Consider the following 54,916-nt stretch of genomic DNA (forward strand, 5'->3'; position numbering starts at 1 on the left):
CTCCACATTCACCGTCAGCAGTTGCGGGTCAAGCACATTGCTGATGGCTTCGATGATGATGGGGGGGGGCAGGCCGATTTCGATGGGGGTGCCGATCACATCGACAATGATGCTGTCGCACTTACGGTCCGGCACCCCGGACCGGATGCGCACGTAGGACAGCTGCAGGCGGCCGCCGATTAACTTGCGCAGGTCTGCGTTCGGGCAGGGCAGCGTGATTTGGCGAATGGTAATCGAGGTGAGAGGGGCGGAGTCGTAGGTGGTGACGATGGCCGTCCCTCCTACCGAGCGGCCATTGACCGTTACTCGAATGACGTCTCCCACGTTGTAGCCCTGGCGGTTGATGGCGACGACAATCGTCGCGTCCTGCCCCTCCAGCTCATCGTGATCGAGAATGTCCTCCGGGGCCTCCTCAAAGAACGGCTCGGGCAGCAGCGGTTCCACTCCATCGTTAAGCTCCACATTCAATAGCTGTGCCGGTGACCAACCGTCGGAGTGGTTGCCGACCTCGTCGCGGACTTCGTATTCACACAGATGTGAGCCGCTGCCGACCTGCTGCCAGAACCCGTAATACAGCACCACCACGATGGGGTCGCGTCCGGCGGCCTGGCCTTCGGTGATCGGCGGGATATCGGCAAACACTCCGCCGACACTCAAACGAATTCGATCGCGCGCGGCGCGGAAGGTCCTGGCGTCCTGGGTCGTATCGACCGGATAGAATCCTAAGTTAACAGGCACGCCGTTTTGCGCGTCGGTTTCGGTAACACCAAAATCGATGATGCGCTGCTCGAACATCGGTTTAGGCAGGTTTTCATTCTGCAGGGTAGAGGCTACCGGATTACGCCCACCGGGTAGCACCGTATCGACCTTCAAGTTGAAGTGGGCGGTTTTCTGGGCGTTCCCAGTGAAGGGGTCGACCCGGATAAACACCGGGTTGACCGACCCGTCGATGATGCGTGCGCGAGGTACGTAGAGGGCGATCAGCCGTTCGTTGTCGACGTCATCTTGGGTCACGTTATAGATGGCGACAGGGATGAGCAGGTCGCCCCAGAATAGCTGGCAGAAATCGTCGGCAGCCATGCCAAAGTAAGGTAACAGGTTACACAGCAAGCCATCTTCCTGGTGAACATCCAGTGCTGCTTTGTTGATGCCACCGTCGTGACTTTGAACATTTTGCGTCAAGCCGGGAATATAGATGGGCAGGTCGGCGAGGCGCGTATTGATGAAGTCCCGTGGCGTCAGTGCACCCAGGCCTGGTTGGGGGGGCGCGAAATATGAGCGGTTCAAATGCGTTGGCGCGGACAGATCAATGTCCTCATCTTCACTATTGTGCGCCGGCGAGCACATGCGTGCAGTGGGCTGGGAGGGTTGTTCAGCGTCGGTGAGATCGGTTTCCAGGCTCATGAAAGAATCCTTTGCCATGCCAGAGAGGGGGCAACCTGGCCGCTCCACAGCGTCGGTCGCAGTCCTGATTTAGCGCCGCACGTACCGATGGGGATAGCTGTGAGAAATGACAGTGCCGACGAACGGTAGTGGCCCAGGACGGGCCACTTGAAACAGAGGGGTCAGGGCTGACGGTTCCAATGCCTGAACAACGGCTCCGCCAAAAACAATACAAACAACAACCGCATCACCTGCATCGCCGTCACCAGCGGCACCGACAGTTGCAGGGTCTCGGCCGTGAGGCTCATCTCGGCAATCCCGCCGGGCATCATGCCCAGGGTCAGCGAGCGCAGGTCCAAGTGAGTCAACGCGCTCAACCCCACCGCCGCCAAGGTTGCCAGCGCCATGGTCAAGGCCGTGCCAATCAGGGTACGGCCCATGAACGACGGTGCCCGGCGGAAGAACTGGCGGTTGAAATGGCAACCCAGGCCGCTGCCGATCAACCATTGGCCAATCTGGCTGCCGCCGTCTGGCAGGCCGATATGCAAATCCCACACGACGCTGGCCGTCGCACTCACCAGCAACGGCCCGAACAACCATGGGTTCGGCTGACGCAAGCGCTGCCAACCCCAGGCCACCAGCGCGCCTATCGGAAACAGCGCCAACAGCCAAGGCCAACTCACCGGCGCCGGATGAAACTGCGGCGTGCCGCCTTCCAGCAGATATTTGAAGATCGCCGGCACACACAGCACCACTACCAGCACTCGTAGACTCTGCCCCGCCGCGACACGGCTGAGCACCGCGCCATTGCGTGCGCCGAGGTTGACCATCTCACCGGAGCCGCCCGGCATGCTGGAAAAAAACGCGGTGGCGCGGTCTTCACCGCTGCGCCGCATCAACCACACGCCAACCACGCTCGACAAACTGGTGACCAGCGCGCCGAAGAAGATCAGCCCGAAGTGACTCATCACCTGCTCGATCACCACCGGAGTGAAGTGCAGCCCGATCCCAATCCCCACTACCCATTGGCCGCATTTGCGGCCGCCAGGAATCTCCGCCAACTGCCACGGCGTGAGGCAACGCACCAGGATGATCGCCAGCAACGAGCCGACCATGTACGGCAAAGGCCAGCCGACGAGGCTGGCCAGGTAACCGCCGGCCAGGCCGACCAGCGGTGTTCCCCACCAATGTTTAAAGGTGACCTCAGACATCGGCCACGGCACGACGCTGCAGGGCACGTTTGCGGTAGATGCGCACCAGCGGGAAGGCCAGCATCAGCGCGGTCAGTACCCACACGCCAAAGGTGATCGGGCTCGACCAGAGGATCTGCAGGTCACCGTTGGAGATCGACAGCGCACGGCGCAGGTTCTGCTCCATCAAGCCGCCGAGGATAAAGCCCAGCAGCACCGGCGACAGCGGGAAGTCCAGCTTGCGCAGGATGTAACCGAAGATGCCGATACCGACCATCAGGAACAGGTCGAAGGTGGTGGCGTGCACGGCGTAAACACCAATCGCCGTGATGATGGCAATCACCGGCACCAGCGCCCAGTTCGGCACGGCGAGGATACGGGTGAAGATGCGGATCATCGGGATGTTGAGGATCACCAGCATGATGTTGGCGATAAACAACGAGGCGATCAGACCCCAGACGATGTCCGGTTGCTGTTGGAACAGCAGCGGGCCGGGGGTGATGTTGTACAGCGACAGCGCGCCGATCATCACTGCCGTGGTGCCCGAACCGGGTACGCCGAGGGTCAGCATGGGCACCAGGGCGCCGCAGGCGGATGCGCCGATGGCGGTTTCTGGAGCAGCGAGGCCGCGCATGTCGCCCTGGCCGAACTTGCCGCTGGCACCGGCCAGGCGTTTTTCAGTCATGTAGGCAACGGCCGAGGCCAAGGTCGCGCCGGCACCCGGCAATACGCCCATGATGAAACCCAGCAAACCGCAGCGGATGTTGACGACAAAGACCGCGCCCGCTTCCTTGAGGTTGAACATCATGCGGCCCGTGGCCTTCACGGCTTCCTGGCCACGGTGGGTTTTTTCCAGCAGTAACAGGATCTCACTGATGGAGAACAGGCCCAGCACCAACACCACAAACTGGATACCGTCGGTGAGGTGGATGTTGTCGCCGGTAAACCGGTACACGCCGCTGTTGGCGTCAATGCCGACCGCCGACAGGAACAGGCCGATCAGCGCTGCAACAAAGGTCTTCAAGGGTTTGTCACCGGCCATACCGCCGAGACAGACAATCGCGAACACCATCAGTACGAAATATTCCGCCGGCCCGAAGGCAATCGCCCACTTGGCCAGCAACGGCGCAAACAGCACCATGCCGCAGGTGGCGATAAACGCGCCGATGAACGAACTCCACGCCGACAACGACAGCGCCACGCCAGCCAGGCCTTTGCGGGCCATTGGGTAGCCGTCGAGGGTAGTCATCACGGTGGAGGCTTCGCCCGGGATGTTCAGCAGAATCGAGCTGATCCGCCCGCCGTATTCGCAGCCCAGGTATACAGCTGCCAGCAGAATCAAGGCTGATTCCGGCGGCAAGCCCAGAGCGAAGGCGATGGGGATCAACAACGCCACGCCGTTGATCGGGCCCAGGCCCGGCAACAGGCCGACCACGGTGCCGATCAGGGTGCCGCACAGTGCGGTCACCAGGTTGTACGGGGACAGTGCAACGCCGAAGCCCTGGCCCAAGTAGCCGAAAGTATCCATATCAGTTCTCCAGAACGTCGAGCAGGCCGAGGGGCAGCGGCACATCCATGGCTTTATCGAACAGCAGGTAAAGACCAATCGCCATCAGGCTGACGATCACCACACTCGGTAGCCAGCGGCCGCCATACAGGCGCGCCATCGGAATGCCGATCAGCATGCTGCTGAGGATGAAACCCAGGGGTTCGAAGGTGCCGGCGAACACGATCAACAGGCCGACGCAGATGCCGATCTTGATCAGGGTTTCGCGGTCCAGCGCGGGTTCTTCTTCAGTGTGTTTGGTCGGCTGTGGGCGAAACAGCATGTAGATCAGTGCCAGGCTCATCAGCCCGAGCATCAGCAGCGGGTAGGCGCGAGGTCCTACCGGCTCGTAGGAAAACGACGCCTGATACGGCCAGGCCATCAGTGCCAGGGCGGCACAGGCCAGCAATAGCACAGAGGCGAAAATGCGTTGTAAGAGCATGTTGAACTCCTGGGCCACGCCGCGTGTTCAACGGGCGTGACCGGGCAAAAGAGGGGCGATTACTGGATCAGGCCGAACTCTTTGGCCAGCACTTTGTAGTCAGCCACCTGTTTCTTCACGTAGGTGTCCAGCTCCGGGCCGGTCATGGCGAACGGGAACAGCTCGCGCTGGTCACGCAGCTTGGCGAACTCTTCCGAGGCCAGCAGTTTGTCGAACGCTTCTTTCCACCAGGCGTAGTCGGCATCGCTGACTTTTGGCCCGAGGTAGAAACCACGCACCACCGGCCAGACGATGTCGTAGCCTTGCTCTTTGGCGGTCGGAATATTCTTCATTTCCGGCTCGTCCAGGCGCTGCTCGGAGAACACGGCCAGCAGGCGCATGTCACCGCTGAGGATGTGCGGCATGGAGTCGGAGATGTCGGTACTGCCTACTTGGATGTGACCGCCGAGCAGGGCGGTGGCGATTTCGCCGCCGCCTTCGAGGGCCACGTAACGCAGTTCACGTGGGTTGATCCCGGCGGCCTTGGCGATCAGCGCGGTTTGCATCCAGTCCTGACTGCCGACGGTGCCGCCGGAACCGATCACTACGCTGCCCGGATCTTTTTTCAGGGCTTTGACCAAATCGTCCAAGGTCTTGTAGGGCGAGTCGGCTTTCACTGCGATGGCACCGTAGCTGGTACCGACCGCTGCCAACCAACGCACGGCGCTTTCATCGAAGCGACCAAACTTGCCCTGGGCCAGGTTCAACAGCGAACCGCTGGACCAGGCCACCAAGGTGCCGGCATCGGCTGGACGCTGGGCGACCACGGCGTTGTAGGCCACTGCGCCCACGCCGCCTGGCATGTAGGTCACGCGCATCGGCTTGCTCAGCAGCTTCTCGTTGACCAGCGCGCTTTGCGCCAGTTTGCACGTCAGGTCAAAACCACCGCCCGGCGAGGCCGGGGCGATGCATTCCGGGCGCTTGGGTTCGTCGGCAGCCAGCAGTTGGCCGGCGAACAGCATGCAGCCGGCAGCGAGGGCCAATTTACGCAGTGAAGGGGTCATGGTTATCTCCATCTTTGTTGTTATGAGGGGGTACTACCAAAGTGCGACGCTATAGCTGACCAGCAAGCGCATTTCATCCGCATCACGGGCTGAGTAGTTGGAACGGTACGTGGCGTTGCGCAGGCGCACGGCCACATCCTTGAACGTGCCGGTCTGCACTACGTACTTGATCTCGCTGTTGCGTTCCCATTCCTTGCCGGTCTCGCCGTTCTTGAGCTTGATGTTGTCACCTGAGAGGTAACGGCTCATGAAGCTCAAACCCGGGATGCCCAGTTTGGCGAAGTCGTAGTCGTAGCGCGCCTGCCAGGAGCGTTCTTCGGCGCCGGCAAAGTCGTTGATCTGCACGAAGTTGACCAGGTACGGGTCGCTGCCATCCACATACGGGAAGGCGCTGTCGCCGGACATGTGCTGGTAGCCGGCGCTGAGCTTATGGCCATTGAGGGCATAGCTGAACAGACCGTTGAGGGATTTGTTGTCGATCTTGCCGCCGCGCGCGCTGCCAGTGTCATCGCTGATGGCCAGGCGCAGGTCGGTGCCGAAGGTGCCGGGGCCCATCGGGCGCGCAGCCACCAGGCCGAGGAAGTGCTGGCGGTAAACGTCATCGAGTTGGGCGAAGTGGTAGCTGCCGGTGATCTTGTCGGCGAACTTGTAGTCGGCGCCGCCAAAGTTGAAGTGCTTGCCGGTGGCGCCGCTGACGAATCGGCTGTTCTTGTTGTTGAGGGCGATGTCTTCGTAGTTGCTGTCGTCGCGGTCCTTGGCTTTGTCCAGGCGGCCCCCGGTGAACACCAGGTTCTTGAATTCCTTAGACGTGATCAGGCCGCCATTGAAAGTCTGCGGCAGGATGCGGCCGTCGTTGGGCTTGAGGATCGGCAGTTCGGGGATCAGCGAGCCGATTTTCAGCTCGGTGGCCGAGATCTTCACTTTGCCGGTCAGGCCCAGCTTGGAGTACTCGTCGGCGGCGCGGCCATCGTCATGCGTGGGCAGCAGGCCGGTGCCGGTGCGGTCGGGGCTGGAGTCGAGCTTGACCCCGAGCATGCCCAGCGCATCCACGCCAAAGCCGACGGTGCCGTCGGTGTAGCCCGACTGCAGGTTGAGCATGAAGCCCTGGGCCCATTCGTCGCGCTTGGATTGCTGCGCACTGGTGCCGTCGCGAAAGTCGCGGTTGAAGTACATGTTGCGGGTTTCCAGGGTCGCGCTACTGTCTTCGAAGAAGGCAGCCTGGCTAAGCGGCGAAAAGCCGGCAAGGGTAGCAGCACTGGCGAGGGCGGTCTGGGTCAGGCGAGAAAAACGAACAGGCGAGGGGGCCTGGGGCTGTGTCGACAGCATCGTTGTGTACTCCGTTATTGTTCTTATTTTGGCGAAAACGCTTCGAGGCGTTTTTCGGGCGCGACGCTGAGGTCGCTCGGCGGGCATAGACCACCGTGGCTGGATGCTAAAGGGCGAAGCTTTCACTAACCTTTCAGCGGCCTTTCAATGTTTTCGGGCTTCACAGGCCAGGCGGCGCCTGTAAACTGCCCGGCAAAGCGTGGCGCCGACCACCCCTGAATGAGGTAGAAATCCATGCGTGTCTTGCTGGTTGAAGACCATCTGCAACTCGCCGAAAGTGTCGCGCAAGCGCTCAAGAGCACGGGTTTGACCGTCGACGTGCTGCACGACGGCGTGGCGGCGGACCTGGCCCTGAGCAGCGAGGAATACGCGGCGGCGATCCTCGATGTGGGGCTGCCGCGCATGGACGGTTTCGAGGTGCTCGCACGTCTGCGTGCCCGTGGGAAAAATCTGCCAGTGCTGATGCTGACGGCGCGCAGTGATGTGAAAGACCGTGTGCACGGTCTTAACCTGGGAGCCGACGACTACCTCGCCAAGCCTTTCGAGCTCACCGAATTGGAAGCGCGGGTCAAGGCATTGTTGCGGCGCAGCGTGCTGGGTGGCGAGCGCCAACAGGCCTGCGGCGTGTTGGTCTATGACCTCGACACGCGACGTTTCACCGTGGGCGGCGAGCTGATGACGCTCACCTCCCGTGAACAAGCGGTGCTTGAGGCGCTGATTGCTCGGCCGGGCCGGGTGATGAGCAAGGAGCAACTGGCTTCCCAGGTGTTCGGCCTGGACGAAGAAGCCAGCCCCGATGCCATCGAAATCTACGTGCATCGCCTGCGCAAGAAACTCGACGGCCAGCCCATCGCCATCGTGACCTTTCGCGGCCTCGGCTACTTGCTGGAAGCCCGCGATGCATAAGCCCAGCAGCCTGCGTTGGCGCCTGCTGTGGAACCTGGCGTTGTTGCTGGTGCTGTTGATGCTCGCCAGTGGCATGAGTGCCTACTGGAATGGTCGTGAAGCCGCTGACACTGCCTATGACCGCACGCTGTTGGCCTCGGCGCGCACCATCGCCGCCGGATTGACCCAGGTGGATGGCACCTTGAGTGCCAATGTGCCCTATGTCGCCCTGGATACGTTCGCCTATGACAGCGCCGGACGCATTTATTACCAGGTCAACGACATCGACCAGAAACTCATCTCTGGCTATGAAAACCTGCCCGGCCCACCGCCAGGCACGCCGCGTACCGATGACTATCCCGCACTGGCACGCTTCTATGACGCCGTGTATCAAGGCCAGGAAGTGCGCGTGGTGAGTTTGCTCAAGGCCGTTTCCGAACCGAACATGAACGGTATGGCGGAAATCCGCGTGGCCGAAACCGATGAAGCGCGCGTGAGCATGGCGCGCAGCTTGATGGCCGACACCTTGCTGCGTTTAGGGATGCTCGCCATCGGTGCGTTGTTGTTGGTGTGGTTTGCCGTCAGCGCGGCATTGCGCCCGCTTGAGCGCCTGCGCACGGCGGTGGAAGAACGTCAGCCTGACGACTTGCGCCCATTGCCCTTGGTGGAAGTGCAGCATGAGTTCGGGCCGCTGGTGCGCTCACTCAACCACTTCACTGAACGCCTGCGCGGCCAGTTCGAACGACAGGCGCAGTTCATCGCCGATGCGGCCCATGAGCTGCGCACGCCATTGGCAGCGCTCAAGGCCCGACTGGAGCTGGGTTTGCGCGCCGAGGATCCGGCCACCTGGCGCAGTACCCTGGAAACCGCAGCCCAGGGCACTGACCGCCTGACCCATCTGGCCAATCAATTGCTGTCTCTTGCACGCATCGAAAACGGCGCCCGTGCGATTGCCGAAGGCGGTGCCCAGTTGCTCGACCTCAGCCAGTTGGCTCGCGAGTTGGGCATGGCCATGGCGCCGTTGGCCCACGCGCGCGGCGTGGCGCTGGCGTTGGAGGCTGACGAGCCGGTGTGGCTGCGCGGTGAGCCAACCTTGTTGAATGAATTGTTGAGCAACCTGGTGGACAACGCGCTGGCTCACACGCCACCGGGTGGCAATGTGATCCTGCGCGTGACGGCGCCGGCGGTGCTGGAAGTGGAAGACGATGGCCCAGGTATCCCGCTCGATGAACGCGACCGCGTGTTCGAGCGTTTTTATCGTCGCAGTCAGCAGGGCGTGGGTTCTGGCCTGGGGCTGGCAATTGTGGGAGAGATATGCCGGGCGCACCTGGCGCAGATCAGCCTGCACGATGGCGAGCAGGCCGGACTGAAAGTGCGGGTAAGCTTTATTGCGGGTTGATCAGTAGAACATCGAACGGGCTTCATCCAACTCGGCGCGCAAGGCGTCGCTGTAAGGATCGACCCGCAGCTTCTTAATCGCCGGCAGCGCCGAGACCGGTACGCTGGCCAAGGGGTGATGAGTGCCGCGATGGCAATACAGCACGGCAACCTGCACCAGATCGATGTAGTCGAGGCTGGCCGAGTCGCGTTCCAGGTTGAGGTATTGGCCGGGCAGTTTGGCGAGCATTTCCGGGAAATCCCAACCGCTCAGCAGTTTGTCGCCCAGTTGCGGGTGGATGCTCTCGATGACGTGGTTGAGACTGACCGGGTCCGCGAGCAGCTCGTAGTGGTCTTCGGCGTACGTCAGGATCGGCAGCACGCCGATCTGGTGCACCAGGCCGCCGAGAGCCGCCTGGTCTGGCTTGAGCTGGCTGTGGCTACGGCACAGCGCGTAACTGACCCCCGCCACTTCCAGGCTGCGGCGCCATACATCCCGCATCTTTTGTTCGACCACATCGGAGCGGGCGTGGAAGATTTGCTCCATCACCAGGCCGATCGCCAGGTTGCTACTGTAGTTGGTGCCCAGCCGGGTGATGGCGGTGTGCAGGTCGGTGACTTCCTGGGTGGCGCGCAACAACGGGCTGTTGACCACTTTGATCAGGCGTGCTGACAGCGCGGTATCGCGACCGATCACTTTGCTCAAGTGGCTGATGCTGATCTCCGGGTCTTCAGCGGCCTGACGAATGTTCAGGGCCACTTCCGGCAATGTCGGCAGAACCAGGTCATCGTTGTCGATGGCCGTTACTAAAGCCTGTTGGACTTTTTCCGCCAGCTTGTTCATTCATGCTCTCTAGGGTGTTGCAAAAAGGTACGGCGACTAGCGTTGGATCTCTCGATCACGGTCGAGCGTGTAAGGCAGGTCGAGCAGTTGCAAACCGGGGCCTTCCAGGGTGCCTACGTGCACGTCGCCACTATCGGCAGCTTCGGCTTGCAACACGGCCAGAAGTTCAATGCTCTCGCCGGCTTTTGCGGCAAGCACCACTTCGCCGATTGCACTGTTGTGGCTGGGGGAAAACAGCGGGGTGCCTGGCTCGGGCAGTTCAGGCGCATCGAGGCTCAAACGGTACAGGCGACGCTTGAGTTTGCCCAGGTACTGCATGCGCGCAACGATTTCCTGGCCGGTGTAGCAGCCTTTCTTGAAGCTGACGCCACCGACGGCCTGCAGGTTGAGCATCTGCGGGATAAACAGCTCGCGGGTTTGCGGCATGACCTGGCCGATGCCGGCACGGATTTGCCCCAGCAGCCATTCATTCAGATCGGCTTGTTCAAGGGTTGCAACCAATTGACCGCGTACGGCGTCGCCTTGCTCGGCTGGCACCCAGAGTTCAGCACGACCTGGGGAGACGCGGAGGGCGATCAATGCATCGTTGCGCACGACACTGTCGGTCTCGACGGGCAGTTCAAGGCCGAGGCTGGCCAGGGCCGGGTCCGCATTCACCAGGCCGAAGCGCACCCAGGCGGCGCTTTCGTCGGTGAGTTTGGATTTGGAGAACACGGCGTACTTCTTCAGGTCGGCCAGTTGCGGTTCCAGCAGCTCGGTGGCCATGGCCAGCAACACGCCGTCACCTTGCAGCAAGATGCGGAAGCTCGACTGCATGCGCCCTTTTTGCGTGCAGCGCGCGCCGAGGCTGGCCTGGGTATCGCTCAGGTAATTGAGGTTGCAGGTCAGTTGGCCCTGGAGGAATTTGGCGGCATCAGAGCCGCGGACGGCGAGAACGCCTTCGTGGGACAGGGGGCAGAAGAAAGCAGAGTCAGCCATGGGTCATCGCAGGTCAAAAAGTCATGGGTGCATCATAGAGGGGCGCCCGGCAAATGGATAGTTTCCGTATGGGGCGACCAAAGCCGACTGTTCCGGTGCCGTCGGGCCTGTATACTTGCCGCCTATTTGAGGAGCGCTCCATGGTCGAAGATGTAGAAATCAATCGTCTCTACTGGCACAGCCGTCGTGGCATGCTGGAGTTGGATGTGTTGCTGGTGCCTTTCACCAAAGAGGTCTATGCAACGCTCAATCAGGTGGATCGCGACCTCTACGTCAGGCTGCTGACTTGTGAAGACCAGGACATGTTCGGCTGGTTCATGGAGCGCGCCGAATCCGAAGACCCAGAGCTGCAGCGCATGGTTCGGATGATCCTGGACCGTGTCCAGCCCAAGTAATACCTTTGAATGCCGCTGGCAGGCCTCACGGCTGTTGCTGGCGGCGTATCTCCTTGCCCAGCTGTTCGCGCTGGGTGCGCTTTTGTGTCTCGATCTGCCCTATTCAAGCCTTGGCCTGCTGATGTGTCTGGCGCACGCGGCCTGGGTTTTGCCGCGCTCTGTCCTGCTGACTCACCGTTCGTCGATTCGTGGCCTGCGCCGCGACGCCGATGGCTGGCAGTTGCTCAATGCGCAGCGGGGCTGGCACAGCGTGCAATTACGTCCCGACAGCCTCGCCTTGCCATTGATCGTCGTTTTGCGTTACCGGGTGCCGGGCGAATGGCGGATACGTTCTGTGTGTGTGCCGAGGGATTCGCAGGTCGCCGATGTGCATCGGCGCCTGCGGGTACGCCTTAAGTTCAGCCGCCGTAGGTGGCTGGCACCAGGATAGTGTCGCGGGCTTCGGGCAGCATCTGTGGGTAGTCGAGGGTGTAATGCAGGCCGCGGCTTTCCTTGCGTTCCATGGCAGAACGAATCATCAGTTCGGCAACCTGGGCAAGGTTACGCAACTCGATCAAGTCGCGACTGACCTTGTAGTTACTGTAGAACTCGTCGATTTCATCCAGCAGCAACCGCACCCGATGCTGCGCGCGTTGCAGGCGTTTGTTGGTGCGCACGATCCCCACGTAGTCCCACATGAAGCGGCGCAGCTCGTCCCAGTTGTGCGCGATGATCACGTCTTCGTCCGAGTCGGTAACCTGGCTGGCGTCCCAGCGGGGCAGGGCGGCCGGCACCGGTATACGCGGCAGTTGTTCAAGGATGTCTGCCGCCGCCGAGCGCGCATACACGAAACACTCCAGCAGTGAGTTGCTGGCCATGCGGTTGGCGCCGTGCAAGCCGGTGAAGCTGGTTTCGCCAATTGCATACAGGCCTGGGACGTCGGTGCGGCCGTGCTGGTCGACCATCACGCCGCCGCAGGTGTAGTGCGCGGCAGGCACCACGGGGATGGGGCCTTTGGTGATATCAATGTTGAACGTCAGGCAGCGCTCGTAGACGGTCGGGAAGTGGGTCTTGATAAAGGCTTCGGGCTTGTGGCTGATGTCCAGATAGACGCAGTCGATGCCCAGGCGCTTCATTTCATGGTCGATGGCGCGGGCGACGATGTCGCGCGGGGCCAGTTCGGCGCGTGGGTCGAAGCGCTGCATGAAGCGCTCGCCGTTGGGCAGTTTCAGGTGGGCGCCTTCGCCGCGCAGGGCTTCGGTAATCAGGAAACTCTTGGCTTGCGGGTGATACAGGCAAGTGGGGTGGAACTGGTTGAATTCCAGGTTCGCCACCCGGCAGCCCGAACGCCAGGCCATGGCAATGCCATCGCCACAGGCACCGTCGGGGTTGCTGGTGTAGAGGTAGACCTTGGCTGCGCCGCCGGATGCGAGGATGGTGAAGCGCGCGCCGTAGGTGTCGACTTCGCCGCTGGCGCGGTTGAGCACGTAGGCGCCGAGGCAGCGTTCGCCATCCAGGCCCAGGCGTTTTTCGGTGATAAGGTCGACCGCGACGCGTTGTTCCAGCAATTCTATATTGGGGCGCTGGCGGGCCTGGTCGAGCAGTGTCTTGAAAATAGCGGCGCCAGTGGCGTCTGCCGCATGGATGATCCGGCGGTGACTGTGGCCGCCCTCGCGGGTCAGGTGGAACTCAAAACCGCCATCGTCGCTGCCGGCATGTTCGTCACGGGTAAACGGCACGCCCTGGTCGATCAGCCATTGGATGGCTTCACGGCTGTGCTCGACGGTGAAGCGCACAGCCTCTTCATTGCACAGGCCACCGCCGGCGTTGAGGGTGTCCTCGACGTGGGATTGCACCGTGTCGGTGTCGTCCAGCACGGCGGCGACACCGCCCTGGGCCCAGAATGTCGAGCCGTTGGCCAAGTCGCCTTTGCTCAGTACCGCAATGCGCAGGTGGCTGGGGAGGGTCAGCGCAAGGCTCAAACCGGCCGCGCCGCTGCCGATCACCAGGACATCGTGTTGAAACTGTTGGCTCATTGGAGGGATTCCGCAAAAAGCGATCCGAAGAGGTGGCGCAAACAGGACGCCTGGATCGGCGAATCAAAGGGTCACACGGGCTACTAGTATATAGAGGGGTGGAGCGGCACAATAGCCGGGCATTCGTGGCAATGTGAGATTACGGTGCACGGCTAGGGTAAAATCGCCAGGTTATTGAGGTGGGAACTTTTTGCATAAGCCCCGACTCAATAGCAGGTTGCCCGAAAGCTGGGAAAACGTTGAGTTTATTGGCCCGTCGGGAGCATTGGACGCGTCAGAAAACCGGCGACAAGATTATTCGCGCAGTCGGCCATGCCCGTACTGCGTTTTTCGTGTGTGCCAAATCAGTGCGTGCCGGAAACTTGCTTGAAGGGGGAGAACTTTTGCGAAAAGACCGAGTCTATGTTTGCAAGCCTGATCGTTTAGTTATGCAAGCCTCCTTCAAGTACAACGAGGAGTGTTCATGCTAACCCAGGAAGAGGATCAGCAGCTGGTCGAGCGCGTTCAACGCGGCGACAAGCGAGCTTTTGATCTGCTAGTGCTGAAATACCAGCACAAAATTCTCGGGTTGATCGTGCGGTTTGTGCACGACACCCATGAAGCGCAGGACGTTGCACAGGAAGCCTTTATCAAGGCTTACCGTGCACTTGGTAATTTTCGCGGTGATAGTGCGTTTTACACGTGGCTATACCGAATCGCCATCAACACGGCGAAAAACTATCTGGTGTCTCGCGGACGCCGCCCACCGGATAGCGATGTCAGTTCAGAAGATGCGGAATTTTACGATGGTGATCACGGCCTCAAGGATCTCGAGTCGCCGGAGCGTGCATTGCTGCGCGACGAGATCGAAGGCACCGTTCATCGCACTATTCAGCAACTGCCAGAAGATTTGCGTACCGCGTTAACTTTACGTGAATTCGATGGTCTGAGTTACGAAGACATTGCGAGCGTCATGCAGTGTCCGGTGGGGACTGTAAGGTCACGGATTTTCCGGGCCCGGGAAGCCATCGATAAAGCCTTGCAACCGTTGTTGCAGGAAAACTAAAGACAGCGGCGACAGCCAAGAGAGGAACCGCCATGAGTCGTGATGCCCTGCAGGAATCGCTGTCCGCAGTGATGGATAACGAAGCGGATGAACTGGAACTTCGTCGAGTGCTCAACGCATTTGATGATGCCGAAACCCGTGATACCTGGTCTCGTTACCAAGTCGCTCGGGCGGTGATGCACAAGGATCTTCTAATCCCTCGTCTGGATATTGCTGCGGCCGTTTCTGCCGCGCTGGCTGATGAAGCCGTTCCGGCAAAAGCTGCTCGTGGTCCATGGCGTAGCCTGGGTCGCCTGGCAGTGGCTGCCTCGGTGACTGTTGCGGTATTGGCCGGTGTTCGCCTGTACAACCAGGACGAAATCGCCGGTGCCGAACTGGCCCAGCAGACTCAGCAACCGGTGATGGCTGGACCCCAGGTTAAAGGCCCAGCGGTACTGGCCGGCTACAAGGAAAGTTCTGACACCACCGGCCCGATGGCCAATGGTGTTCTGCAAGGGCAATCCGGCTGGCAAGACCAGCGTCTTCCAGGCTACCTGCGCCAACACGCTCAGGAATCAGCTCTGAAAGGCACTGAAACCGCTCTGCCCTATGCTCGCGCAGCAAGCCTGGAAAACCGCTAATCCGTAAGGAGCTCTATGCGAGCCATACCGCTCCTTACGCTTTTGCTCAGTAGTTGGTTTGCACTCCCCGCCCACGCCGATGAAGCCCAAGACTGGCTGAATCGACTTGGGCGTGCAGAGCAGCAGCAAAGCTTTCAAGGTACGTTCGTCTACGAGCGTAACGGCAGTTTTTCCACTCATGACATCTGGCATCGTGTCCAGAATGGTCAGGTCCGTGAGCGGCTTTTGCAGCTTGATGGTTCTGCCCAGGAAGTCGTGCGGCTGGATGGCCGGACCCAATGTGTCAGCGGCACCCTTGTCGCAGGCCTCGGCAACTCGCGTGATGCGCCGTCCCGTGCGCTGGATCCGCAAAAACTCAATCAATTCTACGAACTGGCCGTCATCGGAAAATCCCGCGTGGCCGGTCGTAATGCGGTGATCGTGTCGATCACGCCGCGTGATCAGTATCGCTACGGTTTTGAGCTGCACCTGGATCGTGAAACGGCGTTGCCGCTCAAATCGCTTTTGCTGAATGACCAAGGGCAGTTGCTGGAGCGCTTCCAGTTCACGCGGTTGAACACGTCAACCGTACCGGATGATCGCGACCTGCAGCCCAGCAGCGAATGCACACCTGTATCGGTCGCCAGTGACAAAGCGCCCGAGGTGCAGTCTACTGAGGCGTGGCATTTGGAGTGGCTACCGCCGGGCTTTCAGTTGACCAATACCAGCGCCCGCAAAGACACCCAGACCAAGGCGACAGTCGACAGCCTGATGTACGAGGACGGGCTGGCGCGTTTCTCCGTGTTCCTGGAGCCGATCAGTGACGCGAGTGTCACGGAAACCCGCACCCAGCTCGGCCCAACGGTGGCTGTATCCCGTCGCCTCAATACGGTAGACGGCGAAATGATGGTAACGGTGGTGGGCGAAATTCCCATTGGCACCGCAGAACGTATCGCGTTATCGGTGCGTGGTGAAAAAAAGCCAGCCACCCAGCCGTGAGCCGTTAATCCTATGTTCATCCTGACGTTTCACTGTATTTGCATGCCTGGTTGGCTGTCGAGAGCATGAAATGTCTGGATCAGCATTTTCACTTGCAAAAATCTCTTATGTTTTTTATAGGTCAGGGCTTGTCGCCTCTGACCTTGTTTTGTTCGCGGAACAAAGATGTCGGTCGCAGTTTTCGGCGTTTCTTGAACCCTGTCGCTCAACCCTGCTCGTCGTAACGGGAGCTGTATGTCGATACCACGTTTGAAGTCTTACCTATCCATAGTCGCCACGGTATTGGTGCTGGGTCAGGCCTTGCCCGCGCAAGCGGCCGAGCTGCCTGACTTCACCCAATTGGTTGAGCAGGCCTCGCCGGCCGTGGTGAACATCAGTACCACGCAAAAACTGCCGGATCGCAAAGTCTCCAATCAGCAGATGCCGGACTTGGAAGGCTTGCCGCCGATGTTGCGCGAGTTCTTCGAGCGTGGCATGCCGCAACCGCGCGCACCTCGTGGTGGCGGTGGTGGCCAGCGTGAGGCTCAGTCCCTGGGCTCGGGCTTCATTATCTCGCCGGATGGCTACATCCTCACCAATAACCACGTGATTGCTGACGCCGATGAGATTCTCGTGCGCCTGGCGGATCGCAGTGAACTGAAAGCCAAGCTGGTGGGCACCGATCCACGTTCCGACGTGGCCTTGCTGAAGATCGAAGGCAAGGACCTGCCGGTGTTGAAGCTGGGTAAATCCCAGGACCTGAAGGCTGGGCAGTGGGTCGTCGCCATCGGTTCGCCGTTTGGGTTTGACCACACCGTGACCCAAGGTATCGTCAGCGCCATCGGCCGCAGCTTGCCGAACGAGAACTACGTGCCATTCATCCAGACTGACGTGCCGATCAATCCGGGTAACTCCGGTGGTCCGCTGTTCAACCTGGCGGGCGAAGTGGTAGGCATCAACTCGCAGATCTACACCCGTTCCGGCGGTTTCATGGGCGTGTCGTTCGCTATCCCGATCGACGTCGCCATGGATGTTTCCAACCAATTGAAAAGCGGCGGCAAAGTCAGCCGTGGTTGGTTGGGCGTGGTGATCCAGGAAGTGAACAAAGACCTGGCTGAATCCTTCGGTCTCGACAAGCCGGCCGGCGCCCTGGTCGCGCAGATCCAGGACGACGGCCCGGCTGCCAAAGGTGGCCTGCAGGTCGGCGACGTGATCCTGAGCATGAACGGCCAGCCGATTGTCATGTCGGCTGACCTGCCGCACCTGGTCGGTGCTCTCAAGGCCGGCAGCAAGGCCAAACTGGAAGTCATTCGTGAAGGCAAGCGCCAGACCGTTGAGCTGACCGTGGGGGCCATCCCTGAAGAGGGCGCAACCCTGGATGCTCTGGGCAACGCCAAGCCAGGTGCTGAGCGCAGCAGCAACCGCCTGGGCATTGCCGTGGCCGAGCTGACCGATGAGCAGAAGAAAACCTTCGACCTCAAGAGCGGTGTCGTGATCAAGGAAGTGCAGGACGGTCCTGCCTCCCTGATCGGTCTGCAGCCGGGTGACGTCATTACCCACCTGAACAACCAGGCTATCGACAGCACCAAGCAATTCACCGACATCGCCAAGGCGTTGCCGAAGAATCGTTCGGTGTCGATGCGCGTGCTGCGTCAGGGGCGTGCAAGCTTCATTACCTTCAAGCTCGCCGAATAAGTCGGTAGAAACAAAAAGCCCCGCCTTCGTTAAACAAGGGCGGGGCTTTTTTGTGGGCGAGAGGTTTAGCTCATCATCCCTTTGACCAGGCGTTCCTGCTCGATCAGCTCGCGTTGACGGGCGTCGATGCGCGACGACAGCGGGAAGTTGTTGCCGGCGCGACGCTTGGCGAAGTCCAACTGCTGGATGGCCTGCTGAAAGTCACCCACCAGGGCAAAGTATTCGGCGCGGGCTTGGTGCAGGCCGATAATATTGCCGGACAAACCGCGTGTCTCTGCGACCTGGTACCACACGTCCGGGTCATCCGGACGAGACTTGAGCAAGCTGTCCAGCGCTTTTTCCGCATCGGCGGTACGGTTCTGCTTGAGCAGAAGATCCACGCGTAGCTGATTCAGTGGGTAGTTGCCCGGATACTGAGTCAGCATTCGATCAGTACGTTGCTGGGCATCAGGCAGATGGTTGTTGTCTATCTCAAGCTGGATCAGCGCCAGGTTGTAGGTGATGTCGTTCGGCGCCTTGGCCAGTAACGCTGTCAGGTTTTCACGTGCTTGCTTGAACTGAGAACCCTTGGTCTGGGCGATAGCCAGGCCATAACGCGCCACATCGTTTTTCGGGTTTTCGTCCAACTGCGCCTGGAAGCGCTTGGCAGCGAGTCCTGACGTGTCTTCGTATTGCAGCTGCACCCGTGCGCGAATCAGTTGATAACGCAGGCTGTCTTCCTTGCCGCCGGCTTTGGCCTGCTCGGCGCGGTTGCGGGTGTCGGCAATACGCGATTCGGTGACTGGGTGCGTCAGCAGGAATTCCGGCGGCTTGGCATCGAAGCGGTATTGGCGCATCAGGCGTTCGAACATGGTCGGCATGGACCGCGGGTCGTAACCGGCTTTTTCCAGGTTGAGGATGCCGATACGGTCGGCCTCTTGTTCGTTCTGACGCGAGAACCGGCGCTGTTCTTGAATCGCCGCCGCCTGGGTGCCGGCAATCGCGGCAATACCCGCGTCACCTGCGCCGGCTGCTGCGGCAATAATGCCACCTAGCAGGGCCGCCATCATCGGGATCTGCATGCGCTGCTGCGCTTCCACGCCACGGGCGAAGTGGCGTTGGGATAAGTGCGCCAGTTCGTGGGCCAGTACCGAGGCATATTCCCCTTCGGTCTGGGCGTTGAGGAACAGGCCGCCGTTGACCCCAACAATTCCGCCAGGCGCGGCAAAGGCGTTCAATTGCGGGCTGTTGATCAGGATGAACTCCAGGCGTCGGTCATTGACCTGGCTGGTCTCCACCAGCTTGTAGACGCTGGTTTCGACGTAATCCTTGAGCTGCGGATCGTTGAGTTGCGAGACTTGGCCTCGAAGGTAGGCCAACCAGGCGCGGCCCAACTGGTATTCCTGTTGTGGCGAGACAATGGCAGAACTGGCGTCGCCGAGTGACGGCAGGTCGTCAGCGAAGCCTGGGGAGGCCAGCAGGCAAGCCAGCGTCAGCAGGGTAGGGCGCAAAAAAGTCATGCACAAAGCCTTTCGACAAAGAGCTTACTGTAGCCGGACACTGAGCTTCGGACCAGATATTCTAAGCATCCCCGATGCTTGCCTGGAGTAAACCATGACCGACGCTGTAGCCTTTGATGCCGAACTCGATGCCAGCGGCCTCAATTGCCCGTTGCCTTTGCTCAAGGCCAAGCTGGAGCTCAATCGATTGGCCAGCGGCGCAGTGCTCAAGGTGATCGCCACGGACGCGGGCTCCCAGCGTGATTTTCGCACCTTTGCCAAGCTGGCCGGCCACGCGCTGTTGCATGAAGAAGATGCTGGCGGCGTGTACCGTTACTGGTTGCGCAAGGCCTGAACCGTTTGCCCCACCCGCCGAGGTTGATTGATGTTCAAAGTGTTACGAGACTGGATCCAGCGCTACTTCTCCGATGAGGAGGCCGTGGTGCTGGCGGTCCTGCTGTTTCTGGCCTTTACGGCCGTGCTCACCCTGGGCGGCATGCTGGCGCCGGTATTGGCGGGGATGGTATTGGCGTATCTGATGCAAGGCTTGGTCACCACACTGGAGCGCTTGCGCTTGCCAGGCGGAGCTGCTGTGGGCCTGGTGTTCGCCTTGTTCATGGGGCTGCTGGTGCTGTTTATCGTGGTGGTACTGCCGTTGCTGTGGCATCAGTTGATCACGCTGTTCAACGAACTGCCGGGCATGCTTGCCAAATGGCAGTCACTGTTGCTGCTGTTGCCGGAACGCTACCCGCATCTGGTGTCAGACGAACAGGTGTTGCAGGCCATCGAAGCGGCACGCGGCGAGATCGGAAAATTCGGGCAATGGGCACTGACCTTTTCCCTGTCCAGCCTGCCGTTGCTGGTCAACATCATGATCTACCTGGTACTGGTGCCGATCCTGGTGTTCTTCTTCCTCAAGGACCGCGCCATGATCGGCCGCTGGGTGCGTGGCTACCTGCCTCGCGAACGTGCGTTGATTACCCGGGTAGCCGAGGAAATGAACCGGCAGATCGCCAACTACATTCGCGGCAAGGTCATCGAAATCATTATCTGCGGGGGCGTGACCTACATCGCCTTTATTGCGCTGGACCTGAACTACGCGGCCTTGCTGGCGTTGCTGGTGGGGATTTCGGTGGTGGTGCCGTACGTCGGCGCCGTTGTGGTGACCGTGCCGGTGGCGCTGATTGCGCTGTTCCAGTGGGGCTGGAGCGACCAGTTCATCTACCTGATGGCGGTGTACGGGATCATCCAGACCCTGGACGGCAACGTGCTGGTGCCGCTGCTGTTCTCGGAGGCCGTCAACCTGCACCCGGTAGCGATCATCTGCGCGGTGTTGTTGTTCGGTGGGCTGTGGGGGTTTTGGGGTGTGTTCTTCGCGATCCCCCTGGCGACGCTGTTCAAGGCGGTGCTGGATGCGTGGCCGCGTCAGGAACCGGTGGTGGCGCCGTTACTCTAATTGTAGGCGCGAACTGTGGCGAGGGAGCTTGCTCCCGCTGGGCCGCGAAGCGGCCCCAAAAAAACGGGAGCGCTTCGCACTGGAGCGCCAGCCCGGTCCAGCGCGAGCAAGCTCGCTCGCCACAACAAGCTCGCTCACTACAAGCTCAAGCCTTGCTCAACGCCTGCGCCGCCGCCAGAACCGCATCCACATGTCCCGGCACCTTCACACCACGCCATTCCTGACGCAGCACGCCGTCCTTGTCGATGAGGAAGGTGCTGCGATCCACACCCAGGTATTCCTTGCCGTACAGCTTCTTCAACTTGATCACATCAAACAGCTGGCAGACTGCTTCGTCCTTGTCGCTGATCAGCTCGAAGGGGAATTCCTGCTTGCCCTTGAAGTTCTCGTGGGACTTCACGCTGTCCCGCGACACACCAAACACTTCGGTGTTGGCCGCCTTGAATGCCGCGTACTGGTCGCGGAACCCCTGGCCTTCGGTGGTGCAGCCGGGCGTGCTGTCCTTCGGGTAAAAGTAGATCACCACTTGCTTGCCCTTGAGGGCTGCAAGGCTGAAGGTCTGGCCGCTGGTGGCCTGGGCTTCGAAATCGGCTACGGGTTTGTCGATGACTACCGCCATGAAAACTTCCTTACATTGGGTTCTGTGGGCGCCATGGCTCGATCAGTGCGTCGAGGTTCAGGGCATCGGCGAAATCCAGGAACTGGTCGCGCAGCCAGCTGATCTGCACGCCGGCCGGCAAGGTCACGGTAAACGTGGCGTTCAGCATGGTGCCGCCGGTTTGCGGGGCCTGGTAGGTGTCGCAGGTCAGGTTCTCCAGCTCGACGTTGTGGTCGATGAAGAACTGGCACAGTTCGTTGACGATGTCCGAGCGATAGGCCGAACTGACATACGCCACATAAGGCAGGGCCTGGGGACGATTCTCCAGTGCAGCACTGCGCACCACATTGACGGTGAAGTCATGCTTCTTGGCCAGGCCTGGCAGGCCGGTTTCCAGGCGCGCCAGGGCATCCCAGGTGCCGGAGATCTGCAAGACCAGCGCGCTGCACTCGCCGTGGCGGGTCAGTCGGGAGGTCACCACGGCGCAGCGGTTTTCATGGCTGGCGCGGCACAGGACGTTGGTCAGCTCCATGGGGTTGGCGCCGAGGGCACTGATAACAAGGAATTGTTCGCGAACTGTGGGGGTGGACATGCAGCCTTCCTAAAACGATGAGCGGTCGATACCGTGAGGGCCGTATCGATCAAAGGATGAAGGGTAGCGAAAACCGTCGCCAAGGGATAGGAGGTGGCGTTTTCATTACTTGAACGGTCTGATTTCAGCGTGCTTCAAGGCGTGCTTTTGCCCAATGATGGCATTGCCCGTCGTTTAGTTGCGCCAGAACGCATCCTCAGGCGGTACTTCGCTTGTGCAAGCATCTTGGCGCCAGTACCATTACGGCTCTCTTTTTCCGGCAGGAGCGGTTGCATGATTGCGGGCAGTATGGTGGCACTGGTCACACCCATGGATGCACAAGGTCATCTCGACTGGGACAGCCTGGGCAAACTGGTGGACTTCCACCTGCAAGAAGGCACCAACGCCATCGTGGCGGTCGGCACCACCGGTGAATCGGCCACCCTCGATGTGGAAGAACACATTCAGGTCATCGAGTTCGTGGTCAAGCGCGTCGCGGGCCGTATTGCCGTGATCGCCGGTACGGGCGCCAACTCGACGCGTGAAGCCATCGAGTTGACCAAAAACGCCAAGAAGGCCGGCGCCGACGCCTGCCTGCTGGTGACTCCGTACTACAACAAGCCGACCCAGGAAGGCCTGTACCAGCACTTCCGCGCCATCGCCGAAGCCGTCGACATCCCGCAGATCCTCTACAACGTGCCAGGCCGCACCGCGTGCGACATGCAGGCCGCGACCGTGATCCGCCTGTCCACCGTGCCGAACATCATCGGTATCAAGGAAGCCACCGGCGATCTGCAACGCGCCAAGGACATCCTGGCCGGCGTGAGCAGCGATTTCCTGGTGTATTCCGGTGACGACGCCACCGCCGTAGAGCTGATCCTGCTGGGCGGCAAGGGCAACATCTCCGTGACCGCCAACGTGGCCCCGCGTGCCATGAGCGAAATGTGCGCCGCCGCCATTGCCGGCGACGCCGTGACCGCCCGTGCGATCCACGAAAAGCTGATGCCGCTCAACAAGACACTGTTTATCGAATCCAACCCTATTCCCGTGAAGTGGGCACTGACTGAAATGGGCATGATGCCGGACGGTATCCGTCTGCCGCTCACCCGTCTCAGCGAAGTCTGTCACGAACCGCTGCGACAGGCCCTGCGCCAGTCCGGCGTCCTGGTTTAATTGAGGAAGCACTACGCATGAAGCGATTGGCCGGACTTTCCGCACTTGCCTTGATTATCTCCAGCACCAGTGGCTGCGGTTGGGTCTGGGGCCCGGAAGGCTACTTCCGTGACCGCGGTAGCGATTACCTGGAAGCCCAACCTACCAAACCGATGGAATTGCCGCCGGGCGTCAACGTTGCCAAGCGCCTTGACCCGTTGCTGCCGATTCCGCGCAACGTCGCCGACGACACCACCAAGGGTGAGTACGTGGTGCCGCGTCCACAGCCGATCTCGGCGGTGGCGGATGCCAGCGACTACAGCCTGCAGAAGAGCGGTGATTCCCGCTGGATCGTGGCTCAGCGCCCACCTGCCGAAGTCTGGCCAGTAGCCGTACAGTTCTTCCAGGACAACGGTTTCCGTATCGACGAGCAGCGCCCGCAGACCGGTGAGTTCACCACCGCATGGCAGCAGGGCAGCGAGCTGTCCGCCACCATGGCCAAGCGCCTGCAGGCCGGTGGTGTAGCCGCCGACAGCGAAGCCCGTGTGCGTGTGCGCATCGAGCCAGGCGTGCAGCGTAATACCAGTGAAGTCTATGTGGTCAGCGCCGAGCGTCCGGCCGGCAGCACCGCCAACGTTGATTTCACCAATCGTTCGGTCAACACCGGTGTCGACTCGGCATTGGTCGATGAGATGCTGGCCAGCATGAGCCGTATCTCCGAGAAGGGCGGTTCGGTTTCCCTGCTCGCCGCACGTGATTACGACACCCCGAGCCGCGTCAGCCTGACCGAAGACGGCAGCGGCAACGTGGTGCTGAACCTGGGTGAAGACCTCGACCGTGCCTGGGCCAGTGTTGGCCGTGCATTGGAGCAGGGCCCTTGGCGTGTAGAAGACATCAACCGCAGCCTGGGCCTGTACTACATCAACGTGGCTGAAAAGGCCGAGCGTAAAGATGAAGAGCCAGGTTTCTTCAGCAAACTGTTCGGCAGCCAGCCGACCAAGGAAGAAATCGAGACCCGTGCCGAGCGTTACCAGGTTCGTTTGAGCAAGGTTGGCGAAAGCGTACAAGTGACCGTCGAGAAGAACATCAACACCGTTGCGCCCGCTGAAACAGCGCGCAAAGTGTTGGGCGTGATTCAGGACAACCTGGGCTGATCCGATGCGTTTTGCCGTTCTCGGCAGCGGTAGCCAAGGGAACGGCACGCTGGTCGCACATGACGACACGTATGTGCTGGTGGATTGTGGTTTCTCGTTAAAAGAAACCGAGCGGCGCCTGCTGCGCCTGGGGGTTCACCCCGCGCAGTTGAGCGCGATTCTGGTGACCCACGAACATGCCGACCACGTGCATGGCGTGGGTTTGCTGTCTCGGCGCTACAATCTTCCGGTGTACCTCAGTCGCGGCACCTTGCGCGGGATGCGCAAACCCATTGAACCCGCAGGTTTCCTGGCCGGTGGCGAGCAGCTGCAAATCGGTGCCTTGAGCATCGAGGTGATTGCCGTGGCGCACGACGCCCAGGAGCCGACGCAATATGTCTTCAGTGATGGTGAGCGACGCTTCGGCGTACTCACCGACCTGGGTTCCTACTGCGCCAAGGTGCTGGACGGTTACCGGAACCTCGATGCCTTGATGATCGAGTCCAACCACTGTCGGGATCTGCTGGCTCGCGGTCATTACCCCTACTTTCTCAAGCAGCGGGTGGGCGGCGAACTGGGACATTTGAACAACCACCAGGCGGCGTACCTGGTGTATGAGTTGGGCTGGCAAGACTTGCAACACCTGGTCCTGGCCCACCTGAGCAGCAAGAACAACCTGCCGCAGCTGGCCCGGCAATGTTTTGTCGACACCCTCGGGTGCGACCCGGACTGGCTGCAACTGGCCGATCAAGATTCAGGGCTCGACTGGCGACACATCGCCTAGCCCACCATTTAGCAAGCGGAGCCCATCATGGAAAAACGTGAAGAACTCTACCGCGGCAAAGCCAAGTCGGTGTACAAGACCGACGACGCCAACCGCCTGATCCTGCTGTTTCGCAACGACACCTCGGCGTTCGATGGCAAGCGCATCGAACAACTTGACCGCAAAGGCATGGTGAACAACAAGTTCAACGCCTTCATCATGCAGAAACTCGAAGAGGCCGGCATTCCGACCCAATTCGACAAGCTGCTGGGCGACAACGAGTGTCTGGTCAAGAAGCTCGACATGATCCCGGTTGAGTGCGTCGTGCGTAACTACGCTGCCGGCAGCCTGGTGAAGCGTCTGGGCGTGGAAGAGGGGCTCAAGCTCAACCCTTACACCTTCGAGCTGTTCCTGAAGGACGACGCCAAGGGCGACCCGTTCATCAACGAATCCCACGTCGTGGCGTTCGGCTGGGGCACCGCTGAGCAACTGGCGCGCATGAAAGAATTGTCCCTCAAGGTCAACGACGTCCTGAGCAAACTGTTCGACGACGCAGGCCTGCTGCTGGTGGACTTCAAGCTGGAATTCGGCGTGTTCCACGACGGCTCCATCGTCCTGGGCGACGAATTCAGCCCGGACGGCTGCCGCCTGTGGGACAAGGACACCAAGAAGAAGATGGACAAGGACCGCTTCCGCCAGGGGCTCGGTGACGTCATCGAAGCCTACGAAGAAGTCGCCAACCGTCTGGGCGTACCGCTTTAATCGACGCAAGCATCTGATAGCACGGAAAAAAATCTCGCTTCGAGCTTTGCTTTCCTGAGTCACGCTGTTATGATGCGCGCCGTTGGAGAGATGCCAGAGTGGCCGAATGGGACGGATTCGAAATCCGTTGTACCTTCACCGGTACCTAGGGTTCGAATCCCTATCTCTCCGCCATTATTGAATAATGAAAAACCCCCGATAACCTAATGGTTGTCGGGGGTTTTTTGTTTGGGGCAGAAATTTGAAGATGAATTCTGCTACGGTCATTCATCGGATGGCACCATGAGTCGCAACATGAACGTTGAAGCAGTGATGGCGCAGTTATTGGCGAGTATCCCTGATCTGATGGCTGTCTATGTGTTTGGCAGTCAAGCGACGGGTGAGGCGAATGCCGACAGCGATCTCGACCTGGCAGTGCTTGCTGCCGGCACAGTGGACCCGCTACTGCTGTGGCAGACAGCGGGGGAGCTTGCTGACATCGTGGCGGTGCCCGTCGATTTGCTGGACCTGCGCGCGGCCTCCACGGTCATGCAATATCAGGTAATAACAACCGGGCGTCGGCTCTGGAACAAGGACAGTCAGGCAGGTATTTTCGAGAGCTATATCCTCAGCGAAAAAACCGCGCTGGACACTGCAAGGGCAGCGCTGTTGGCCGATATTCAGAAGGAAGGAAAAGTGCATGGTCGATGATGTGCTCATCAACAAAGCCTCGAGTATTGAGCGCTGTGTGGCTCGCGCTCGCGAGGAGTACGACAAGGACCCTGACAGTTTCGCGGTTGACTTCACGCGACAGGATGCGGCGATTCTCAACATTCAGCGTGCCTGCGAAGCTGCACTGGACATGGGGCAGCATTTGATCCGTCGTGAGCGGCTGGGCGTACCTCAGGGCGCCCGCGACGTGTTTCAATTGCTATCCCAAGGTGGGTGGGTGAGCCCGTCCTTGTTGACCAACCTGAAGAACATGGTCGGTTTTCGCAACATCGCCGTTCATGAGTATCAAACCCTTCAATTGCCGATCACCGTTGCGATCATCACTCAGCATCTAGGGGATTTTCTGGCTTTTAGCTCATTTATCCTGACTAAGGATGCAAGCCAGTCAGGTGCCACCACAGATACTCATCCCGATTAAACGAAAAAGCCTGCTGAGCTCAACACTCAGCAGGCTTTTTAGTCAGTACTTGTTTGTTCAGGCAGGCTGCGCCGCCAAGCTATTGCTGACGTTACGGCCCAACACCAGCACCGTCACAAACCCCACACCCACCAACGCCGTCGCCAGGCTCAACAACACCGAGCTGCCCATCTGGTCGACGATCCGCCCGCCAAAGAACGACCCCAGCGCAATGATCACCTGGAACAACGCGACAAACAGCGGCATACCACGCTCCACATCCTTGGGCGCTACGACAAACATCCAGATACTGGCGCAAGCCGGGAAGGCGCCGAAGGCGAAGCCCCAGAGTGCGATCAGCATGGCAGCGCCGGTCAGGCCGGTGGCGAAGTACGGGAACAGGGCGGTGCTGGTGCCGATCATCAGCGCGACCAGCAGCAGGGTGTAGCGCACACTGCGGTTGGCGGCAAAACCGGCAAAGATGTTACCTGCCACGCCTGCAATGCCAAACATCAGCAGCAGCGAGCCAATAGTCGGGCCGTCGAAACCGGAACTGTTCTTGAAGAAGGGTGCGACGTAGGTGTACGCGGCAAAATGCGCCAGGCCGATCAGCAATACCGCGATCAAGCCGACCCGGGCCCGTGGGTTGATGAACAACGCCGGCAGGTCGCTGACGAGAATGGCTTTTTCCGGCTTGAGTATGGGGAGCAAGAGGACCTGTGCCAACAGCACTGGCAGGCCCACCAGCGCGGTGACCAGGAAGGTCATGCGCCAGCCCATCAGGCCGCTGAGCCAAGTGCCGACGGGCACGCCGAGTACGGTGGCCAGTGTCACGCCCATCATGATGATTGAAGTGGCCTTCGCCACGTCCACGCCCCTGGGGGCCAGGCGGCCGCTGAGGGCGATGGCCGTGGCCCAGAAACCGCCGATGCTGATGCCCAGCAATACGCGACCGAATAGCAGAAGGCTGAAATCACTGGCGAAAGCCACGACCATGTTGGCGATGATCATGATCAGCGTCAGGCCGATCAGTAGGTAGCGGCGATCCATAGCGCCAATGATCACCGACAGCAGAGGGGCGGCGAGCGCGGCCATGATGCCGGGCAGGGTGACCATCAGGCCTGCGTGGCCGGCACTGATGCCCAGGTCCGCAGCCACATCGTTGAGTACGCCCACCGGTAGAAACTCGCTGGTCACCAGGGCAAAGGCGCCCACGGCGACCGAGAGGATCGCCAGCCACTGCTGTTTGACGCTCTGTTGATTATGTTCGGGAAGGCCGCGGGGGGCCTGGCTGGCACTTGGCATGGTGTTGGGTTCCAGGGTGAACGTCGCCCGAAGCGAGGCGAGGGGGAAGGAAAGTGGAGGCGATTATAGGAATCAGCGCTGAAAATCGGGCAGGCGCTCGTTTCGATAGTAATCATCAGTGCTATCGATGCGACGCTCTAGCGCGCACTACGTGAGCCATACACCTTTCATACAGCCTTCCCCAACGCTGCCTACAGGCAGCGCATTGCAGTGGCTCCGGCAACTGATTACTTTGTGGTAGCGCACTCGATCAGGCGCTTCCCACTGCAAAGGAATTGCATCATGAGCAAGAACACGAAAAAAACCTCCGGCAAGATAGCGGCTCTGGCGGCCAATACTCTCAATAATCCAGACGCTTCAGTCATTGCCAAAAGCCTTGCTGCTTCAGCGCTGGCTCAGCGCAGCACCGAGAAGCAGACGAGCGCTGAACTGGAAGAAAAGGCGGGGAAAGTGCTTCAAAGCGACAAGTACAGCGAGGACACAAAATCCCTGGCCGCGTCGGTTCTCTCCCAGGCCAATAAAGAACGGGGAAGCTGAGTAAAAGGCTCACCCACATCGGACGCCCAGGCATGCCGACGGAATAAACACAGCGCCTCAACCGTTAACCCCATAGAACTGCCGACGCCCGTGCACCTGCTGGAGTTCTGTTCGGGGTTATCGATTGATTTGGGAGAGGTCCATGCTTGTTTATCGGAACACACTCAGCGAAGCGTTGCCGCTTCGTGAACGTCCGGGCGCGATCGGTTTGGTGTTGAGCCTGGAAGGCGCCCGCTACTATGTATTTGTCAGTCGGCAATCACGCGATCAGGTCGCCAACAGCGCTGTGGGCAATAAGCTGAGGGTCAGTGCGCAACTGCTCAAAGTCCCGCCATCCCCGCAGATACACCAGGCGAAGTACGCTGAATTGCTGCCCATTGCGCGGGACCTGGCAACGCAACGGGGGGTGGAGGCCGAAAGCCGGCATGCCGAAGAGTTGTTGATCGAGCACTTTGATGAGTGCGTGCAAAATTTCGTCGCGTTGCGCGGTCGTCCGCCGGCAAAAGCCGAGGTGTTTCTGTCCCACTGTCCTTGCCAATCCAAAGACCCAGGCGCCAGCCCGGCGCGCATGCTTGCCGGCACCTATTACGAGGCCACCTGCAAGGCCAAGTTGATCAAGTTTTGCACGACCGGCACCCGTGCCGCGATTTCCTGGAAAGTGTATTACCAATTCGACATCGGCACATCGAAGCTCGATATCAATGAGAACCTCGGCAATCTAACCCTGTGCAAGCAGCCGGCGTTCATCAACTTTTAGCAACGTGCGCGCCTTGGTCTGCCAGGCGCGCGGTCAGGCTCTGAATAAACACGGTTTCTGCCCGGCTCATCTTCTGCTCCCGATTCCACAGTAGATGAATGTCCACGTCCGTTATTCCCTCATCCGGTGGTAACCGCCAGAGCAGCCCGTTTTTCACATCTTCCGCGACCACATGGATCGGCAGGCAGCCCAGGCCGAAGCCGGCGATCACCAATCGCCGCACTTCTTCCAGGCTTGAAGACGACGCCACAATCCGCCCGCTGAACCCTTGTTGATCCCGGAAAATCGTTAGCGGCGAGAGCATCCCGCCAATCTGGTCGCTGGTAAAACTGACGAAGTTCTCAGATTGCAGGTCCCCCTCCGCCAAACCGATGCGCCCGAACAATGGATGGTGTCGCCCACAAAAAAACGCATAGCGCTGGCGCAGGAACAGGTGTTGTTCCAAGCGTGGCTGCGGCCGACGATTGAGGCTCAGACCCAGGGTCGCGGTTTTTTCCAGGAGCGCGGCGACGATGTCCGAGCTGCGCATTACCTCGACTTCCAGGTCGACCCGAGGATGTTCACGATGAAAATCCGCCAGAAACTCATCGAAGGTGTCCGAGTTGATCCGGCTGATCATCAGCAATCGCACTTTGCCGATTACCTCATCGCCCGGTTTTTGCAGGGCATTGCTCATCTGCGACACCTGGCCGTACATCTCGCCGGCGATGGCGAAGATCTGCTCACCGGCCTCTGTCAACACAAAGCGCGGACCACGACGGACGATGAGCTGGCAGTCGAGTTGTTCTTCCAGGCGCTTGAGCGCCTGGCTGATTGCTGGCTGGGTCAGGTGCAGGCGGGCGGCGGCGCGGCTGATGCTCAGCTCCTGGCCGATTACACGGAAGGTGCGCAGCAGGTTCCAGTCCAGGCGGTCGTTGAGCAAGGGATGAATGTCGCGGCGGGCTTCGGGCATGGCGCAGCTCGATAATAAGCAGAATTTATAATTGGAATAATAAATAGAAAATTGACTAATCATAGCCCCGAGACGATAAATCACCCTCAACAAGCGCCATCAGAGCGCATGCGTTCGACCTTTCTCCTGCCAAAAAAATAACCAAAGGAGCCAGCCCCATGAAGCCTTCTGCTTCGCCCCAGCCCCGCCGTGCTGCGGCCGCCGCTTTTATCGGCACCATGATCGAGTGGTACGACTTTTACATCTACGCCACTGCCGCAGCGCTGGTGTTTGGCCAACTGTTTTTCCCCTCCGAAGACAAACTCTTCAGCACCATGGCGGCGTTCGGCACCTTTGCCGTGGGTTTCTTCGCACGGCCGTTGGGCGGCATTGTGTTCGGGCACATCGGTGACCGGGTTGGCCGCAAGAAATCCCTGGTGATCACCCTGGTGATGATGGGCGTGGTGACCGTGTGTATCGGTCTGCTACCAACCTATGCGCAGATCGGGGCCGCGGCGCCGGTGCTGCTGATCCTGCTGCGTGTGGTGCAGGGTATTGCCGTTGGCGGCGAGTGGGGCGGTGCGGTGTTGATGGCGGGCGAGCATGCGCCGAAAGGTCGGCGCAACTTCTTCGCTTCCTTCGCGCAATTGGGCAGCCCGGCTGGGTTGATCCTGTCGCTGCTCGCGTTCAGTGCGGTCACCCGTCTGCCGGAAGAAGAGTTATTGAGCTGGGGCTGGCGCGTGCCGTTCCTGGCCAGTGCGTTGCTGTTGGTGGTCGGCCTGGCGATTCGCCTGGGCGTGAATGAGTCGCCGGAATTTCTTGAAGACAAAGCCTTGGCGGAAAAAGCGCGGGCGATCAAGAAAGACCAGGCGCCTGTCATAGAGGTGTTGCGAACCGCTTGGCGCCCACTGCTGCTGTGCATCGGGGCCAACACCCTGGGCATTGCCGGCGTGTATTTCACCAACACTTTCATGATTGCCTACAGCACTCAGCAATTGGGCCTACCGCGCTCGTTGATTCTGGAGTGCCTGTTCTTCGTCGCCATCATCCAGTTTTGCGTCCAGCCGCTGGCCGCCTGGGTCGCGGAGAAGGTCGGTGCCACGCGTTTCCTGTGCGCAATGACGGTGCTGGCCATGGCTTCGCCTTATCCCATGTTCGTATTGGTCAGCAGCGGCCAGGCGCCGTTGATCATCCTCGGCATCGCCTTGGCGGTGGTGTGCATGGCCTCGTTTTATGCCGTGATCGCCGGCTTCGTCAGCGGCCTGTTTGAAACCCGTGTGCGCTACACCGCGATCTCCCTGGCCTACCAGGTGTGCGGTGCGCTGGCGGGTGGTCTTACGCCGTTGATCGGCACCTGGCTGGCCCACGAATACCAAGGCCAATGGTGGCCGATGGCAGTGTTCTACAGCTTGATCGCGGCGGTCTCGCTGGTGTGTGTACTGGCGTTGTCGCGTCGGCATGCCACCGCCCACCGCCATGAAATGGCCCATAGTGTTTGATGGAGTGTCTGTAATGTTGAAGATCAATGGCGAGCGCCTGTGGGCCAGCCTGATGGCCATGGCCGAGATTGGCGCCACGGCGCGCGGCGGAAGTTGCCGCCTGGCTTTGAGCGGCGAAGATCAAGCCGGTCGCGAACTGTTCAGCCACTGGTGCACGGCCGCCGAGCTGACACTGAGCGTGGATGCTATCGGCAATCTATTCGCACGTCGTGCCGGCACGGACAACGACGCGGCGCCCGTAATGATGGGCAGCCACCTCGACACCCAACCTGAAGGAGGGCGTTTCGACGGCGTCTACGGTGTATTGGCGGGTCTGGAAGTGATCCGTAGCCTTGACGATCATGGGATCCAGACACGCAAGCCACTGGAAATCGCGGTATGGACCAACGAGGAGGGCGCTCGTTTTACGCCAGCCATGCTCGGTTCGGCGGTATTCACCGGCACCCTGCCACTGGACAAGGCCCTGGCCACCGCCGATGTCGATGGCATCAGTGTGGCCGAGGCTTTGCGTGCTACCGGCTACAACGGCTCACGCCCCTTGGGCGGCGCGGTGGATGCGTATTTCGAAGCGCATATCGAGCAGGGGCCGATTCTTGAAGACAACGCCAAGAGCATCGGCGTGGTCACCGGCGGTCAGGCGATTCGCTGGCTGGATGTGCGCGTCGAGGGCATGGCCGCCCACGCCGGCACTACGCCGATGCCACTGCGTAAAGACGCCTTGTATGGCGCCGCACAGATGATCCACGCGCTGGAGAACCTGGCGGCGGATTTTGCCCCGGAAGGTCTGACCACCGTGGGTGAATTGAGCATCGCCAAATCGTCACGTAACACCATCCCTGGCCTACTGAATTTCACCGTCGATTTGCGCCACCACCGCGACAGCGATATCGACGCCATGGAGCAGCAGGTGCGCCGACAATTGCAGGCCATCGCCGAGCAACGCGGATTGTCCGTGACCGTAACCCCACACTGGATCAGCCCGGCCACACCTTTTGACGCCGACTGCGTTACCTGCGTGCAAACTGCTGTGGATGCCCTGGGTTACAGCCAGCAACGCATCGTCAGCGGTGCCGGCCATGACGCCATCCACCTGGCGCGCTATTGCCCTACTGCGATGATCTTCATCCCTTGCGTCGGCGGCCTCAGTCACAACGAAGCCGAAGACGTGTTGCCCGAGGATGTGCGCCAGGGCGCCGAGGTATTGCTCAACGCCGTGTTGAAGCGCGCCGGCCAGGTTCGGTAAGGAGATTTTTTATGCGTACGTTTTTCCACCCCGAACAACTGCTGCATCATCCGCGCAGCTACTACTCCCGTGGCCAGATGCGTACGCCGCAGGAGGTTCCCGAGCGCGCTCGCAACCTGCTGTTGGCCGCGCAAACCTTGGGTTTCGACATCCAGCAGCCGCAGGACTATGGCCTCGATCCATTGCTGGCCGTACACGGTGCGTCCTACCTGGCTTTCCTGCAGGAGGCCCACCAACGCTGGAAGGAAATCCCTGAAGACTGGGGTGACGAAGTCATGTCCAACATCTTCGTCCGTGAGCCCAACGCCCTGCGTGGCATCCTCGCCCAGGCTGCGCGTTACCTGGCGGATGGCAGTTGCCCGATTGGCGAACTGACCTGGCGCTCGGCCTATTGGTCGGCCCAGAGCGCCGTTGCTGCCGCCAAGGACATTCTTGATGGCGCTCCGGCGGCTTACGCTCTCTGTCGTCCACCGGGCCATCATGCTCGTTACGATGCGGCAGGAGGATTTTGTTACATCAACAATGCCGCAGTTGCTGCACAAGCATTGCGCCAAGGTTTTCAGCGCGTCGCCGTGCTCGACACCGACATGCACCACGGCCAAGGCATTCAGGAGATTTTCTACGACCGTGACGACGTGTTTTACGTCTCGATTCACGGTGATCCCACCAACTTCTATCCTGGCGTTGCCGGCTTCGCCGAAGAGCGTGGTAGCGCAACGGGCGAAGGCTTCAACCTCAACCTGCCAATGCCTCACGGTGCCAGTGAGGCGGTATTCTTCGAAAAGCTGGAATTGGCCTTGGCGGCGGTAAAGCATTTCTCGGCAGATGTGTTGGTGCTGTCACTGGGTTTCGATATCTACGAATTGGACCCACAGAGCAAAGTCGCCGTTACACGTGAAGGGTTCGCACGGTTGGGTGAGTGCATTCGCGGGTTGGGATTGCCCTGTGTGATCGTGCAGGAGGGTGGGTATCACCTGGAGACGCTGGATAGCAATGCGCGGGCGTTTTTTAATGGCCCGCAGGCGTGGAAGCCGCGTTAACCTGTGAGCACCGCCTCAACCTATGGAGGAGGCGGTGGTGCGATGTTCACTGTAAGGATTTACCTGTGTCGGGTACCAGTTCCAACACCCGATCCCGCCCACCCTCGGCCAGCAGATAGGTCCCTCGACCGGTCGGCACAATCGACTGCGGCGCCTTCAGGAACGATAAGATCGTCCGTTGGTGCCCCTGCTTATCAATCAGCAACAACCTCGCCCGATGCGTGGAGTCCTCATTGACCCACAGCCCGCGTTCATCACACATCAAAAACGTCGGTTTGTTAAAGCCGCCCAGCACCACCGGATCACTTCCGTCTTCCGTCAGTTCACGTACCACACCTTTTTTCTTCTCGGTGTAGAGCATGCGCCCATCGGTGCAACGCACAATGGACTCACCTTCCTGAAGCTGATCACGCAGTACGGTCAAGGATTGATCGCTCCAGCGATAACGCAGCAGTCGCCCGAAAGGCTTGCGGTCCTCGATGGCATAGAGGTAGTCACCGTCATCCCACAGACCCTGCACGCTTTCGCCTCTGAACAGTTCGGTGACGACACCGTCCTTGAGAAAACTCACGGGCAGGTCGGTGGACTCCTGGCTGAATACCCAACCTCCGCGGGTGGCGAACAAACCATCGGGTTTGGACAGGCTGCCCACCACCACTTCACGGGTGCCGTCCTTAAGGATGCGCACAATGCTGCCCTTGGCGTCATCGAGTTCCTGGCTGACCATCAAAGACCCATCCGCCAAGGGCATCAACGAAGCGGCCTTGGGCACATCGCGATGCAGCACCTGCACACTCCAGCCGCGGGCTGCGCTGACAGGGTAGAAGCTTTGCCAGGCGAAAAAGCCCAGGGTGGCGGCGCACAGTAGGCCGATTACCCAGAGGCCCGGCTTGAGTGCTCGGTGCGCAGCGCTGCTCATTCTTCCATCTGTCTTGTTCATTGATCACTCTTGTTGGTCAGGGATTACTCCCCATCGCCCTGCAACAATGCCGTGTAGTCCTGCCCGCCGTAAAATAGCCCCAGGATCGACACTGTTTCGTTATCGGAGTCCACCATGAATGCGATAACGGTGGTACGTCGATAGTGAGTGATGCGTAAGTGGCTCAGCAGGTCGTCACGTCGGGTGCCGCGCAAGGGAAACAGGCAAAGGTTTTCGCAGTAGCGGATGAGGTTGTCGATAAAGCGTGCAGCTACAACGGGGGAACTGGCATCGCTGATGTAGTCTTCAAGGGCGTCGAGTTGCGCCAACGCTTCAGGCGAAAAGGCTACCGCGTAACTCACGCTTTCCCGGTGCCTTTTCGTTGACGCTTGGCTGCCATGTGTTCTCGAACCTGTTCGACGGACAGCGCCCGCTCGGGCTCGGCCTTGAGGGCTGCCGCAGCTGGGATCACCTCGTCCCGCAGCCAGTCTTCCATGGCGCGATCACGGGCCAGCAAGACCCTTAGGCCGTCGCGGATCACTTCACTTTCGGATGCATATTCACCGGCCGCGACCTTGGCTTTGACCAAGGCAGCCATTTCGATGGGCAAGGTAATGCTCATTTGCTGGGTTGAGCGCATGTGGAAGTCCGCCGAAGGAGAGTAGGATTCAATCCTACTTGACCATTGGCGTGATGCAAGAAGCAACTGATCGATGCCGATATCCGGCGACTCGTCGTCTGTCCAGAAGTGATAGGTTTCCATGCGTGCTACATCTCCCGTTGTGAAGGTCAGATCGCAAGTATTGACCCATTTAGAGAACTGCGTGGCCGCATAAACCCAATAACCCACTGATATGTATGACTTCATATTTGTAGCAGGGTTATTACAACAAGCCGGTCCCGGCATGCATGGCGCGCCATCAGCTCCCATACGATAATGCCTGCCACCTCGACCACATTGGCCTTCCCGTGATCATCAACTTCGACCTCAACGACCTCCAAGCCTTCCGCGCCGTGGTAGACAAGGGCAGTTTTCGCGGTGCCGCCGAAGCTATCCGGATCTCGCAGCCGGCCCTCAGCCGGCGTATCGAAAAGCTTGAGACCGCCCTGGATGTGAAGCTGTTCGAACGCACCACGCGGCGCGTCAGCCTGACCATGGTCGGCCGTGCGTTTCTGCCTCAGGTCGAGCGCATGCTCGACGACCTCGACGTGGCGCTCATGGGCATCAGTAATGTCGCGTCCACACGCATGGGTAATGTCACCATCGCGTGCGTGCCGTCCACCGCGTACTATTTCATGCCCCATGTGATCTCCGAATTCCACAAGTTGTATCCGAAAATTCGCCTGCGGGTGCTGGATGCCAGCGCCGGTGAAGTGTGCAATGCGGTGGAAAGTGGCGAAGCGGATTTCGGCGTGAGTTTCAGCGGCAGCCTGGCCGATGAAGTGGAGTTCGAACTGCTGCTGCAGGAGCGCTATGTGCTGGCCTGTCGCCGCGATCATCCCCTGGCCCAGCGTGACAGCGTGACCTGGTCCGAAGCCTACGAACACGACTACATCACCGTGGACAAGACCTCTGGTAACCGCTTCCTGCTCGACCAGGCGTTGCGTGGCGTGCGGGTGAAAAAGCCGAGTATCTGCGAGACGCACCACGTAACGACGATGATCGGGCTGGTGGAGGCGGGATTGGGGGTGGCGATGGTGCCCTCGATTGCCATGCCGGCGGGCGAGCACCCGATCCTGGTGAGTGTGCCGCTGGTGGAACCGCAGGTGATGCGCAATGTGGGCTTGATAAAGCGCCGCGGGCGGACCTTGCCGCCAGCGGCGCTGGAGTTGGAGCGGTTGGTGCGGGAGATGCCGTTCCGGTCAGCGTGACACCGAGTCCAGGCCGGTGGCTTGTACCACCGGTTGCGCTTGGGGCGACGCCAGGTACTGCAACAAGGCCTTGGCCTGTTCAGGGTGTTCGGCATTCACCGGGATACCGGCGGCGAACCGCGTCACCGATTGCACGTCTTCCGGGATCTTGCCGACGTAGGTCACACCCGGCACCGGCAGCAATTCCGCGACCTGTTGCAAACCCACTTCGTAGTCACCCTTGGCGACCTGTTCGGCCACCGGCAGGCGTTCGATCATGGTGCCCTTGGCCGGCATGCCGAGCTTCTTGAACAACTGCTTCTCGACATACACACCGCTGGCGCTGTCCGAGTAGGCCACGGATTTGGCCTTGCTCAGCGCGGCTTTCAGTTCGGCGTCAGTACCGATTGCAGGTTTGACCGCTCCCGCTTTGACCACCAGGCCGATGCGCGAGTCCGCCAGTTCCACGCGGGAGGCCGGGTCGACCTTGCCTTGTTTGATCAGGTCATCCAGGGCGTAGCCGACCATGATCACCACGTCGGCGTGTTCGCCACGGGCGAGACGGTTGGGGATCGCTTCCGGCGCCTTGCCCATGGACGGACCGAGGATGGTGTCGAGGCTGTCACCGCTTTGCTTGGCGTACTGCGGACCAAGCAGTTTATAGGCGGCGGTGAAGCCACCCGATGTCATTACCTTGAGCTGTTCGGCCTGGGCCGACAGCGCCAGGGCGCCGAGGGCCAGGGCCGTCAGGGTCTTGAGCAACGGCTTGATCATGCCGCCTCCTGCATCACCTGGCCACGGGTGTTGGCGCGACGATACAGCGCCAGGGTCGAGCACAGCGCACAGGCGGCGGCGAACATCATCCAGTAGGCCGGTGAGGCCTTGTCTTCGGTGATGTGGATGAACCAGGTGGAGATCGCCGGGGTAAAGCCGCCGAAAATCGCAGTCGCCAGGCTGTAGGCCAGGGAGAAACCTGCCACACGCACTTCCACCGGCATGATTTCGGTCAGGGCCGGGATCATGGCGCCGTTGTACAGGCCGTAGAGGAAGGAGAACCACAGCAGGGTTTCCAGCATATGGGCGAAGCTTGGGGCATTTACCACGTAGGATAGCGCTGGATAAGCCGTGAGAACCGTCAGCACGGTCATGGCGATCAGCACCGGCTTGCGGCCGAAACGGTCGCTCAGGGTGCCGCCGATCGGCAGCCAGACAAAGTTCGAAACCGCCACCAGCAGGGTCACCAACAGCGCGTCGGAGGTGCTCAATTGCAGCACGGTCTTGCCGAAGGTCGGTGCATACACGGTGATCAGGTAGAACGCGGTGGTGGTCATGGCCACCATCAGCATGCCGCCGATCACCACAGTCCAGTTCTTCACCAGGGTCGCCAGCACTTCACGCATGGTCGGGCGATGCTTGCGGTTGGCGAACTCTTCGGTTTCCTGCAGGTTGCGACGCAGGATGAAGATGAACGGGATGATCACACAGCCGATGGCGAACGGAATGCGCCAGCCCCAATCGGCCACCACGGCGGGTTCCATCCACACGTTCAGGCCATAACCCAGTGCGGCGGCGACCACGATGGAGATCTGTTGGCTACCCGATTGCCAGCTGGTGTAGAAGCCTTTGCGGCCGGGTGTGGCCATTTCGGACAGGTACACCGACACACCGCCCAGTTCCGCGCCGGCCGAGAAACCTTGCAGCAGGCGGCCAAGCAGCACCAGCAGCGGTGCCCACAGGCCGATGGTGTGATAACCCGGCACCAGCACGATCAGCAGCGTGCCGCTGGCCATGATCGACAGGGTCACGATCAGTCCTTTGCGGCGACCGACGTCATCAATGTAGGCACCCAGGATGATCGCGCCCAATGGACGCATCAGGAAGCCCGCGCCGAACACGGCGAAGGTCATCATTAATGACGCAAACTCATTAGCGGCAGGGAAGAACGCGGCAGCGATGTAGGTGGCGTAGAAACCGAACAGGAAGAAGTCGAACTGTTCGAGGAAATTGCCCGAAGTCACGCGGAAAACCGCACCCACTTTCGAGCGGGCAGAGTCGGGTCGGGTAGGGCTAGTCATGGTTTTGTGTCTCCAGCGTTCTTTTTAAAGTGCTTGTTTCGCCTAAGACCGAGAATAGTGGCTGACACATTTAGAAATGATAAGTGACAAATTTGGATGGATTGATGTTCATTGGCTATCAATCGGTAGCGCGGTCAAAAATGCGTTCGCTGTTCTATGCTGAAGGTGTGACCAATTCTTACGGATGGGAGGTGGCGATGACTGACCAGCAGAAACGACGGGACGAGCCGGAGCGTGAACAACCCCGACAGCGGGAGGAAGAAAAACCGCAGACCTGGAAGCATCCCGATGATGGGACGGAGCTTTCCGAGCGGGATCAGGAACGTCCGCTAAAACCCTGAGTGCACACCAACTGTAGGAGCCGGCTTGCCGGCGATGGCGTATTCAAAATCGCCATCGCCGGCAAGCCGGCTCCTACATTTTTAATGCGCGCGGTAGGGGAAACTATTTGACATATTTGATTTGTGATCACATATTGAGGCCATAAGAACGACAACACAGGTTTTGCCTCATGACAGATGGTCCGCTCCTCCTGCCCACCCTGCGCCAGGTGTCCCGCGATACCTTGCAAGACCAGGTCTATCGCCAGATCCGCGAAGCCCTGATGAGTGGCCGTTTCCAGCCTGGCCAGAAACTCACCATCCGCGGTCTCGCCGAAGCCCTGGGTTCCAGCCCGATGCCAGTGCGCGAAGCGCTGCAACGCCTCAGCGCCGAAAACGCCTTTGAAGTCACCGAAACCTCCCGCCTGCGTGTGCGCCTGATGACGGTCGAACGCCTGCGTGAAATCCGTGATGCGCGGGTCGCCCTCGAAGGCTTGCTCGCCGAAAAGGCGGTGCTGCTCCTACAGAAAGTCGACCTCGACGAAATCACTGACCTCTGCCAGCAGATGCAACACGCCGCCGACGAAGTCGACGTGTCGCGCTATCTGTGGACCAACTTCGCGTTTCACCGGCGCATCTACGCCGTGGCTCAGGCCGAGTTGACCATGGCCGCCGTGGAAAACTTCTGGCTGCACATGGGCCCGTGCTTTGCGCTGGTCGCCCCGGATAAAGCTCACCTGCAACGCTCGATGGAGGCGCACACGCGCATCGTCGAAGCCCTGGCCGCCCGCGATGGCGCCGGCGCCCGCGCGGCGGTGACCGATGACATCATGCAGGCCGCCGATTCTCTGGCGCGCCTGCTCGTCAAGAACGACCGTTCGCGGTCGTCTGCTTCAGGAGGTAAACGTGCATGAGTGTCCTACAACGGCTGCAGCCCTATCCTGGGTTACGTGTGTTGATTTCCGGCGGGGCTGCCGGCATTGGTGAAGTGCTGGCGGCGGCGTATCTGGAAGCCGGTGCCCAGGTGCATGTGTGTGATGTGAGTGAACCGGCCCTGGCCGCGTTTCGCGACAAATACCCAGGCACCGTCGCCACCCGCGCCGATGTCAGCGACGCCGCGCAGATCGAGGCGGTGTTCAAGGTGCAGCGCGAGCAGTTCGTCGGCCTCGATGTGCTGGTCAACAACGCCGGGATCGCCGGGCCTACCGGCGGGATCGATGCGATCAGCGACGCCGAGTGGCAAGCCACCATCAATATCAATCTCACCGCGCAATACCGGTTTGCCCACCACGCCGTGCCGATGCTCAAGGAATCGTCCCACGGCCATCTGTTGCATATCGCCTCAGTGGCGGGGCGCTTGGGCTACGCGTGGCGCACACCGTACGCGGCGACCAAATGGGCGATCGTCGGCTTGATGAAATCCCTGGCCTCGGAGCTTGGCGAGAGCGACATCCGCGTCAACGCCTTGCTGCCCGGCATCGTCGAAGGCCCGCGCATGGACGGCGTGATCCGCGCCCGTGCCGAACAGGTCGGCGTGCCCGAAGCCGAGATGCGCCAGGAATACCTCAACAAGATTTCCCTCAAACGCATGGTCACCGCCGAAGACGTGGCCGCCATGGCGTTGTTCCTCTGTTCGCCCGCCGCACGCAACGTGACCGGCCAGGCGATCAGCGTCGACGGTAACGTCGAGTACCTGTAAGCCACGGAAGAACACATCGGGCTGTACCCAGGATTTTTTTCATAAGAATAAAAGTCGGAGATTCGTCATGTCCAAAAATCGTCCTGTCATCATCACCTGCGCCGTCACCGGTGCGATTCATACGCCGTCGATGTCGCCGCATTTGCCGATCACCGCCCAGGAAATTGCCGACGCCGCCATCGGTGCCGCCGAAGCCGGCGCCGCGATTGTCCACCTGCATGCCCGTGACCCCAACGACGGTCGCCCCAGTCAGGACCCGGCGCTGTTCGCCGAATTCCTGCCGCAGATCAAGGCCGCCAGCGACGTGGTAATCAACATCACCACCGGCGGCGCGCCGACCATGGGCGTGGAGGAACGCCTGCAGCCGGTGATGCAGTTCAAGCCGGAACTGGCTTCGTTGAACATGGGCTCGATGAACTTCGGCCTGTACGAAATGCTCAACCGCTTCACCGATTTCAAGCACGACTGGGAGCGGCCATACCTCGAAGAAAGTGACGACCGGATCTTCCGCAACACCTTCCGTGACATCACTCACATCCTCAATTCCTGCGCCGAAAACCGTACGCGTTTTGAGATCGAGTGCTACGACATCGGCCACCTCTACACCGCCGCGCATTTCCTCGAACGTGGCCTGCTCAAGCCACCGTTGTTTATCCAGTCGGTGTTCGGCTTGCGTGGCGGTATCGGCGGGCACCCGGAAGATTTGGCACACATGCGCCGTACCGCTGACCGTCTGTTTGGCGACGACTACGTGTGGTCGATCCTCGGCGCTGGGCGTGGGCAGATTCCGCTGGCGACCATGGGCCTGTCCATGGGCAGCAACGCGCGAGTGGGGCTTGAGGATTCGCTGTGGGACGGACCGGGCAAACTGGCGGCGTCGAATGCCGATCAGGTCCGGCGCATTCGCACGGTGATCGAAGCGCTCGGGCATCGCGTCGCCACGCCGGATGAAGCGCGGGAAATTCTCGGGCTCAAGGGGCGCGATCAGGTCAACTTCTAACCCACAGCTGAGGTCGCGCCCTGGGTGTGTTCACCGATCCACTGTAGGAGCGAGCTTGCTCGCGAAAAACGCCAAGACATCGCATTACACCAGGCAGCACGCGTTATCGTTGATGTTTTTCGCGAGCAAGCTCGCTCCTACAAGGTGATATCCCATCAGGGAGCGACCGTCATCCCGCACAACAACAATAAGGGGATCACCATGCGTATCGAAGTGCTCGTCGACGTCAAGACCACCCTGGGCGAAGGCCCGGTGTGGGACGTCGAGCAACAACGCTTGTATTGGATCGACAGCGCCGACGGCCGCATCTTGCGCTGCACCGACGACGGTCGCGAGCTGCGGGCCTGGGACGTGGGCCAGAAAATCGGCTCCATGGCCCTGCGCCGCGACGGTGAGTCGGCCATCGTCGCCCTGCAAAACGGCGTGCACACCCTCGACCTAAAAAGCGGTGAACTCAACCTGGTCGCTGATCCGGAACCGCACCTGCCAAACAACCGCCTCAACGACGGCAAGGTCGACCGCCAAGGCCGTTTTATCTTCGGCTCCATGGACACGTTGGAAGACAGCGCCAGCGCCAAGCTTTACCGCCTGGACGCCAACCTGAGCCTGCACACCCTGGACGAAGGCATCATCGTGTCCAACGGCCCGTGCTGGAGCCCATCGGGTGACACCTTCTACTTCTGCGACACCTGGTCCGGCGAGATCTGGGCCTACGACTATGACCTGGCCACCGGCAACGTCAGCAATCGCCGCACCTTCGCCAAGGTCGATACCTCCGGCGGGGGCGCCGCCGATGGTTGCACCGTGGATGCCGAAGGCTGCCTGTGGCAGGCGCTGGTCTACGCCGGGAAACTGGTGCGCTACACCCCTGACGGGCACGTCGATCGCATCGTTCAGATGCCGGTGAAAAAGGTCACCAGCCTGACCTTTGGCGGGCCGAACCTGGACACCCTGTATGTGACCTCGATGGCCAAGCCGCCGCTGCCGCGTTTTCCGGCAGACGGCCAGCAGCGCGGAGCGCTGTTCGCCATTACCGGGTTGGGCGTGCAAGGAATAGCCGAGCGACGGTTCGCCAGCTAGCGCGTGTGTGTGACAAGGCATATTCCTTCGCAACCTTGTGTCAGTGCGCGCCCTCGCGCGCCTGGAGAGGCCCATGGCAACTATCAAAAAAGCGTCGCTGCGCAGCATTCACCGGCATTCCTGGGTGTCGCTGCTGGTCTGCTGGATGATCTGGATCCTCAACGCCTACGACCGTGAGATCGTGCTGCGTCTGGGGCCGACCATCTCCAAGCATTTCGATTTGTCCGCCGACCAATGGGGCACCGTGGCCACGGTGGTCATGCTGGCCCTGGCGCTGCTGGATATCCCCGGTTCGATGTGGAGCGACCGTTACGGCGGCGGCTGGAAACGTGCACGCTTCCAGGTGCCGCTGGTGCTGGGCTACACCGCGATCTCGTTTCTGTCCGGTTTCAAGGCGCTGAGCGGCAACCTCGCCACCTTCATTGCCCTGCGCGTCGGCGTCAACCTCGGCGCCGGCTGGGGCGAGCCGGTAGGGGTGAGCAATACCGCGGAATGGTGGCCGGTGGAACGTCGCGGGTTTGCCCTGGGCGCGCACCATACCGGCTACCCGATCGGCGCGATGCTCAGTGGGATTGTCGCGAGTTTTGTCATTACGGTGTTCGGCGAAGAAAACTGGCGCTACGTGTTCTTCTTCGCCTTCGTGGTGGCGCTGCCGCTGATGATCTTCTGGGCGCGTTATTCCACCGCCGAGCGCATCACCGCGCTGTACGTCGACATTGCCGCCAAAGGCATGACCCCGCCGGACAACGCGCCGGCCAGCCAAGTCAAAGGCGAGGCCTGGCGTACATTCCTTGCCACCTTGCGCAACCGCAATATCGCCCTCACGGCGGGCAACACCATGCTCACCCAGGTGGTGTACATGGGCGTCAACATCGTGCTGCCGGCCTACCTCTACAACATCGCCGGATTGTCCCTGGCCGAGTCGGCGGGGATGAGCGTGGTGTTCACCCTCACCGGCATTCTCGGGCAATTAGTGTGGCCGTCGCTGTCGGACATCATTGGCCGACGCACCACCTTGATCATTTGCGGGCTATGGATGGCGGCGAGTGTGGGGGCGTTTTACTTCGCCAACACCCTGACATTGATCGTCGTGATGCAACTGCTGTTCGGCCTGGTGGCTAACGCGGTGTGGCCGATCTACTACGCGGTGGCCTGCGACTCGGCCGAACCGTCGGCGACGTCCACTGCCAACGGCATCATCACCACCGCAATGTTTATCGGCGGCGGCCTGGCGCCGGTGCTGATGGGCAGCCTGATCGCCATGGGCGGCGGCTGGACCACGCTGCACGGCTACACCGTGTGTTTCTTCGTGATGGCCGGCTGCGCCCTGGGCGGCGCGCTGCTGCAACTGTTTTCCCATCGCCCGCCGGCGCTGGTTGTGCAACTCGACTCCTAGAACAACACCGATGCGCCCCCCAGTCTGGCTGGCGGGGCGCCAAGAGGAATTGCCGATGACTACCGCCACTTCCGCCCGCACCCCGCAGGCGTTGAACAAACTGATGTTCGTCAAGTTGATGCCCTTGCTGATCATCGCCTACATCCTGAGCTTCCTGGACCGCACCAACATCGCCCTGGCCAAGCATCACCTGGACGTCGACCTGGGCATTTCCGCTGCGGCGTACGGGTTGGGCGCGGGGCTGTTTTTCCTGACCTATGCGCTGTCGGAAATCCCCAGTAACCTGATCATGCACAAGGTCGGCGCGCGATTCTGGATTGCGCGGATCATGGTGACCTGGGGCCTGATCTCGGCGGCCATGGCCTTTGTGCAGGGCGAGACCTCGTTCTACGTGCTGCGCCTGTTGCTGGGCATTGCCGAAGCCGGACTCTTCCCCGGCGTCATGCTCTACCTCACCTACTGGTTCAACCGCGAACAGCGGGCACGCGCCACCGGTTATTTCCTGCTTGGCGTGTGCTTCGCCAACATCATCGGCGGCCCGGTGGGCGCCGCCTTGATGCGCATGGACGGCATGCTCGGATGGCACGGCTGGCAGTGGATGTTCATGCTCGAAGGCCTACCAGCGGTGGCGTTTGCCTGGGTGGTCTGGCGCAAATTGCCGGACCGTCCGAGCAAGGCGCCGTGGTTGTCGGCCGAGGAAGCGCGTGGCATCGAACAACGCATCGCGCAGGAAACCGAAGAGGGTGCGGGCGAGGGCGGTCACTCGTTGAAAAACTGGCTGACTCCGCAAATCCTGCTGGCGATTTTTGTGTACTTCTGTCACCAGATCACCATCTACACCGTGATCTTTTTCCTGCCGAGCATCATCAGCAAGTATGGCGAACTGAGCACCATGAACGTCGGCCTGCTGACTTCGCTACCGTGGATCGCGGCGGCACTCGGTGCCTTGCTGATTCCGCGTTTCGCCACGACCCCCGGACGCTGCCGACGGTTGCTGGTCACAGGGCTGCTGACCATGGCGCTGGGCCTGGGCATCGCGTCGATATCGGGGCCGGTGTTCAGCCTGCTCGGTTTTTGTCTGTCGGCGGTGATGTTCTTCGTGGTGCAGTCGATCATTTTTCTGTACCCGGCTTCGCGCCTCAAAGGCGTTGCGCTGGCGGGCGGGCTGGGGTTCGTCAACGCGTGCGGGCTGCTTGGCGGGTTTGTCGGGCCGTCGGTAATGGGTGTGATCGAGCAAAGCACCGGTAATGCGATGAACGGCCTGAAGGTGATTGCGCTGGTGTTGGTGGTGGCGGCTATTGCGGCGCTGCGGTTGCGCATGGGGCACGAGCCTGAGCGTGGCGCACAGGCCAGCGAAGCGTCCTACACGTAGACGCCAGCAACGCGGCTTTCTACACTGCGGCTTGTCTTGGGGAAAGGGGCAGGCGCCGATGAATCGCAATGAATTACGCAAGGCCGACATCAACCTGATGGTGGTGTTCGAAGCGCTGATGCTGGAGCGCAACGTGACGCGGGTGGCGGAGAAGCTGTTTCTCGGCCAGCCGACCATCAGCTCGGCCCTCAATCGCTTGCGTACTTTGTTTAATGACCCGCTGTTCATTCGCGTCGGCCACCGCATGGAACCCACGGCGCGGGCCGAGGAAATCATCCAGCACCTGTCGCCGGCGCTGGACTCGCTATCCTCGGCCTTGAGCCTGACCCACGATTTCGACCCGTCCATCAGCACCATGACCTTTCGCATCGGCCTGTCCGATGATGTCGAGTTCGGCCTGTTGCCACCGTTGCTGCGTTCCCTGCGCCAGGAAGCGCCGCAAGTGGTGTTTGTGGTGCAACATGTGGACTACTGGCGCATCCCGGATCTGCTGGCCTCTGGCGATATCACCGTCGGCATCACCCAGACCCGTGGCCTGCCGGCAAATGCCAAGCGCAAGCTGCTACGCCATATCCGCCCGCGCATCCTGCGTGCCGATGCCTCGGACACACCGCTGACCCTCGACGAATACTGCTCACGCCCTCACGTGCTGGTGTCCCACACCGCCAACGTGGCAGGGTTCGCCGATGAGTGGCTGGCAGAAATCGGTCGCAAGCGCCACGTGGTGCTGTCGGTGCCGCAATACAGCGCACTGCCGGCCTTGCTCGCCGGTACCGACCTGATCGCCAGCCTGCCGGACTACACCGCCGAGGCCATGGCCGTGACGGGCCACCTGTTCTGCGAGCCGTTCCCGTTCGAGACGCCGACCCTGGATTTGTCCATGGTCTGGCTCAGCCACGTGGACACCGACCCGGCCGAGCGCTGGGTACGTTCGCGACTGGAAGCGTTCATGAGTGATCGAGGGTTGGCGACCAAGGCCTGACTCCGTGGTATATCTAGGATTCTTCCTACCAAAGACTCGGAGCCCTACATGCCACACCTGCATCTGGAATACACCGCCAACCTGACGAACCTGGCCGTTGAGAAAACCCTGCTACGGCTCAACAACGTGTTGATGGTGTCTGGCCAGTTCGGTTCCGAATTCGATATCAAAAGCCGTGCGGTCAAGGTCGAGACGTTCCAGGTGGGCACCTCCCTCGACCCTCGCGGTTTTATCGCGGTGAAGCTGTCGCTGCTCAGCGGGCGGTCGCCGCAGGTCAAGAAGCAGTTGTCGGAGAGCCTGCTGGCGGCTTTGCAGGATCTGGGTGAGTGGCCGGCGGGCGTACAGGTTCAGCTGAGTGTTCTGTTGGTGGATATGGATCGTGATTCCTACAGCAAAGTCGCGATTGGTTAAGCCCTACAGCAACCCCTGATCCGCACACACCTTCACCACCTGCTCACGAAACCAGGTATTCGCGCTGTCCTGTTCACTGGTTTCGTTCCACTGCATCTCCAGTGTGAACCCCGGCAAACCGTTCGGCGCTTCGCAATGGCCGAACACCGCGGTCGGTGCCAATAGTTTTTGCACGCGACGTGGCAAGGTGACGATGAAATCGGTGCCGGTGATCATCTTCAAGGCTGCGCTGTAGCTGTTGGCGCGGGCGATTACCTGGCGCTTGTGGGCCTGGCGTGCGAGCCAGCCGTCGATCATGTTGGTGTCGGAGGTCCACGGCGTAGGGAACACGTGGCGGCGTTCGACAAAGGAGTGCAGGCTGAAGGCCGGCTCCCGGGGCGCCGAGCGTTTGTCGAACACGCACACCAAGTCGTCTTCGAGCAGCATCTGGGTGCGGAAGTCTTTGTGGGCACGGTGGAAGTTGGGGCCGAAACAGATCACCAGGTCCAGGCGACCTTCGCGCAGGTCGTCGGCGGGGATGTCGGTTTCCAGCTTCTGCACATTGACGATCACCGGCAGGTCGGCGCGGTCAAAGTTTTTCAACAGGCGCGGCAGGATCAACTGTTCGAAATACTCCGGCGCACACACGCTGAAGGTCACGGCCTGCTGCGTCGGGTCGAACGCCTGGCCACCGGCGTGGCACAGGTTGATGCTTTCGAGGATTTTCTGCACATGGCCGTACATGGTGGTGGCCTTGTACGTCGGCCGCATGCCGGCGCGCGTGTTGATAAACAGCTCGTCTTCAAAACTGGTGCGCAACTTCTTCAGGCTGTAGCTCACGGTGGACTGGCTGACAAACAGCGTTTCAGATACCTCGGTAACACTGCTCTGGTCATAGACGGCGATAAACACCATCAAGTCCTGCATATCGAGCTTTCTGAGCAAGTTACTGTTTAGCATCGGTTTCGTCCGTAAACCCTTTGTACCGAATTCAGTACAAGACAGCACAAAAGCTTAACGGAACGAGCGTGCCAATAGAATGCTCTGTAGGGCGTTTCTATGTTTGGTGTGAGACAAATACTGTTTACAACACGACCTCAGCGGATATGTCGTGCGTAATGCTTTGGGTTGAAGCGCGTGACGATCAACAGCATCACTACGATCACTGCCGTGAGCGACCACCAGGCCCATTCGAAGCTGCCCAGTTGATCGCGGATCATCCCGGCGATCAGCGGTGACAGCCCGGCAATCAAGTAGCCGATGCCTTGCACAAACGCGGTGAGGCCACCGGCGCGGCGCGGGTTGTCCAGGTGGTCGAGGGACAGGATCAGGCTCATCGGGAACAGGCCGCCGATACCCAGGCCGAGCAGGCAAGGCCACAGCAGGCTCAGGTGTTGCGGGCTCAGGATCAGGCCGCAGAAACCGAGGATGATCAGCACCAGCAACACCGCGACAACGCTGCGCTTATCCTGGCGACGATTGGCGATGGCGGGGGTGATCAGACCGGAAACGACTTCCATGGCGGTCAGGAAACCCAGCAGTAAACCGGCGTTCTGTTCACTCCAACCTTGCTCCACGTAGTACGGCGCCAGCCAGGCGAGTACGCAGGTGTAGGAGGCGGTACCGAGGCCGAAGAATACCGCGAGCAACCAGGCGCGACCGTTGCCGAAAAATGATTCTTGAGGGCCCGCAGCGGCTTGAGGCAGTGGCGGCAACACCGAGCGCTGCGCGTACCAAAACACTAAGGCCAACAATGCGAGCACCGCCCAGATCGCCAGACCGATGCGCCAACTGCCGGTCTGCACCTGCACGAACGGTGCAAACGATGCGGCGAGCGCCGCGCCGCCCATGATCGCGGTGACGTACAGGCCCATGAACAGCGAAACATTGTCACTGAACCGCGACTTGATCAGTGCCGGCATCAACGCCTGGATCATCGCAATCCCCACACCGGCGGCGATGGCGCTGACAATCAATTCCAGCGCCGAATCGAGGAACAGCCGCGACAACGTCGCCACGCCAATCACCACCAGTGACACCACGATGCTGCGGTGCTCGCCAAATCGCTTGGCCACGCCCATGCCGAAGAACATCGCCAAGCCCATGGCCATCACCGGCAACATGGTCAGCAACGCTGCACTGCTGAAACTCAAGGGTACGTCGCCGCGAATCGAGGACAACAGTGGGCCGACAGCAGCCATCGACGGGCGCAGGTTGAGGGCGACCAGCACGACACTGATCATCAGCCAGACGGCGGTGGTGGGTTTGGTTTGGACGGTTTCCATGGGACGGCCTTGAGTGAACAAGGATGAATGAGGCCATGGGTGGGGGGAGGGGGGCAAATGAGAAAGTCGCAGGGGCTATCTAAAAATTGCAGCAATACCCTGTAGGAGCCCGGCTTGCCGGCGATGAGTACCTTGAATTTAGCGCAAGGTTTTAGACCGCCATCGCCGGCAAGCCGGGCTCCTACAAGGGGGGGCTACACCGCGTGGATCACATGCTTGATCTCCTGAAACGCCGCCAACCCCCATGGCCCCAACTCACGACCGATGCTGCTCTGCTTGTAACCACCCCACGCGGCCTGCGGGAAGATCACCTGCGGTGCGTTGACCCACACCAGCCCGGCGTGCAAGGCATTCGCCACCCGCTCGGCAGTTTCGTGGCTGGCGCTGACCACACTCGCCACCAGGCCGAAATCGCTGTCGTTGGCCAGGGCGATGGCCTCGGCCTCCGAGGTAAAACGTCGTACACAGAGCACCGGGCCGAAGATCTCTTCGTTCCACAACGCGCTGTCCAGCGGTACGTCGGTGAACACGGTCGGGCGGATGAAAAAGCCCTTCGGCAAATCTGCCGGGCGATCGCCGCCGCACAGCAAGCGTGCGCCATCTTCAACACCACGCTGGATGTGCCCGAGCACGCGCTGATATTGCACGCGGTTGATCAACGCGCCCATTTCCACGTCATCGGCAAATGGGTCAGCCACGCGAATGCCTTCAGCCCGTGCTTGCACACGTTGCAGGAATTCATCCGCCAGGCTGTCAGCTACCAGCACGCGACTGGTGGCGGAACACATCTGCCCAGCGTTGAAAAATCCACCACCACAGGCCAGCTCCACTGCCAGGTCCAGGTCGGCATCGGCCAACACCAGCAGGGAAGATTTGCCGCCCAGTTCCAGGCTCACGCCCTTGATGGTTTCGGCCGCGCGCTGCATCACCTGCACGCCGACGGCGTTGCTGCCGGTGAAGGAAATCTTCGCCACGCGGCGATCCGCCGCCAGTGGCGCGCCCACTTCCAGGCCCGTGCCGCACACCAGGTTGAACACCCCGGCCGGCAAGCCCGCCTCGGCGATAATCCGCGCCAGTTGCAGTTCCGCCAACGGCGTGACTTCCGATGGCTTGAGTACCACACAGCAACCGGCCGCCAGCGCCGGAGCGAGTTTCCACGCGGTGGTGACCATCGGGAAATTCCACGGCACGATCAGCCCTACCACGCCGCACGGCTCACGACGCAGGCGTGCGCTGAAGTCCGCGCTGGGCAATGCCACCGGGCTATTCTGGCTGGCGTCCATCGCTTCGGCCACGCTGGCGTAGTAGTCGAAGGTGGCGATCACATCGTCCACATCCATCGCGGCTTCAAACAGCGGTTTGCCGTTGTTGCTCGATTGCAGGTGCATCAGCTGTTCGCGCTGCTCGCTGACGCCTTGGGCGATCTTGCGCAACAGCGCGGCGCGGTCGCGGCCGGTGCTTTTCGACCAGTCGATGAAAGCGGCGCTGGCGGCGTCGACGGCCTGGGTGACCGTGCTCGCATCGCCGACGCTGACGTGGGCCAGGACGGCTTCAGTCGCGGGGTTGATCACCTCAAGCGAGGCCAGTCCGGCACGCCATGCCCCATTGATATACACACCGTTCAAGACTGCGCTCATTCCGCCACCGCCTTCATCCACAGCCCTTGGTCGACTTCAATCAGTGTCGGCCCTTGGCGATCAGCCGCAGCGCGCAGTGCCGCGCGCAGCGACTCAACCCCTTGAATGCTGTCGGCGGCGCAACCGAGTGCCTTGGCCACGCCGATAAAGTCCGGCGTGTAGATGTCCACGCCGACCGGTTCGATGGCGCGGTTGACCATGTATTTCTTGATCTCTTCATAGCCGTGGTTATTCCACAGCAGCACGATCACCGGCGTGCGCGCTTCCACGGCGCTGGCCAGTTCCGGCAGGGAGAATTGCAGGCCGCCGTCGCCGATCAGGCACACCACCGGCCGCCCATCGCCACGCCCCAGCCAGGCGCCGATGGCGGCGGGCAGGGCGTAGCCCAGGGTGCCATAGCCGGTGGACGAGTTGAACCAGCGGCGCGGGTGGTCGAGGTTCAGGGTCAGGTTGCCGCTGTACACCGGTTGTGTGGAGTCGCCCACCAGTACGGCGTTGGGCAATTCTTCGAGGACGGTATTGAGGAACAGGGTTTGTGCGCGGGTGGCGGCGTCCCAGCTCGGGGTCAGTTCCGCCCACAGGCGCGCTACGCGCTCAGCGCCCCACGCGCTGTTACGCGGTGGCAAGGGTTTGCTGCTCAGTTCGGCCAGCAAGGCCGCTGCGGCGATTTGGGCATCGGCCACCAACGCCACTTGCGGTGGATAGTTACGCACGGTCTGGTCGGGGTCGATATCGATGCGCAGCAGCGCGCCGGGAATCTCGAAACCACCGGCGAAGGTCACGTCGTAGTCGGTTTCCGCCAGCTCGGTGCCGATGGCTAGCACCACGTCCGCTTCGGCCACCAGCGCACGGGTGGCGACCAGGGTCTGGGTCGAGCCGATCAGCAGCGGGTGGTGGCCGGGCAGCATGCCTTTGGCGTTGATGGTCAGGGCCACCGGCGCGCCGAGCGCTTCGGCCAGTCGGGTCAGTTCCGGCGCAGCGTCGATGGCGCCGCCACCGGCCAGGATCAAGGGTTTCTTGGCGGCTGCGAGCAACTGGCTCATCTGCTTGACCGCCGCAGGCGCGGCACCGGCACGCGCCACGCTGATAGGCTCACTGCCCAGTAGCGCGTCGGCATTTTCCACCAGCACATCCAAGGGGATTTCGATGTGCACCGGGCGCGGTCGCCCGGCCTGGAACAACGCAAACGCCCGCGCCAACACGCCGGGCAGCTCCGCCGCCGACATCAGGGTATGGGAGAACGCCGCCACGCCGGCCATCATCGCGCCCTGGTTCGGCAGCTCATGCAGCTTGCCGCGCCCGCCGCCCAATTGGCTGCGCGACTGCACGCTGGAGATCACCAGCATCGGGATCGAGTCGGCATAGGCCTGGCCCATGGCGGTGGTGATATTGGTCATGCCGGGGCCGGTGATGATGAAGCACACGCCGGGTTTGCCGCTGGTGCGCGCATAACCGTCGGCCATGAAGCCGGCGCCCTGCTCGTGGCGCGGGGTGACGTGACGGATGCTGGAACGGGCCAGGCCGCGGTACAGCTCCACGGTGTGTACGCCGGGGATGCCAAACACCTGGTCCACGCCGTAGCCTTCCAGGAGGTTGACCAATACTTCGCCGCAGGTCGCCATACAGATCGCTCTTATTGTTGAGGTAAGGCGTTATTGGACCGGCTGGCCCGTAGCGACAACAATCGATAAAAAGTCATACTAGCCATGTTCTCACATCATGGCTGCGCCTCGATGAAACGCCTCCCACCGCTGCCCGCGCTGCACACCTTCTGGGTCACTGCCCAGTGCTGCAATTTCACCCGCGCAGCCGAGCAGTTGCACATCACCCAGGGCGCGGTGAGCCGGCAGATTGCCGGGCTGGAAAGTCATTTGGGCTATGCGCTGTTCCAACGCCAGGCGCGGGGTTTGAGCCTGACCGACGAAGGCCGCGAATGGTCACTGCGCGCACAGCAGGTGTTTGGCCTGCTCGGCGAAGCGGTGGAGCAGATCGGCAGTCGCCGCCAGACCTTGCAACTCAAGGCGTCCACCTGCGTGATGCGCTGGCTGCTGCCGCGCCTGATGCAGTGGCAGAAGGAGCGCCCGGACGTGCCGGTGGAACTCACCACCACCGTGGCCTACACCGTGGACTTTCGCCGCGAGCAATTTGACGCGGCGGTGATCTATGCGCCCATCGCCGAGCAATCGGCCGAGGCGCGGCATCTGTTCGATGAACAGCTCACGCCGGTCTGCGCACCGGCGCTGCTTGCTGGCTTGCACACACCGCAAGATTTGCAACAACAGGTCTTGCTGCACCCCACGCGGGATGAACGGGATTGGGCGTTGTGGCTCAAGGCGGCGAATACGCGGCTGGGCAATTTGAGCCAGGGGCATCATTTTGAAACGCTGGATCTGGCGATGACGGTGGCGTCCCAGGGTTCCGGCGTGGCGATTGGCGACAGTGCGTTGATTGGCGAGGATTTGAAGGCGGGGCGGTTGGTGATGCCGTTTGAGTTAAAAGTGCCGACGGGGATGGGGTATTACTTGGTGTATCCGCCAGGCACCGAGCCTTCGGCTGGGCTTGAGGCCTTGATGAACTGGTTGGTCATGAACGCCAAATACCCCATGTAGGAGCCCGGCTTGCCGGCGATGGCAATCTTATGGACGCTATCGCCGGCAAGCCGGGCTCCTACAAATGGGGGGTGTCAGTAACCGACAGTGAAACGCTGGCGTGAGTGTTTCGGCGATTCAACTTCGTCGATCAACGCAATCGCATAGTCCGCAAAACTGATCCAACTGCGACCTTCACTGCTCACCAGCAAATCATCCTGACCCACCCGGAATTTACCGGTGCGCTCAGTCTCGACGAACTCCGCCGACGGCGACAGGAACGTCCAGTCCAGTTCCTTCTCCTGGCGCAGTGCGTCGAGAAACGCCGCACCCGCCGTGGCTTCAGCTTTGTATTCCTCAGGGAAACCCTCGCTGTCGATCACTCGACCGCCACCTGGCAGCAATAGCGAACCGGCACCGCCCACCACCAGCAGGCGTTTTACCCCGGCTTTCTTCACCGGCCCGATCACGGCGCTGGCGGGCAGGGTGGCGAAGTGCGCTGCGCTGATCACCACGTCGCTGCCACTCACCGCCTGTTGCAGGGCGTTGGCATCCAGGGCGTCGACTTGTTTAACGGTGACGCCAGGGCGCACAGCCAGCTTGTCGGTATTGCGTGCGATGGCGGTGACGGTGTGCCCACGACGCAGCGCTTCTTCCAGCAGTTGGCTACCGGCACGGCCAGTGGCACCAATGATTGCAATCTTGCTCATGACGTTCTCCAGTACGTTAGGGTTTGAAACGGTTCACCACTTCATTTCGCCCTTGGCGACTTTGGCGCTCAGTTCCAGCGAGCTTTCGTCGGCCAGGGTGGGGTAACGCTTTTTCATGGCTGCGATCAGGGCGGCAGAGTCCTTGGCCTTGGCGGTCTCGGCGTCGAAGGCCTTGATGTAGTCGGCGGTAAAGGCCACGGATTTCAAAGATGGCGTGCCCAGGTAGTGGCCGGGCACCACGGTGCGCGGCTTCAGTTGTTCAATGCGTTGCAGGGTGGCGAGCCAATCCTTGTGGGACTGCGCGCTCTGGGTATCGGCCATCCACAGGTGGATGTTTTCGGAGACGACTACGCCACCGACCACGGCCTTGATCGACGGGATCCACACAAAGCTGCGATCCGGCTGTGGGCCGTCCAGGCCGATGACCTCCAGTGGCTGGCCTTCCAGGCTCAGGCTGTGGCCTTCAAGGACCTGCGGCACGATGGTTTTAGACGGCTTGTCGGCGCCCATTTTCGGGCCCCAGAACTCCAGCTTGCCG

57 protein-coding genes and 1 tRNA gene (2 of these 58 cut by a window edge) are annotated in these 54,916 nt (G+C 60.8%); 33 read left to right on the top strand and 25 right to left on the bottom strand.

Annotated features, from left to right (window positions below):
* The 6 genes from HX868_RS15055 to HX868_RS15080 form a co-directional block, all read right to left on the bottom strand.
* Positions 1–1,404, bottom strand: partial view of a YncE family protein gene (locus tag HX868_RS15055; protein WP_177003404.1) — the 5' portion only. It extends 2,217 nt beyond the left edge of the window; 1,404 of the gene's 3,621 nt are visible here — the first part of the coding sequence; its start codon is at positions 1,402–1,404; the stop codon falls past the left edge of the window.
* Positions 1,405–1,565: 161 nt separating this feature from the next.
* Positions 1,566–2,594 (bottom strand): AbrB family transcriptional regulator, encoded by a 1,029-nt coding sequence (locus HX868_RS15060; RefSeq protein WP_095015074.1) that lies wholly within the window; start codon positions 2,592–2,594, stop codon positions 1,566–1,568.
* Positions 2,587–4,101: a tripartite tricarboxylate transporter permease gene (locus HX868_RS15065; RefSeq protein WP_038848176.1), complete on the bottom strand. Its 1,515-nt coding sequence runs from the start codon at positions 4,099–4,101 to the stop codon at positions 2,587–2,589. Before HX868_RS15065 ends, HX868_RS15060 begins: the two co-directional genes overlap by 8 nt.
* A gap of 1 nt (position 4,102) precedes the next feature.
* Positions 4,103–4,561 (bottom strand): tripartite tricarboxylate transporter TctB family protein, encoded by a 459-nt coding sequence (locus tag HX868_RS15070; protein ID WP_028619334.1) that lies wholly within the window; start codon positions 4,559–4,561, stop codon positions 4,103–4,105.
* A 59-nt stretch (positions 4,562–4,620) separates the two neighbouring features.
* Positions 4,621–5,604: a Bug family tripartite tricarboxylate transporter substrate binding protein gene (locus HX868_RS15075; RefSeq protein WP_016975161.1), complete on the bottom strand. Its 984-nt coding sequence runs from the start codon at positions 5,602–5,604 to the stop codon at positions 4,621–4,623.
* Positions 5,605–5,637: 33 nt separating this feature from the next.
* Entirely contained in the window at positions 5,638–6,930 is a 1,293-nt protein-coding gene (locus HX868_RS15080; RefSeq protein WP_177003405.1) for an OprD family porin, read from the bottom strand.
* A 234-nt stretch (positions 6,931–7,164) separates the two neighbouring features.
* On the opposite strand from HX868_RS15080, the gene HX868_RS15085 reads away from it, so the two are divergent.
* Together HX868_RS15085 and HX868_RS15090 are read left to right on the top strand one after the other, a co-directional pair.
* A complete protein-coding gene (locus HX868_RS15085) occupies positions 7,165–7,836 on the top strand; it encodes a response regulator (protein ID WP_010212220.1) in 672 nt (223 codons plus the stop codon).
* Positions 7,829–9,214, top strand: coding sequence for a sensor histidine kinase (locus HX868_RS15090; RefSeq protein ID WP_177003406.1), 1,386 nt, complete (start codon positions 7,829–7,831; stop codon positions 9,212–9,214). The genes HX868_RS15085 and HX868_RS15090 overlap by 8 nt, the downstream gene beginning before the upstream one ends.
* Here HX868_RS15090 and HX868_RS15095 read toward each other — a convergent pair whose 3' ends face one another.
* Positions 9,215–10,036, bottom strand: a complete 822-nt coding sequence (locus HX868_RS15095) for an HDOD domain-containing protein (protein ID WP_095015077.1) — start codon at positions 10,034–10,036, stop codon at positions 9,215–9,217.
* Between the two features lie 36 nt (positions 10,037–10,072).
* Positions 10,073–11,014 carry a CAF17-like 4Fe-4S cluster assembly/insertion protein YgfZ gene (gene ygfZ / locus HX868_RS15100; RefSeq protein WP_177003407.1) on the bottom strand — a complete coding sequence of 314 codons (942 nt, stop codon included), beginning with the start codon at positions 11,012–11,014 and terminating at the stop codon, positions 10,073–10,075.
* A 140-nt stretch (positions 11,015–11,154) separates the two neighbouring features.
* On the opposite strand from ygfZ, the gene HX868_RS15105 reads away from it, so the two are divergent.
* A complete protein-coding gene (locus tag HX868_RS15105) occupies positions 11,155–11,409 on the top strand; it encodes an FAD assembly factor SdhE (protein ID WP_014717362.1) in 255 nt (84 codons plus the stop codon).
* The gene (locus HX868_RS15110; protein WP_177003408.1) at positions 11,393–11,839 is read left to right on the top strand and encodes a protein YgfX; all 447 of its coding nucleotides are present in this window, start codon (positions 11,393–11,395) and stop codon (positions 11,837–11,839) included. The genes HX868_RS15105 and HX868_RS15110 overlap by 17 nt, the downstream gene beginning before the upstream one ends.
* Here the strand turns inward: HX868_RS15110 and nadB are convergent.
* Entirely contained in the window at positions 11,808–13,424 is a 1,617-nt protein-coding gene (gene nadB / locus HX868_RS15115; protein ID WP_177003409.1) for an L-aspartate oxidase, read from the bottom strand. The two genes, HX868_RS15110 and nadB, sit on opposite strands and share 32 nt — an antisense overlap.
* A 463-nt stretch (positions 13,425–13,887) precedes the next feature.
* Here nadB and rpoE point away from each other — a divergent pair, with 463 nt between their 5' ends.
* From rpoE to HX868_RS15135, 4 genes are all read left to right on the top strand, one after another.
* Entirely contained in the window at positions 13,888–14,469 is a 582-nt protein-coding gene (rpoE, locus tag HX868_RS15120; RefSeq protein WP_003172477.1) for an RNA polymerase sigma factor RpoE/AlgU, read from the top strand.
* A 32-nt stretch (positions 14,470–14,501) separates the two neighbouring features.
* A complete protein-coding gene (locus HX868_RS15125; RefSeq protein WP_016975168.1) occupies positions 14,502–15,089 on the top strand; it encodes a sigma-E factor negative regulatory protein in 588 nt (195 codons plus the stop codon).
* A gap of 15 nt (positions 15,090–15,104) precedes the next feature.
* Positions 15,105–16,067 (top strand): MucB/RseB C-terminal domain-containing protein, encoded by a 963-nt coding sequence (locus tag HX868_RS15130; protein ID WP_177003410.1) that lies wholly within the window; start codon positions 15,105–15,107, stop codon positions 16,065–16,067.
* A 234-nt stretch (positions 16,068–16,301) separates the two neighbouring features.
* Entirely contained in the window at positions 16,302–17,741 is a 1,440-nt protein-coding gene (locus HX868_RS15135) for a DegQ family serine endoprotease (RefSeq protein WP_016975170.1), read from the top strand.
* Between the two features lie 65 nt (positions 17,742–17,806).
* On the opposite strand, the gene HX868_RS15140 is transcribed toward HX868_RS15135, so the two are convergent.
* Positions 17,807–19,240, bottom strand: a complete 1,434-nt coding sequence (locus HX868_RS15140; protein WP_177003411.1) for a M48 family metalloprotease — start codon at positions 19,238–19,240, stop codon at positions 17,807–17,809.
* Positions 19,241–19,334: 94 nt separating this feature from the next.
* Here HX868_RS15140 and HX868_RS15145 point away from each other — a divergent pair, with 94 nt between their 5' ends.
* Entirely contained in the window at positions 19,335–19,574 is a 240-nt protein-coding gene (locus tag HX868_RS15145; protein ID WP_177003412.1) for a sulfurtransferase TusA family protein, read from the top strand.
* A gap of 30 nt (positions 19,575–19,604) precedes the next feature.
* A complete protein-coding gene (locus HX868_RS15150; RefSeq protein WP_033902651.1) occupies positions 19,605–20,675 on the top strand; it encodes an AI-2E family transporter in 1,071 nt (356 codons plus the stop codon).
* Between the two features lie 145 nt (positions 20,676–20,820).
* Here HX868_RS15150 and HX868_RS15155 read toward each other — a convergent pair whose 3' ends face one another.
* Both HX868_RS15155 and HX868_RS15160 read right to left on the bottom strand, forming a co-directional pair.
* Positions 20,821–21,294 carry a peroxiredoxin gene (locus tag HX868_RS15155; protein ID WP_116628224.1) on the bottom strand — a complete coding sequence of 158 codons (474 nt, stop codon included), beginning with the start codon at positions 21,292–21,294 and terminating at the stop codon, positions 20,821–20,823.
* 10 nt (positions 21,295–21,304) lie between these two features.
* A complete protein-coding gene (locus tag HX868_RS15160) occupies positions 21,305–21,865 on the bottom strand; it encodes a glycine cleavage system transcriptional repressor (protein ID WP_003172487.1) in 561 nt (186 codons plus the stop codon).
* A 273-nt stretch (positions 21,866–22,138) separates the two neighbouring features.
* On the opposite strand from HX868_RS15160, the gene dapA reads away from it, so the two are divergent.
* The 7 genes from dapA (at position 22,139) to hepT (ending at position 26,783) form a co-directional block, all read left to right on the top strand.
* The gene (gene dapA / locus HX868_RS15165) at positions 22,139–23,017 is read left to right on the top strand and encodes a 4-hydroxy-tetrahydrodipicolinate synthase (protein ID WP_177003413.1); all 879 of its coding nucleotides are present in this window, start codon (positions 22,139–22,141) and stop codon (positions 23,015–23,017) included.
* 17 nt (positions 23,018–23,034) lie between these two features.
* Positions 23,035–24,150, top strand: a complete 1,116-nt coding sequence (gene bamC, locus HX868_RS15170; RefSeq protein ID WP_177003414.1) for an outer membrane protein assembly factor BamC — start codon at positions 23,035–23,037, stop codon at positions 24,148–24,150.
* A 4-nt stretch (positions 24,151–24,154) separates the two neighbouring features.
* The gene (locus HX868_RS15175; protein WP_016975176.1) at positions 24,155–24,913 is read left to right on the top strand and encodes an MBL fold metallo-hydrolase; all 759 of its coding nucleotides are present in this window, start codon (positions 24,155–24,157) and stop codon (positions 24,911–24,913) included.
* Positions 24,914–24,940: 27 nt separating this feature from the next.
* Entirely contained in the window at positions 24,941–25,654 is a 714-nt protein-coding gene (purC, locus tag HX868_RS15180; protein ID WP_003172493.1) for a phosphoribosylaminoimidazolesuccinocarboxamide synthase, read from the top strand.
* An 84-nt stretch (positions 25,655–25,738) separates the two neighbouring features.
* Positions 25,739–25,828: transfer RNA gene (locus HX868_RS15185), tRNA-Ser, on the top strand.
* 120 nt (positions 25,829–25,948) lie between these two features.
* Complete coding sequence (gene mntA, locus HX868_RS15190; RefSeq protein ID WP_177003415.1) at positions 25,949–26,344, top strand: type VII toxin-antitoxin system MntA family adenylyltransferase antitoxin; 396 nt, start codon at positions 25,949–25,951, stop codon at positions 26,342–26,344.
* A complete protein-coding gene (hepT, locus tag HX868_RS15195) occupies positions 26,334–26,783 on the top strand; it encodes a type VII toxin-antitoxin system HepT family RNase toxin (protein WP_177003416.1) in 450 nt (149 codons plus the stop codon). Before mntA ends, hepT begins: the two co-directional genes overlap by 11 nt.
* Positions 26,784–26,840: 57 nt before the next feature.
* Here the strand turns inward: hepT and HX868_RS15200 are convergent, their stop codons facing one another.
* Positions 26,841–28,067: an MFS transporter gene (locus tag HX868_RS15200; protein WP_095015084.1), complete on the bottom strand. Its 1,227-nt coding sequence runs from the start codon at positions 28,065–28,067 to the stop codon at positions 26,841–26,843.
* Between the two features lie 282 nt (positions 28,068–28,349).
* Between HX868_RS15200 and HX868_RS15205 the strand changes: the two genes are divergently transcribed.
* Together HX868_RS15205 and HX868_RS15210 are read left to right on the top strand one after the other, a co-directional pair.
* Complete coding sequence (locus tag HX868_RS15205) at positions 28,350–28,604, top strand: hypothetical protein (RefSeq protein ID WP_177003417.1); 255 nt, start codon at positions 28,350–28,352, stop codon at positions 28,602–28,604.
* A gap of 142 nt (positions 28,605–28,746) precedes the next feature.
* The gene (locus HX868_RS15210) at positions 28,747–29,361 is read left to right on the top strand and encodes a hypothetical protein (protein WP_095015085.1); all 615 of its coding nucleotides are present in this window, start codon (positions 28,747–28,749) and stop codon (positions 29,359–29,361) included.
* Here HX868_RS15210 and HX868_RS15215 read toward each other — a convergent pair.
* Entirely contained in the window at positions 29,351–30,313 is a 963-nt protein-coding gene (locus tag HX868_RS15215) for a LysR family transcriptional regulator (protein WP_177003418.1), read from the bottom strand. The genes HX868_RS15210 and HX868_RS15215 overlap by 11 nt on opposite strands.
* A gap of 158 nt (positions 30,314–30,471) precedes the next feature.
* On the opposite strand from HX868_RS15215, the gene HX868_RS15220 reads away from it, so the two are divergent.
* The 3 genes from HX868_RS15220 to HX868_RS15230 are packed head-to-tail and all read left to right on the top strand — an operon-like array spanning position 30,472 to position 34,074.
* Positions 30,472–31,791: an MFS transporter gene (locus HX868_RS15220; protein WP_177003419.1), complete on the top strand. Its 1,320-nt coding sequence runs from the start codon at positions 30,472–30,474 to the stop codon at positions 31,789–31,791.
* A 13-nt stretch (positions 31,792–31,804) separates the two neighbouring features.
* Positions 31,805–33,034 (top strand): Zn-dependent hydrolase, encoded by a 1,230-nt coding sequence (locus tag HX868_RS15225; RefSeq protein ID WP_177003420.1) that lies wholly within the window; start codon positions 31,805–31,807, stop codon positions 33,032–33,034.
* An 11-nt stretch (positions 33,035–33,045) separates the two neighbouring features.
* Complete coding sequence (locus HX868_RS15230; RefSeq protein WP_177003421.1) at positions 33,046–34,074, top strand: histone deacetylase family protein; 1,029 nt, start codon at positions 33,046–33,048, stop codon at positions 34,072–34,074.
* 46 nt (positions 34,075–34,120) lie between these two features.
* Here the strand turns inward: HX868_RS15230 and HX868_RS15235 are convergent, their stop codons facing one another.
* Genes HX868_RS15235 through HX868_RS15245 form a run of 3 tightly spaced genes read right to left on the bottom strand, consistent with a single transcriptional unit; the run spans position 34,121 to position 35,756 of the window.
* Positions 34,121–34,993 carry an SMP-30/gluconolactonase/LRE family protein gene (locus HX868_RS15235; RefSeq protein ID WP_177003548.1) on the bottom strand — a complete coding sequence of 291 codons (873 nt, stop codon included), beginning with the start codon at positions 34,991–34,993 and terminating at the stop codon, positions 34,121–34,123.
* Between the two features lie 44 nt (positions 34,994–35,037).
* Positions 35,038–35,355, bottom strand: a complete 318-nt coding sequence (locus HX868_RS15240) for a type II toxin-antitoxin system RelE/ParE family toxin (protein WP_177003422.1) — start codon at positions 35,353–35,355, stop codon at positions 35,038–35,040.
* Positions 35,352–35,756 (bottom strand): ribbon-helix-helix domain-containing protein, encoded by a 405-nt coding sequence (locus tag HX868_RS15245; protein WP_218168684.1) that lies wholly within the window; start codon positions 35,754–35,756, stop codon positions 35,352–35,354. Before HX868_RS15245 ends, HX868_RS15240 begins: the two co-directional genes overlap by 4 nt.
* A 206-nt stretch (positions 35,757–35,962) precedes the next feature.
* On the opposite strand from HX868_RS15245, the gene HX868_RS15250 reads away from it, so the two are divergent.
* On the top strand, positions 35,963–36,865 hold the full coding sequence (locus HX868_RS15250) for a LysR family transcriptional regulator (RefSeq protein WP_095017547.1): 903 nt from the start codon (positions 35,963–35,965) through the stop codon (positions 36,863–36,865).
* On the opposite strand, the gene HX868_RS15255 is transcribed toward HX868_RS15250, so the two are convergent.
* The gene (locus tag HX868_RS15255) at positions 36,857–37,615 is read right to left on the bottom strand and encodes a substrate-binding domain-containing protein (protein WP_177003549.1); all 759 of its coding nucleotides are present in this window, start codon (positions 37,613–37,615) and stop codon (positions 36,857–36,859) included. The two genes, HX868_RS15250 and HX868_RS15255, sit on opposite strands and share 9 nt — an antisense overlap.
* Positions 37,615–38,919 (bottom strand): MFS transporter, encoded by a 1,305-nt coding sequence (gene tcuC / locus HX868_RS15260; protein ID WP_038848342.1) that lies wholly within the window; start codon positions 38,917–38,919, stop codon positions 37,615–37,617. The genes HX868_RS15255 and tcuC overlap by 1 nt, the downstream gene beginning before the upstream one ends.
* 104 nt (positions 38,920–39,023) lie before the next feature.
* Here tcuC and HX868_RS15265 point away from each other — a divergent pair, with 104 nt between their 5' ends.
* The 9 genes from HX868_RS15265 (at position 39,024) to HX868_RS15305 (ending at position 47,179) form a co-directional block, all read left to right on the top strand.
* On the top strand, positions 39,024–39,260 hold the full coding sequence (locus HX868_RS15265) for a hypothetical protein (RefSeq protein ID WP_177003281.1): 237 nt from the start codon (positions 39,024–39,026) through the stop codon (positions 39,258–39,260).
* Between the two features lie 170 nt (positions 39,261–39,430).
* Positions 39,431–40,153 (top strand): GntR family transcriptional regulator, encoded by a 723-nt coding sequence (locus tag HX868_RS15270; RefSeq protein ID WP_177003423.1) that lies wholly within the window; start codon positions 39,431–39,433, stop codon positions 40,151–40,153.
* Positions 40,150–40,938, top strand: coding sequence for an SDR family oxidoreductase (locus HX868_RS15275; RefSeq protein WP_177003424.1), 789 nt, complete (start codon positions 40,150–40,152; stop codon positions 40,936–40,938). The genes HX868_RS15270 and HX868_RS15275 overlap by 4 nt, the downstream gene beginning before the upstream one ends.
* A 67-nt stretch (positions 40,939–41,005) precedes the next feature.
* Positions 41,006–41,938 carry a 3,5-dioxohexanoate:acetyl-CoA acetone transferase gene (kce, locus tag HX868_RS15280; RefSeq protein WP_016975200.1) on the top strand — a complete coding sequence of 311 codons (933 nt, stop codon included), beginning with the start codon at positions 41,006–41,008 and terminating at the stop codon, positions 41,936–41,938.
* Positions 41,939–42,139: 201 nt separating this feature from the next.
* A complete protein-coding gene (locus HX868_RS15285) occupies positions 42,140–43,018 on the top strand; it encodes an SMP-30/gluconolactonase/LRE family protein (protein ID WP_177003425.1) in 879 nt (292 codons plus the stop codon).
* A gap of 73 nt (positions 43,019–43,091) precedes the next feature.
* Positions 43,092–44,414: an MFS transporter gene (locus HX868_RS15290; RefSeq protein WP_177003426.1), complete on the top strand. Its 1,323-nt coding sequence runs from the start codon at positions 43,092–43,094 to the stop codon at positions 44,412–44,414.
* 55 nt (positions 44,415–44,469) lie between these two features.
* Entirely contained in the window at positions 44,470–45,786 is a 1,317-nt protein-coding gene (locus HX868_RS15295; RefSeq protein WP_033902627.1) for an MFS transporter, read from the top strand.
* Between the two features lie 58 nt (positions 45,787–45,844).
* Entirely contained in the window at positions 45,845–46,768 is a 924-nt protein-coding gene (locus HX868_RS15300) for a LysR substrate-binding domain-containing protein (protein WP_177003427.1), read from the top strand.
* Positions 46,769–46,816: 48 nt separating this feature from the next.
* Positions 46,817–47,179 carry a 5-carboxymethyl-2-hydroxymuconate Delta-isomerase gene (locus HX868_RS15305; RefSeq protein ID WP_177003428.1) on the top strand — a complete coding sequence of 121 codons (363 nt, stop codon included), beginning with the start codon at positions 46,817–46,819 and terminating at the stop codon, positions 47,177–47,179.
* A gap of 3 nt (positions 47,180–47,182) precedes the next feature.
* Here HX868_RS15305 and HX868_RS15310 read toward each other — a convergent pair whose 3' ends face one another.
* The 4 genes from HX868_RS15310 to HX868_RS15325 all read right to left on the bottom strand — a co-directional run bounded on the left by HX868_RS15310 (position 47,183) and on the right by HX868_RS15325 (position 52,702).
* A complete protein-coding gene (locus HX868_RS15310; protein WP_177003429.1) occupies positions 47,183–48,118 on the bottom strand; it encodes a LysR family transcriptional regulator in 936 nt (311 codons plus the stop codon).
* A 137-nt stretch (positions 48,119–48,255) separates the two neighbouring features.
* A complete protein-coding gene (locus HX868_RS15315; protein WP_177003430.1) occupies positions 48,256–49,443 on the bottom strand; it encodes a cyanate transporter in 1,188 nt (395 codons plus the stop codon).
* 194 nt (positions 49,444–49,637) lie between these two features.
* A complete protein-coding gene (locus HX868_RS15320; RefSeq protein ID WP_177003431.1) occupies positions 49,638–51,080 on the bottom strand; it encodes an aldehyde dehydrogenase family protein in 1,443 nt (480 codons plus the stop codon).
* Positions 51,077–52,702, bottom strand: coding sequence for a 5-guanidino-2-oxopentanoate decarboxylase (locus HX868_RS15325; protein WP_177003432.1), 1,626 nt, complete (start codon positions 52,700–52,702; stop codon positions 51,077–51,079). Before HX868_RS15325 ends, HX868_RS15320 begins: the two co-directional genes overlap by 4 nt.
* Before the next feature lie 111 nt (positions 52,703–52,813).
* Here HX868_RS15325 and HX868_RS15330 point away from each other — a divergent pair, with 111 nt between their 5' ends.
* Positions 52,814–53,689 carry a LysR substrate-binding domain-containing protein gene (locus tag HX868_RS15330; protein ID WP_177003433.1) on the top strand — a complete coding sequence of 292 codons (876 nt, stop codon included), beginning with the start codon at positions 52,814–52,816 and terminating at the stop codon, positions 53,687–53,689.
* A 74-nt stretch (positions 53,690–53,763) separates the two neighbouring features.
* On the opposite strand, the gene HX868_RS15335 is transcribed toward HX868_RS15330, so the two are convergent.
* Positions 53,764–54,378, bottom strand: a complete 615-nt coding sequence (locus HX868_RS15335) for an NAD(P)-dependent oxidoreductase (protein WP_177003434.1) — start codon at positions 54,376–54,378, stop codon at positions 53,764–53,766.
* Positions 54,379–54,411: 33 nt separating this feature from the next.
* On the bottom strand, positions 54,412–54,916 hold the 3' portion of the coding sequence (locus HX868_RS15340) for an MBL fold metallo-hydrolase (protein ID WP_016975212.1). It continues 362 nt past the right edge of the window; only the last 505 of its 867 coding nucleotides appear in the window; its start codon lies off the right edge, out of view; it ends in the stop codon at positions 54,412–54,414.

Source organism: Pseudomonas reactans (genome assembly GCF_013385825.1).
GTDB lineage: Bacteria > Pseudomonadota > Gammaproteobacteria > Pseudomonadales > Pseudomonadaceae > Aquipseudomonas > Aquipseudomonas reactans.

Excerpts from the sequence above, each read along its gene's own strand:
- HX868_RS15060 (WP_095015074.1), bottom strand. The coding sequence starts at position 2,594 with ATGTCTGAGGTCACCTTTAAACATTGGTGGGGAACACCGCTGGTCGGC.
- HX868_RS15065 (WP_038848176.1), bottom strand. The coding sequence starts at position 4,101 with ATGGATACTTTCGGCTACTTGGGCCAGGGCTTCGGCGTTGCACTGTCC.
- HX868_RS15070 (WP_028619334.1), bottom strand. The coding sequence starts at position 4,561 with ATGCTCTTACAACGCATTTTCGCCTCTGTGCTATTGCTGGCCTGTGCC.
- HX868_RS15075 (WP_016975161.1), bottom strand. The coding sequence starts at position 5,604 with ATGACCCCTTCACTGCGTAAATTGGCCCTCGCTGCCGGCTGCATGCTG.
- HX868_RS15080 (WP_177003405.1), bottom strand. The coding sequence starts at position 6,930 with ATGCTGTCGACACAGCCCCAGGCCCCCTCGCCTGTTCGTTTTTCTCGC.
- HX868_RS15085 (WP_010212220.1), top strand. The coding sequence starts at position 7,165 with ATGCGTGTCTTGCTGGTTGAAGACCATCTGCAACTCGCCGAAAGTGTC.
- HX868_RS15090 (WP_177003406.1), top strand. The coding sequence starts at position 7,829 with ATGCATAAGCCCAGCAGCCTGCGTTGGCGCCTGCTGTGGAACCTGGCG.
- HX868_RS15095 (WP_095015077.1), bottom strand. The coding sequence starts at position 10,036 with ATGAACAAGCTGGCGGAAAAAGTCCAACAGGCTTTAGTAACGGCCATC.
- ygfZ (WP_177003407.1), bottom strand. The coding sequence starts at position 11,014 with ATGGCTGACTCTGCTTTCTTCTGCCCCCTGTCCCACGAAGGCGTTCTC.
- HX868_RS15105 (WP_014717362.1), top strand. The coding sequence starts at position 11,155 with ATGGTCGAAGATGTAGAAATCAATCGTCTCTACTGGCACAGCCGTCGT.
- nadB (WP_177003409.1), bottom strand. The coding sequence starts at position 13,424 with ATGAGCCAACAGTTTCAACACGATGTCCTGGTGATCGGCAGCGGCGCG.
- rpoE (WP_003172477.1), top strand. The coding sequence starts at position 13,888 with ATGCTAACCCAGGAAGAGGATCAGCAGCTGGTCGAGCGCGTTCAACGC.
- HX868_RS15125 (WP_016975168.1), top strand. The coding sequence starts at position 14,502 with ATGAGTCGTGATGCCCTGCAGGAATCGCTGTCCGCAGTGATGGATAAC.
- HX868_RS15130 (WP_177003410.1), top strand. The coding sequence starts at position 15,105 with ATGCGAGCCATACCGCTCCTTACGCTTTTGCTCAGTAGTTGGTTTGCA.
- HX868_RS15135 (WP_016975170.1), top strand. The coding sequence starts at position 16,302 with ATGTCGATACCACGTTTGAAGTCTTACCTATCCATAGTCGCCACGGTA.
- HX868_RS15140 (WP_177003411.1), bottom strand. The coding sequence starts at position 19,240 with ATGACTTTTTTGCGCCCTACCCTGCTGACGCTGGCTTGCCTGCTGGCC.
- HX868_RS15145 (WP_177003412.1), top strand. The coding sequence starts at position 19,335 with ATGACCGACGCTGTAGCCTTTGATGCCGAACTCGATGCCAGCGGCCTC.
- HX868_RS15150 (WP_033902651.1), top strand. The coding sequence starts at position 19,605 with ATGTTCAAAGTGTTACGAGACTGGATCCAGCGCTACTTCTCCGATGAG.
- HX868_RS15155 (WP_116628224.1), bottom strand. The coding sequence starts at position 21,294 with ATGGCGGTAGTCATCGACAAACCCGTAGCCGATTTCGAAGCCCAGGCC.
- HX868_RS15160 (WP_003172487.1), bottom strand. The coding sequence starts at position 21,865 with ATGTCCACCCCCACAGTTCGCGAACAATTCCTTGTTATCAGTGCCCTC.
- dapA (WP_177003413.1), top strand. The coding sequence starts at position 22,139 with ATGATTGCGGGCAGTATGGTGGCACTGGTCACACCCATGGATGCACAA.
- bamC (WP_177003414.1), top strand. The coding sequence starts at position 23,035 with ATGAAGCGATTGGCCGGACTTTCCGCACTTGCCTTGATTATCTCCAGC.
- HX868_RS15175 (WP_016975176.1), top strand. The coding sequence starts at position 24,155 with ATGCGTTTTGCCGTTCTCGGCAGCGGTAGCCAAGGGAACGGCACGCTG.
- purC (WP_003172493.1), top strand. The coding sequence starts at position 24,941 with ATGGAAAAACGTGAAGAACTCTACCGCGGCAAAGCCAAGTCGGTGTAC.
- mntA (WP_177003415.1), top strand. The coding sequence starts at position 25,949 with ATGAACGTTGAAGCAGTGATGGCGCAGTTATTGGCGAGTATCCCTGAT.
- hepT (WP_177003416.1), top strand. The coding sequence starts at position 26,334 with ATGGTCGATGATGTGCTCATCAACAAAGCCTCGAGTATTGAGCGCTGT.
- HX868_RS15200 (WP_095015084.1), bottom strand. The coding sequence starts at position 28,067 with ATGCCAAGTGCCAGCCAGGCCCCCCGCGGCCTTCCCGAACATAATCAA.
- HX868_RS15205 (WP_177003417.1), top strand. The coding sequence starts at position 28,350 with ATGAGCAAGAACACGAAAAAAACCTCCGGCAAGATAGCGGCTCTGGCG.
- HX868_RS15210 (WP_095015085.1), top strand. The coding sequence starts at position 28,747 with ATGCTTGTTTATCGGAACACACTCAGCGAAGCGTTGCCGCTTCGTGAA.
- HX868_RS15215 (WP_177003418.1), bottom strand. The coding sequence starts at position 30,313 with ATGCCCGAAGCCCGCCGCGACATTCATCCCTTGCTCAACGACCGCCTG.
- HX868_RS15220 (WP_177003419.1), top strand. The coding sequence starts at position 30,472 with ATGAAGCCTTCTGCTTCGCCCCAGCCCCGCCGTGCTGCGGCCGCCGCT.
- HX868_RS15225 (WP_177003420.1), top strand. The coding sequence starts at position 31,805 with ATGTTGAAGATCAATGGCGAGCGCCTGTGGGCCAGCCTGATGGCCATG.
- HX868_RS15230 (WP_177003421.1), top strand. The coding sequence starts at position 33,046 with ATGCGTACGTTTTTCCACCCCGAACAACTGCTGCATCATCCGCGCAGC.
- HX868_RS15235 (WP_177003548.1), bottom strand. The coding sequence starts at position 34,993 with ATGAGCAGCGCTGCGCACCGAGCACTCAAGCCGGGCCTCTGGGTAATC.
- HX868_RS15245 (WP_218168684.1), bottom strand. The coding sequence starts at position 35,756 with ATGGAAACCTATCACTTCTGGACAGACGACGAGTCGCCGGATATCGGC.
- tcuC (WP_038848342.1), bottom strand. The coding sequence starts at position 38,919 with ATGACTAGCCCTACCCGACCCGACTCTGCCCGCTCGAAAGTGGGTGCG.
- HX868_RS15265 (WP_177003281.1), top strand. The coding sequence starts at position 39,024 with ATGTTCATTGGCTATCAATCGGTAGCGCGGTCAAAAATGCGTTCGCTG.
- HX868_RS15270 (WP_177003423.1), top strand. The coding sequence starts at position 39,431 with ATGACAGATGGTCCGCTCCTCCTGCCCACCCTGCGCCAGGTGTCCCGC.
- HX868_RS15275 (WP_177003424.1), top strand. The coding sequence starts at position 40,150 with ATGAGTGTCCTACAACGGCTGCAGCCCTATCCTGGGTTACGTGTGTTG.
- kce (WP_016975200.1), top strand. The coding sequence starts at position 41,006 with ATGTCCAAAAATCGTCCTGTCATCATCACCTGCGCCGTCACCGGTGCG.
- HX868_RS15285 (WP_177003425.1), top strand. The coding sequence starts at position 42,140 with ATGCGTATCGAAGTGCTCGTCGACGTCAAGACCACCCTGGGCGAAGGC.
- HX868_RS15290 (WP_177003426.1), top strand. The coding sequence starts at position 43,092 with ATGGCAACTATCAAAAAAGCGTCGCTGCGCAGCATTCACCGGCATTCC.
- HX868_RS15295 (WP_033902627.1), top strand. The coding sequence starts at position 44,470 with ATGACTACCGCCACTTCCGCCCGCACCCCGCAGGCGTTGAACAAACTG.
- HX868_RS15300 (WP_177003427.1), top strand. The coding sequence starts at position 45,845 with ATGAATCGCAATGAATTACGCAAGGCCGACATCAACCTGATGGTGGTG.
- HX868_RS15305 (WP_177003428.1), top strand. The coding sequence starts at position 46,817 with ATGCCACACCTGCATCTGGAATACACCGCCAACCTGACGAACCTGGCC.
- HX868_RS15310 (WP_177003429.1), bottom strand. The coding sequence starts at position 48,118 with ATGCTAAACAGTAACTTGCTCAGAAAGCTCGATATGCAGGACTTGATG.
- HX868_RS15315 (WP_177003430.1), bottom strand. The coding sequence starts at position 49,443 with ATGGAAACCGTCCAAACCAAACCCACCACCGCCGTCTGGCTGATGATC.
- HX868_RS15320 (WP_177003431.1), bottom strand. The coding sequence starts at position 51,080 with ATGAGCGCAGTCTTGAACGGTGTGTATATCAATGGGGCATGGCGTGCC.
- HX868_RS15325 (WP_177003432.1), bottom strand. The coding sequence starts at position 52,702 with ATGGCGACCTGCGGCGAAGTATTGGTCAACCTCCTGGAAGGCTACGGC.
- HX868_RS15330 (WP_177003433.1), top strand. The coding sequence starts at position 52,814 with ATGAAACGCCTCCCACCGCTGCCCGCGCTGCACACCTTCTGGGTCACT.
- HX868_RS15335 (WP_177003434.1), bottom strand. The coding sequence starts at position 54,378 with ATGAGCAAGATTGCAATCATTGGTGCCACTGGCCGTGCCGGTAGCCAA.